Here is a 57,671-nt window from a genome sequence, read left to right on the forward strand (position 1 = left end):
ACTATATCGAATATTTCTATAATCCAGTGCGACATCATGGTAGTAATAACGGACTGTCTCCGATGAAGTTCGAGAAGCAGTATTTTGAGAAACTAGGAAGTGTCTAGAAAACTAGGGGCTTACCACATTTTACCAAGCCCTGTTGAGGAGTAGTGGTTAAGAAATATTGGCTACTATCTCATAATTTTTGTGCAGAATAGAACTGAATTCCTGCACTCAATTACCGAGCAGCAATAGTAAAAATATAGCAACCCACATTAACAGATTTTAAAAGCAAACAGTGTTCTTAAGCTATTTACAATTGTACTTTCCAATTTTAAAAATAATCTAATTAATTTCTTACCAAAAGGTTTTCAACTCAAACAAACGTAACACCCACTGTAACACCAAAAGAAAGCACCAAACAATAAGCACAACAAAAACAATCAAGTAAAACGCAAGGTAGAGCCCCGCCTCATCCACCAATTCTAAAAAAAAGCCAACAGAAAGTTCGAGCCTATATCAACCGTTTCCCCCATAATTCAGTGACCTAATTTAGTCTTAATCGAATATCAAGTTGCTCTATACTCATACCCTCTTTGCGATATGGCTCCATCGCCTTCGGTGAGATAATAAATTCACCTAAAATTGAATCATCTTCCGTTGTAATAGAAACAGAACTGCCATCAGACAATCTGATATTGATCCCCCAGTCGTAGGTGAGAACCTCATCTGACAAAGTTAAATTGCTAGTTTTATCTCCAACTGCAAATCTGCAGCTAAGACTCAAAACCTCTACGGTTTCGATAATGGCACTACTATTTTCAACCATTTTTATCTCTGAACACGGGCCGACAGAGTTATCATGTTCACAGTATTCAATTTCACCAGGTTTCTGCAACAATCTAAATTTAGGTAGATGAAAATCATGCCCATCAGGACTGGTATGCCACTCATTACTCATCTCGATAAATCCTGAACTCCCCCTAAAATAGAGAGAAGAGAGACTGCTCTCGTAACCTTGACTAAGATGCAAGTTTGCAGATTGAGTAATTAAGTAAATTTCTAAACCTACCAACATCTGCAATGTTTCAATGGACTTACCATCTAACTCATATTGGATCTCTGTCATCATATCTTCCCTGCTAGCTTTGAGCTTTTAGTTTTTAGCTGAAACTACAATTTAAAATAACGTAGCACTGTGACATAGATATGACTTAAAGAGTTCCCACAAACTATCAATGGTTAAAAATATTAACAATTGCATCAATTGTTTATACATAAATTAATTGTCATTAATGTGATTGACTCGCTTGCTTTGACTGCACTAACTTGGTAGTTGATTCTACGTTTGGGGCCTTTCGCCTAACTGCTGATTTCAACGATGATCAACTTACCTCAAACGAACCTAAGAAGTGACAACTTCCCTACACCCTTTGCAGTTTAAGGAATAACAAAAATGAGAAACTTAGAACTTTTTAATACAGCCTCTGTCGATCACCTACTCTGGTCAACCGACAATGACATCACTCAACTCAATTCACCTGCACTCTCTATATTTACTGACTTTGACCACTCCCAACCTATGGTTATCGACTCCCAAACCAGTGCAGTCAAAACCTCTGAGATAATGGAAAAGACCCATGCTTTTATGCGCCTAGTCGTCGATGGAAAAAATAGATTCTTAGGGGTGATCACTAAACATCAGTTATTGCATCGTAAAATGGTAAAAATGGCCAACAAGTTTAATAGTAATCTTGATGAGCTACTGGTCACAGATATGATGGTGCCAAGAGAGGAGTTGCAATCACTGGACTATGAACAACTAACGTCGGCCAAGGTCAGTGACGTTGTCAGATCATTACAGGAGAATGGCCTGCACCATATTCTAGTTATTGACCACCAGCAGCACCATATTAGAGGGTTAATTTCTGCAAACGATGTTGCGCGTAAACTTAAAGTCCCGATTAATATCGAGCAGCCACCTTCGTTTATGCATATTTTTAAAGCCGCTATTTAACGATTCTCAAGCACAAAAAAACCACCTCATGGTGGTTTTTTACACTCTAGTCTAGTCTTCAAGGAACATGAACATACTACTCAACTTGAGCCGCACACCTAGCGTGCCCAGCTAGCACAAGTAAACCTGCAAAGATCCCCAAGTTCTTAATGAAGTTTTGCATCTCATGGGCAGCTTCTACTCCCCCATAGTTCCAAAAATCATGCAAAGACCCATTAATGACTAACACCAACCCAGCTAGCATCAAGGAAACAATGAAAGTATATCGATTCAATATCAGTGCAATAGCCGCAGCGATTTGAAACATACCCGCTATGGCTAACAATTGTGGGATCATCACCATATTATGCTTAGCCATCAGGGTGATATGCATATCCCAGCTGACAAATTTCATGATCCCAGGTAACAAAAAGTAGAGTGCCAATAGCACTCTGCCACTCGTTAACAACGAGGTGTTTAAGGCTATCTTATCTTTCATATCATCGACTCTCATGACCTATTAGATACTTTTACCATTGAGGGTAAGCACAACATCAATATTACCTTTAATAGCATTTGAGTAAGGACATACTTGATGAGCTGCCTTAACGATCTCTACAGCTTTCGCTTCAGGCAGTTCAAGCGTGATAGATAATGCCGCGGTTAACTCAAATCCTCCCTCCTCTTTAGCACCAATTGCCACAGTAGCGGTAACCGGCGCCTCACTTAATGGCACTTTTACCTCGCGAGCCACATGTAATATGGCATTAGAGAAACAGGCACTATAACCTGCCGCAAATAGCTGCTCAGGATTGGTTGCTTCTACACTCCCTCCCATCTCTTTAGGGTAGCTTAATGCAAGCGACAATAAACCATCATCACTTGATACTTTTCCGTTTCTTCCTGCACTAGCCGTAGCACTTGTTTCATATAGTTTTTTCATCTTCAACTCCATATTTGAATTTCTAAATACGATAATTATATTGTGCACAACTTAATTACCGCTAGAGTACAGAAAACATTAATTGCGCGCAAGTTAGTTTACAAAATAGAGGAGTTAAAATGATGAGTCATCTATCTGGTTTGGCTATCGCTGGTACAAAACGTCACATTTAACAGCTTGTATCTTTAGAACTTTGTTAGATAAGCTCTATTAATCCCCGAGCAGAAATAAGGAGCTGGGTTTAATGAGAATTTGCCACTTAAGGTCTATTTCATTGTTCGGCTCTCTCCTGTGTTGCTCTCAAGTCTATGGCGGACAGTGGCACCTTCAGCTTGATAATGACATTATCTTTGGCAGTGATGGCAACTACACCAATGGCATGATTTTAGGCTGGGAAAGCGCTGCACAAGATATGCGTAGTAAACTTACCACTCCGCTCCAATGGCAAAGGCTATTTCTATTTAATCAAGTGGAGGGGGAGATAGCTTGGGGAGCTAAATTAAACCAAAGGATGTGGACACCAACGGAAATTGAGATTGCAACTCCTCAGCCAGATGACCGCCCCTATGCAGGACTGCTTACGATTGAAAGTCATACAGCCCATTATGGAGTGGATTTATCCCAGAAAAACTGGCTATCACTTGGTGTTATGGGACCCTTATCAGGAGCTCAGCAAGTTCAAGAGTTCGTCCACAAGATCACTGACTCCTCACCCCCCTTGGGCTGGCAATATCAAGTTAAAAACCAAGTAACGATACAGCTAGCCTATGAAATCGATGCCTTGATGTTGAGAAAAGATGCCTTTAACCACGCTTTTACAGGTAAGACACAATGGGAGCTGAGTGGATTTAGTCACTCTCAGGCTGGTAACTTTAGATCTGAAACTGAACTCGGGGTTCTGTTTCGTTGGGGTAATGATCTAGAACACTCTTTTGGCCGTCTAAGCCAACATAGTGGTCATCTGGGCAACCTCACCTCCGCTAAAGGTTTCAGTAATTTCATATTCTATACTAGAGCTTTTGTTGGCTATAGATTCAATGATTTAAGCTTAGAGGGCTCGCTCCCCTATGATCCCCACCTCATGTTGGAACACCTACAATATGGAGTTAAGAGCGGTATTATTTGGTCACATTCCAACGGATCCATATCTTGGAGCTTTAACTCCTACAGTCAGGAGTATCAAAATGATAAACAAAGCTGGCATGGGTATGGTTCACTGACCTTCAGCTGGAGCCTGTAGCGAACGAGTCTTTACTACATCAATGTGTGAAAACAGTGGTTAGCTTTGCTCACGGGATTCATTAAGTGTATTAAAGAACTTGTACAGACATTCAAGTATTGCCCCAAGCTCTTGATTAACGAGCTCCCCCTGCCCCTGACTAGCCTCCAGCTTAGTCGAAGTTTCATCGGCAAGAGCCATAAGTTGTTTCTCTTGATCTTCCTCTAACCCTAAACCAAACAACATCCCCTCCAGCTCAGTTAGCATCCCTCTCATCACACCTTGAGAGAGTTCATCGTGTGCAATAAGTCGCTCTGACGTCTGCTGGATCTGCTTCTCTGTCATGGAGATCACTTGGGTAAATATCTCCTGTCTCTGTCCTAGCATTTTTGCTCTGGCCGCCAAATTAGCTAATTGTACATTGGCAATATCCATCAATACCGCTAGGTGATCTCGTAGTCTGCCACAACGTTTCTCATCATCTAATGGCATATCTTTAATCAGTAATACAATGTGCGGGTCCCTAATTATTGTCCTGATACCTATACTTAATATTCGTTCATTATGGGTTGCAAAACGGGTGAGCAGCTCAGCTTCCATGCTACCTTTTTTGCAACCAACAAAAACAATGGCTCCTGTATCTACTCGTGAAACAGCATGCATACCAAAATTCAGCAAAATATTGTTCATCGCCAAACCAACATCTTCTGCTCGCTCAATTGACTGCACATCTTTGATAAATTGAACAACCTGACCAAGCTCACTACTTACTGTCATCGCCTCCATTGCAATCGACATCGCCTCAGATGCAGACTCTTTAGCATGACTTACTGCAAGCTGTTGACTTAAACATGTATTCACTTTCTCGTGTAACTCTTCAGGCTCTGCTGGCTTAGTAATATAGTCATCAGCTCCAGCCTCAAAACCCGTGAGTCGCTCCTCAACCGTGTCCAGGCCAGAGACAAATATAATAGGTAAGTGCGCTGTAACAGCCTCCTTTCTCAGAGTCACGCAGACTTCAAAGCCGGAAATACCAGGCATATCAACATCAAGAAGTACTAAATCAGGCATGCTCTCGTTAATTATGGCGAGACACTCTTCTCCACTCTCAGCCTCAGAAACCTCATACTCCCCCTCAAGTATCCCTCTTAACATCAATCGACTCACAGCGGTGTCATCAACAACGAGTATTCTTGTAGCCTGCTTCATAGCCGCTTATCCCTATATTTAATATCATTGAAATTTTGAAAAATTTATCGATAATGAGCATTGCTCGAAGGCTATCGGATTAACCAGTCTCAACTTTCTTTCACTTCTAACTCTTTTTCAGCCTGAACGACACAATTTCTACCTTTCTCTTTCGCTAAATAAACGGCTTGATCTGCGCGTGCAAGTAGGTGTTCGAACTCTTCTCCATCTGGTTGCAACTCGGCAATACCAAAGCTTGCAGTGACAGAGATCCCCTCAGGAAGAAGATGCTCTATGGAGCTCCTTAACTGCTCTGCTTTCTCATCAGCGTCAGAGATAGAGCAATGATCGAGTAAGATCACAAACTCCTCACCACCAAACCTTGCCACTATGTCCTCTTTTCGATTAGCACTAGATAGCACATTTGCAACGGCCTTGAGCACAGTATCTCCGCCCTGATGGCCAAACTGATCATTAACTAACTTAAAATAATCAATATCGATCATCATTACAGAGAGAGTTCCACCGTGGCGAGTAATTCTGGCGACCTTACTATTCGCAGCTTCAATAAGGTAGTGACGATTAAATAAACGGGTGAGTTGGTCGTGTAACGCCATACTTCGTAACGCATCACTTTGTTGTTTCAGTATTATCTGAGTCCCAACTCTAGCTGTTACTATCGCTGGACGGATTGGCTTAGTGATATAATCCACAGCACCTAACTGCAGGCCAAACTCCTCATCCTTATCGCTGTCTTTTCCGGTTACAAAAATAATTGGAATGTCTTTTGTTGATGGGTTGGATTTGAGTGTTCGGCAAACCTCGTAACCATCCATATCAGGCATAATCACATCGAGTAAAATAAGATCTGGAATAGGATCGCGTTCAGCCAACTCTATGCAACGCTTGCCATCCATTGCAACTTTTAAGTTATAGTGTTTTTGTAAGCATCCAGCCAATAGCTCTATATTAGTGCGGGTATCATCCACTAGCAGTATGGTTGCTTTATCATTCATAAACGAGAGATCTCCCCTCTGTTCAGATCAAGCTTGGCCAGTCTAGCTTTGAGTTCTTTAAGGGTGATGATCGCAGCGGGATAATCAAAATCGGTTAACAATAATAGAAGATGATCAAATTCAGACTGTAACACTTGTTCCAGACTCGCACTCTTTAACCCAGAGAACTCCTCAATATTTATATAGCTACCTTCTGCCAACAACTTATCAAGTCGGTTTAAGAGACCATTAACCTCATCATGGGATAAACACTCTTGTTTCATCGTCTCTGTTTCTGAGCTTTGCTGAAACTTATCGATCTCCTGTTTTAGTTCTTGGTATGCAAGAATAAGAGCAGGATGTTCTGCTTTTGCCTTACTTAACTCCCCCTGTTTTGCCGCAAGCTCAATAATCGCGGCTTTCTCTTTAAGAAGCTCTCCTCCTACATTTGCGGCAACACCTTTAACAGTGTGGGAAACTTGCCTTATTGCATCTAAATTATCGGCAGTTATTGCATGCTCAAGCGCCTCCATTCTAGAGGGCATATCTTCATTAAATAGATGAAGTATTGAGTTAAACAGAGCCTCTTTTCCCATGGCTCGTTTCATCAAACCATCCTTGTCCCATAATCTATTTTTTTCAACCATCTTATTATCAATTATAGAGGCCGATTGAGTATCAGGCGTAATATTTGACTCTTGCTTAACTGGCGTTCTCAAAAGACCTGCACCGCGAGAGGTTGAAGCCGCCTTAACTGTTGAACTCTCACTTCCTTTAGATGAAGATAACCATTGATTTAATTTATAAAATACCTTGTCCGGTTCTATCGGCTTTGCCAAATAATCATCCATGCCAGCATCGAGACACTTCTCTTTATCTCCTATCATGGCATTTGCCGTCATCGCTATAATGGGGATCTGTTTATAGGTATCACCGGCTTTACCTTCTCGTATCGCTCTCGATGCCTCATAGCCATCCATTTCAGGCATCTGACAATCCATCAAGATTAAAGAATAGGGGGTATCCCCAGCGCTACACAGCATGTTAATCGCTTGAACCCCGTTATCAGCAACATCTACCGATACCTTAAAGTCCTCTAAAACCCCCGTTGCAACGAGCTGATTTACATAATTATCTTCCACCAATAATATTCGTACCTGTGCAGAAAGCTCTTGAGGTCCAGAATCACCATGATTTAATGTTTGCAGGTAATGATGTGTGATCAATGGGTGAGCCTTAAGTAAGGCCTCACCATCTTCGGAAATGACAGATAGGGCATCGAAGAGATCTGAGGTTGTGGTTGGTTTAGGAAAGTAAGCACTAAATCCAAGGTCGGCAAAGAATTTGGCATCACCAATTTGCGACATAGAGGTCATCATGACGAGTTTAATCGAGCTAAATCTGTCATCAGACTTTAAGCGTCGACCCAATTCAGCCCCATCGATATCCGCCATCTGCATATCCAAAAATGCGACATCAAACTGAGCTTGTTTAAGGCTCTCATCTCTCTTGGCGCACAGCTCTAGCGCTTCAGTTGCACTGGCTGCACCTTCAACACTCGCCCCCCAAATCAATAACTGCTCAATGATAACTTCACGGTTGGTTTCATTATCGTCAACCACGAGTAAATTCAACTCTTCGATATTCGCACTAGGAACAACTAACTGAGAACTTTCGCTTTTTCCTAAACTTATTTCAAACTCTATGCTGGTACCAACGCCGAACTCACTCTTGATGCTGATGTCTCCTCCCATCAGATGACAGATTTTTTGAACAATGGCTAAACCTAATCCTGTGCCACCATACTTGCGGGTTGTCGATGCATCAACCTGACTAAAAGATTCAAAAAGAGATGAGATCTTATCTGCGGCAATTCCGATCCCGGTATCTGTGATCACGCACTTGAAACACCAGCCATCACCACAATCACGTAAACTGGCCTCAATTAACACTTCGCCTTTATCAGTGAACTTAATCGCGTTGCCCACAAGATTTGTCATTGCTTGACGGAGCCGGCTCGGATCCCCTGTCACCATTGAGTGCTCGATCCCTTTAAGATCGAGTACTAACTCAAGGTTTTTATTTTGCGCCTGAAAAGCCATACCTTCAGCAAACTCTCCCAGCATGCCGCGCAGATTAAAATCCAAATTTTCCAACTCTAATTTACCAGCATCAATTTTAGAGTAATCTAGAATATCGTTGATTAAGGTCAAAAGAGATTTGGCACTCGATTGTGCAATGCCGACCCTACGCTTTTGGTAATCAGTTAACTGGGTATTGTTGAGTAAACCTAACATCCCCAATACACCATTCATGGGCGTACGGATCTCATGGCTCATACTGGCTAGAAACTCACTCTTTGCTTTAACAGCAAGATCAGCCTCCTCTTTCGCTAGAATAAGCTCATTTTGGGTTTTCATTCGTTTACTTATGTCATGAAAGCTCCATACCCTACCCAATAATCCCTCATCAGATCTCATGGGTAAAGATACACGCTCATAGACTCTACTATCACTAAACTCTAAGATATCGAACCCTTCAAAATCAGGCTCACTGTATAGAGTTTCTATTTTATCGATAAAGCCATCATGAGCGATGAGTTTGCTCCTATTTCTAAGCTCAAGCTCCCTATGATCCAAACCTGTTTTCACCTCGATATCGCATAGTTCGGCATAGCTTTCATTAAACTGCAGGATCTTACCGTCCAAGCTTGTCACTAGAATGCCGTTATCAGTTGACTCAAGCATGGAGTGCATTAGAGAGAGTGCTTCTTTGGTTTTTATCTCCGCAAGTTTTCTGGTCGTGATATCAGTACGAATAGCCACATAACTCTCCGGCTTCCCATCACTATTGGTCATGGGCACTATGGTAGTATCAACCCAATAGAAACTCCCATTCTTAGCCCGATTACAGATCTCAGCACTCCATACCTCCCCTTTAGTGATCACACTGTACATCTGGATAAAAAACGATCTCGGGTGACGGCCAGAGTTAAGTAGTCGGTGATTCCTCCCAATTAACTCCTCCTCTTGATAACCGCTAATATCAGTAAACCTCTGATTAACATAGGTAATATCCCCAGCTAAATTGGTCACCGCAACAATAGCATGCTGATCTAACGCAAACTTTTGATCTTCTAGTTTATTTAGTGCCTCTTGAGCCTGATTCTTGGCATGGTATAGGGAGTCTTCATAGGAGTTTCTTGTCAGTAACATCTCATTGAATGCATCAATCAGCTGGGAGATCTCATTATTGTTATCTATTTTAATAGGCTCAACTCTGCCGCCATTTGTAACATCAAGGCTAGCTTTAGCCAGTCTCTTTACTGGTTCAGTAATCTTTTTTGACACAAAAACAGCAGATAAAACAACAGCTAAAGTTGTTAAAAAGAGCATTAGCAGGGTCATTCTTGCAAGCCAACTAATCTCTCCTAAAGCCTCATCCCGATCCACTTCACTGACCAAGATCCAGTCAATATTAGCTAGTTTCACCACCTGATGCAGACCTATAACCAGTTTATTATCAGGTCCCATGTACTCAAATGCAGACAGATTACTGTGAAGATTCTTGGCCTGTTCAGAGGTAGGTTCGAAGACATCTTTAGATCGATTCGCAAGCCAAGCATTAAACTGAGCGGTGACGATAGACTTAACGGTAACTTCGTCCCAGTTATCTTTGATAGGTGAAAGCAGTAAACCATTCTCATCGACCAGATAATGGGTCAATGAGCTTCCAGCTCTTACCGAGGAGTGTAACGATTTTAAGATCTGTTCTAGCTGTAACTGAATAGCAAAAACACCAATTGATTTACCCTCTTTATCAGACATCGACAAGGTGATAAAGCTAGAGATAGGAATATCTGAGATCTGATAACGTTCGATACTGGAAAAGCTCACCTCTCCAGTGTTTAACGAGTCCTGAATACTGGCTGAAAAATAGCTATATCTAATCGCTGGGCTAAAAACATTTTCCCCTAAATCAGCCTGCTTGCCAACGGAGTAAAGGATATTTCCATCGGTATCGACAAGATAGATATCATTAATATAGTCATACTGCTCAACTAGAGTAGTCAGATGATTTTGATGAATATCTGCTCGCTTATGCCAATCAGCACTTTTTACATAGTGAGCCAGTGACAGCTCACTTAAGGTTAAACCCGCTCTCAGAGAGAGCAACATATTCGACATCGGTTTGGACTCAGCTTCTACCTGTAAGTCTTGCAGGCGCAAGTTAAACCAACTTTGAATAGCCTGAGTTGTAAAACTCGATGATTGGGTTAACTCATCTTCAGCTGCACTTATTAAGCTCTGCTTAGCTTGTTCATAACTAAACAATGAAACGCCGATAAGTGGGATCAATGACAGTACAAGAAACCATAAAGTAAGACTTAAACTCAATGAACGGTATTTTCTATTACCCTGATTAGTTTGCTTGGTCGAGATCTCATCCATATAGAATCGGCACCTAAGGTAGTTAGCAACTAAAACCATCTCCTCAACACGACCAGCATAGCTTACCAAGCAGAGGTTTTATTCACTATGAGCTTAGTTGAGCCGTTGGAATTTTCCACATTTGCTCGGTTTAAGGCCTTTTTAAAAAATGACAAAAAACAGAAACTAAGTGAGATGCTAACCGATAAGAACTGCACTCTTTATCGCAGAAGAAAGCTCTTAGATTGACAATCAGTGCCGAATAAAAATCAACGATATTTGCCTTTCATAAACAGATCTGATTAAACTCACGTGCGCAACACTTACAAAACAAAATAAAAACAATACTTATACACAATAAAATTCAGACCTTGAGGATATGTTATATGAGTACAAAAAAAGCACTGAGTGCAATTGCTGTCGCAACAGCTTTATTGAGTGGTTCCGCTTTAGCTGATGGCATAAACGCAACACTTGAGATGAGCCAACAAGACTATAAAAACAGTGATAATGTGGTGGTAAAAGTCACATTAACAAATGAGGAGCATGTTCCTGTAAAGCTATTAAAGTGGTATACGGCTGCAGATGGTGTTGAAGAGTCCCTGTTTAAAGTTACCGCTAACGGTGAGAAACGCCAATATTTAGGCGCACACTACAAACGTCAGGCACCAACAAAAGATGACTATATCAAGTTAAAATCAGGCGAAAGTATCTCCTATGACGTTGAGCTATCATCCCTCTATGATATGAGCTCAACGGCAGAATATGAGATCAGCTATGATGTCAGCTCTTTACAACTGTTCTCACCGAACCCAGGACAAGCAAAAAAGCTAGCACGTCTCGGAATAGAGGGAATACATTCGCAACCCACAAGCTTCTACCTTGAGGGGCGAGAGTTAAAGCAAGGCACGAATAAGGGCAAACCAGGTGGTGGAGATGGTGGTGGCGAGATCGATGGAGTCACCTTCACCGGTCGTTGCAGTAACTCACAAAAAACGGACATTCTTGCAGGGTTAGATGCGGCTAAAGAGATGTCAGCCGATGCTAATCAGCACCTCAATGGTAATAACAGTAACTCACTTCGTTACAGCACTTGGTTTGGCGACTACAACTCATCCCGCTGGAACACCGTCAGCAATAATTTCAGTAAAATAGACAGCGCGCTTAATAATGAATCATTAACTATAGACTGTAGCTGTAAGAAAAAATATTTCGCTTATGTCTATCCAACTCAGCCCTACAAAATCTATATGTGTGGCGCTTTCTGGTCTGCACCAACCACAGGAACAGATTCTAAAGGTGGTACAATCATCCACGAGATGAGTCATTTCAACGTTGTCGCTGGTACCGATGATATTGTTTATGGTCAAAGTGGTGCTAAATCATTAGCGGTAAGCAATCCAGCACAAGCAATTCAAAATGCAGATAGCCATGAATACTTTGCGGAAAATACACCAAACTTAAATTAAGTTACACTAATAGCTTACTTGTCTTTGGGCAGAGTTTTCTGCCCTTTTTTAACCGCAGAGCCTAATATGAAAAAAGTGATCATTTTAATGCTAGCGGCCTCAATCATCTACCTGTCACCATTATCGGCCAAAGCAGGAGCTATAATGTTCCCTCAATGCAAGCTCACTCAGCATGGTAATGAAGCAAGACTCCTCTTTACCCTCCACAATCCAAGTGAACAGTCTTGGAGGTTTCTCCAATGGAAAACACCATTCGACGCTTGGTTCAGTGAATTTGTGCATATCACACATCAAGGAGTCCAAATTCCCTATGAAGGTGCATTGATGAAAAGGGGTGAACCAGATAAAGAGGACTACCTAACTCTCAATGCTGGAGATAATATTCAAGTTGAGCTAGAGCTGACTCAAGCTTTTAAATTAAATAACGGAGAATACACAGTAGAAATATCCCCCATTTTGCTCACTCCACTAGCAGAAAGTAAGCTAAAAAACAGTACTCTTGAACTCACATGTCCAAAAATACAGATCAACTTATAAACAGGCCGTTATTAGCCCCCTCGTTAATCACAGTAAGAAATACCTGCTCATCAGTACTACCTGAGTTTATGCCACTGCATTGCAGATAAAGGCTCCACCTAATATCAATGTTGCAGCACCAATAAGCCCAATTGAGTTTAAGGAAGCCCCCTGAAGGGCTGAAAATAAAAAACGCCCAGAACAGGCGTTTTAGCTAAAGGCTTCCTACTAATTAGAAGCGGTAACCTACGGTGAACATCACTGTACTGAAGTCTTTGTCAGATAAGGCATATGAGACAGAGCGTGTTTCTGCGCCTTGAGAATCAAGCGCTGTCCCGGCTCCTTTCATATTTCTATTACCGCCATGATAAGTATAGTGAAGGTTAAAGTTCAAACCATTATCCATGTAGTAGCCCACACCAATCATCGGCTTAATGACATTATTGCTATTTGCTCTGAAATCAAATTCACTATATTCACCTTCAGAGCCTGGGAATGAAGTATCAAAAGTGTAAACACCGTTTGATTTAAGCTTAGAAAGCTCCGCACCAGCTTTTAATGCTAACTGACCAGCCCCCATATTAAACTGGTAACCAAGGTATAATGTATGGGCTTTATAATCATGCTTTGAGTTTCCCTTAACGCTGAGGGCATCATAACCTCCAGGGAAAACCATATCGAAGCGCTCATCAACTCCATTAGTTTTTTCAGCTCCTGAATAGGTATATCCAACTAAAAAGTTGTCATAACCAGCTTCAAGGCCAACAACAGCATTACTACTCATCGTCTTGTTATGCGAAACACCGACCATAGGGTTAATGGTAAACTCACTTGCATTGGCTGAAGCTACAAACATTGAACCTAATACACACGCTAATACTAATTTTTTCATCGTAAATTCTCTCTGGTTACTCTCTGATAGTGAAAGCTGCAGTAAAGCAACTTTAATTTTCAATAACGAAACTGGTGCTTACCACCTTTCCCGTTAAGATATGGCCATGGTAAATAGAGGCGATTTACTACACATCATTAAGAGAGTTAGTGAGTATTAGAAGTACAGCCTTGCAAACAACCAAGTGGTAAATTTGGAGCATAAAAAAGCCGAACATAAGTTCGGCTTGATAAACATCGATAAAATAATGGGGCCATCCATGGCGTCAGAGAGTCCATAAACTTTTACAAAACTTTCCTCTAATTAAGCTAGCTTAAAATAGCAGATGTAACTCGATAGAAAATAAAGGTGACTATACGAGGAGGTTCTATCTCGTCACACTTCACTAACACAACTATGGCAAGACAAGCTTTACTAAAAAACACACATCCTCATAGTGACTTCTAGTGATTCCCCCCTAAATACGAGAGAAACTGGTTTCACATCCTCTTTGAAACGAGTAATATTATTACAACTTCTCACAGGGCTATAAGACTGAAATGACAACAAAATTATCTCCAAAAGCCAAAGCTGAATTGGGAAGTCTAATGGTCAATACCTCTGATCTAGTTGACCTGCTCTCTCTACTCCCAAAGGAGCAACTTAGTGAGTACCCTTTATTGCAAAAGGAGCTCATCAGCAAGCACCCTAAAGTCAGAGACTACAATAAAGCGATTAAAGAGCAGCGCTTCTCTAAAGAGGAGTACCGAGATAGGATCTTTGCTAAGTTGGATATGTTTGCCTACGACTTAGCGATATCAATCAATACAGATTACTTAATTGAAAGAGTTAATTTAATCGTTGGCGGTGATATAGCACTGATTGATGAGTTAACCATGGAGGAGATAGGTGCCGATATCCTTCAGAGAATTTTAAGTGATCTCAGCCAACATGTACGTAAACATGTCCAACCTAAAGGCGATCACCCCTTCTTAGCCGAACGAGGCAGAATCGATCACATATTCTGGCGTCATGCTGAAAAAGCTTATGATGCCTATGTAAAGGGTTACAACACACAAGCTGCACTTGATGCTTGGTGCCAGTTAAACTTGCATACTCGTTGTCCTCAAAGTTTTATCCGTTGGATGAAGACTTACGGTGATCCCCGTGAGCTCCATGAATGGATCAGCTACACCAACACTTGATAAAATTCAGTTGCAGATTAACCGTTCTTAATCTGCAACTTGACTTGCAGTATGCAAACAAACTTGCCCAACTAAACATAAACAATCTTAACCAACTGTATTAAAGCTATTTTTTTATTGGCATAAACCCTGCAATTCATTAAGCACTTAGGTTAATGGATTAAGGAAGCCCAATGAGAAATATAAAAAACTTAATATTGATCACGAGTGGTATCTTACTTTACCAAGGCAACAGTTGGGCTACTGAGTTTGAGGTTTGTCCCACTCAAGCCTTTATCATACAAACTCCTTCATCAGTCCCCAAAGCATACTCAGTAGAGCTATCAACAGGTAGCTATGTTGAATCCTCGGCAGATATGGGAACCACTAAATCCTATAACGGTGTGGGGTTTAACTACCATGACAACTATATCTATGGCTGGGATTATCAAAGCGGCACACTTGGAAAAACAGGCAACGACTACCAAATTAATCCACTAACCGTCACAAAAGATGCTGATGCTGCTGCGGCAGGAAACTTCTTTGTTGGTGATATCGCCATTGATGAAAACGTCTGGTATGGGTACAAGAAAAACAAAGGCTTATTTACCATTCCTCTAGATGATCCCAACAACTACAACATGACCTTAGTCAGTGGCAGTAAAACCAATGCCAGCTACAACATTACCGACTTTGCATTCCACCCAACCGATGGCTATATCTATGCCATCAGTAATGGTGCCAATGGCAATTTACTGCAGATAGACCCACTCACCGCAGCCTCAACAAACCTAGGTACAGTTCTGGTCTCCTCCGGTTCAAACTTCACCTTTGGGGCACAGTTCTTCGACCCTGATGGCATCCTCTATATCAGTAACAACAGCGACGGTAAGATTTATCGTATCAATGTGGGTGATGCTGAGCCTAGTGGCGAGCTGTTCGCTTATGGTCCCTCTTCATCGAGTAATGATGGGGCTCGCTGCGCCTTGGCCGAGGTTCCTATCGGAGATAATGTCGATTTTGGCGATGCACCAGACAGCTATAAAACCTTGATGTCCTCAAACGGTGCAAGGCACTCAATTATCGATAACTTTTACCTTGGTTCCGGTGTCGATAATGAATCCAGCGGTTACCCAACTCCGCTCTCCGATGACAGCAGTGACGGCAATGACGACGAAGATGGTGTAAGTTTTCCGACCGGTTTTGAGCTAGGCGAATCTGCCATCATTTTAGTCACCGCCACAGGTTCTGGCGGTTATCTCAATGCTTGGTTCGACTGGAATGATAATGGCGTTTTCGATGATGACGAGCAAGCTATCAGCGGCCAAGCACTCTCCCCAGGCAGTAACACAGTAAGTCTAGATGTTCCCACTTGGGGAAAAGCGGGACAAACATGGGCTAGGTTCCGCTATAGCAGCTTAGCCGATATTGGTCCAACAGGCGGCGTGGGGGATGGCGAGGTTGAAGATCATCAAGTCACGGTTACCGAAGCTCAAGTCACCATAAACTACTACCCTTCATCCTTTGGCTACACCTCTGTTGCTTATGAGGACCTCTATCCAGATCAGGAAGATTACGACATGAACGATGTTATCTTTAATCTCAGACTGATTGAGTATATCAAGAGTGGTCAAGTGATCAGGGTGGAGTTTGAGGCTAAGTTAGCCGCAATGGGAGCGGCCTACCATAACGGGTTCGCCATTCAGCTGCACGATATCGCCATGGGCAATGTGAAAGAGGACGCCATCCAGTGGAGTATCGATGAGGTCGATCAAAGCACATCGCCACTTGAATCGGGTCAGACTAATGCCGTGCTCATCTTCACCCAAGATCTCTGGGATCATATTAGCTTAGCGACAGGCTGTAACTATCTGAGAACTGAAACCGGCTGTGGCACCAACTACCGCACTACATGGAAAATGCGGGTGCCCTTTGAAAACCCAGTGGCAGTTGAAGATATGCCAGAATTTCCCTACGACCCCTTTATCTTTGCAACCCCTGGTACCGATCATGGCTTAGCTGCCAAGAATGTGGTTGGTGAGCTACCTGGACGCAAACTCGAAATTCACCTGAAAAATAAAGCGCCGACAGATAAGTTTTCCACCGCCTACTTTGGTGCAAGAGAAGACAGATCAGATCCAGCTTCCAGGCAATACTTCCTGAATGAAAATGGGATGAGCTGGGCATTGGAGATCCCTGAAACTTGGCAACACCCAGCAGAGAGACAAAGACTAGATATTACCTACCCAGAGTTTCTCGATTTTGCAGCAGATAGTACAGGTGATACCAATAAAAACTGGTACCAAAATGCCAATTCACAATTGATCTTCCAAGATTAATACCAATCAGTATAAAGATTTGATCGCTCAGCGAGAGTTTAGCGGTCTTGAGGCAAGGCAACGAGTGAAGAGCATAGTTATTCTACGGTCAAGCTCGTTAACGCAGCATCAGCACCGCTAAAACTCGCCTGTAAGGAGTGTTTTTGGCTGCCTACTTCTGCGTTGAATGAACTCACAAGGGAACAACCATTCTATCATTCATTCGCCTTGAATTAGTTTGCCAAAAAACACTCTGAGTAGATCAACTACTTATACTGATTGGTATAACCCTGAAGGTAAGGAGCTAGAGATGACAACATTCAATGATCTTATCAAAGCATTAATATCTTGCATTGAGACTGGCAAAACATGCTTACTCGTCCTGCTATTTGCAAGCATAACGGCATGTGGAGGTGGCGGAGGAGGAGATGAAGGTTCTGAGCCTGCTGCGGCAACGGGGGCTGTGACACCAACTACAACCACTCCCCCAACTACAACGCCAACGCCGGACCCAGATCCTGAGCCAGCCCCTGAGCCTACATCTTTAGACGACTTAGTTGTCGCGGCCGATAATGCCATGCAAGCAGTATTTCAACTGATGATCTCCATCGACATTAACTCGAATAAGCGTGCCTATTTTTCACTTTGCGATGACTATAGCGTCAGCAACATGAGCTATGAGGTGAACTTTGAATCTTGCCGTTACCGTGGCCCGCTTATCGATGGTCAGCTCAACGCAGACATCAAGGTGGCAAACCACAATGGTCAAATGCTTGCCGTACTTTGGTTTTACGATGGCAGTGAGCCCAGTTACCAACTCTGGCAATATGACGCAGAACTCGAGCAGCAACAACTTACGTTAAATTAACCCAAGTAAACAAAAGCGCGGATTTAATCCGCGCTTTTTACTGATTTGTTACTAGCATATAGTCTGTTTTAGGCCAACTCAGGTTCACTATTCGCTTCGGCAAGAATCGGCGGTGGTGCTTTCTTGTTAAACAGTGAAAAAGCCACTGTGATAAACAAAATTGCAGTACAAGCTAACCCTACTTGCACGCCAGCGACACTAAATATTCCTAAACTAAGCAGGTTGACAATCTGATGGTGAAAGAGAACAAAATCGCTAAACAGTACCAGTAAAAGTACAGCCCCCGTGCTCACCAAAGAGATAAACAGCAGCCTACTTTTATCTAAGATAAACCACGCTAGTCCCATGTAGAGTCCCAATGTAATAACAAAGCTTGCTATCATCACATTCTCACGACCAAGCAGATCTATGGGTAATAGGCGCTCAAATAAAAACGCCACAGCAGTGGCTAACATCACCCCCATAGTCGTTCCTAAGGTAATGCTGTTTACCACTGCAGTCTGCTTGACTGAAAAGTGCCGCTGCTCCATACGTTTCTCAACCCAAAGCAGGTTACCACTCACGATCAGCACACATACTCCCATACCTAATAGAAAGTAGATAAGCTTTAAATCAATACCGGCATAATCCCCAAAATGCAGTGTCGCAAGAACCGTTTGACCTGTTGTTACCATGTTGGGAGAGGTCGGAGTTTTGGAAAAAATCACCTCACCATTATCCAGTGCGAACACCTGTTCAACGGGGCCAACAAACTCACCAGAAACATTGCCATAGATCTGAATAAGAGCACTCTTATCACCATAGTTGTAGAGGCGAATGGCCGCGGCATCTTGACCAAAGTCCTGAACATGCTGTGCCAGTAATTTATCTATCTCATCTTGACTACCAAGCGGTTCTCCCAGCCATTCAGGCTTAGGTTGTGTGTAGCCCGCATCAGTCAATAATGCCTCCTGATCTCCCTTATACAACACCAGGGCAAAGGCGACTTGATAGATAATCACTAAGTTAAAAATGAGGCCTGTGATCGCATACATCAAGGTAAAAGGCAGAGTCATAACACCTATCAGGTTGTGCATCGTCAGTAACTGATCGCGCTTTCCCTCTCCAGTTCGGTAGAGAAAAAACTGCCTGAAAAGCTTACGTGCATGAATAAAGATACCTGAGACCAAAGCGAAGCAGAAGAACAGAGTTACAAAACCGATAATATAGCTGCCATAGGGAATGTTGAGATTGTAGTGCAGGTGATAGAGAAACTCTGCCAAGTAAAAATCATCAATTTTCGCCACCGTCTTCCCAGATACTGGGTCTATCAGTAATGCCACATAATCAATATCAGAGGTGGTGCCTTCCGGCAAAATAATATCCACATAGGCGCTATAAAAAGGAAATGCTAAGGTGGGGGAAACCAAGGTTAAATGCTCTTTTGCATTGAAAGGATAATCTTTTATGGCGAGCTGCATGATCTCACTGGCGGGAAGTGGCTCACCTTGTGCTGGAGCATGGTGTGGCAATATAGACCAAAGGGCTATCTCATTACGAAACAAGCTTATCGAGCCAGTAAAAAATACGATAAACAGCAAACCAGAGATAATTAATCCCAACCAACTGTGCGCTTCGGTAATTCGTTTTAAAAATTGTTTATTCATAATTATGTTCTAAAGTGAGAAATCTATGGTCTACAAGCTCTTATCTGAGAAAAAACAGAGTATTAAAACTAATGGAGATAAGCAGTAAACCGCCGCAACGACGCCAAGCATGCCAAGCTGAATCACTGGCATAACACCAAATCATGGCTCCAACCCAGAGCGGAAACGAGATCAATAACCCCACAAACAATCGAGTGTCGACTGCAAGCGGTAATAGGTAGTTGAGATTTAGCATCAGCGAGATAGAGATAAGACAACCACCAAATAGTGCGGCAAAGGTTTTAGACCACATGCTGACCCCCCAACTGAGCCACAGCTAACCAAAAGGCCAAATTAACGCAACTAAAGGGAGCAAGTTTTAACTTCACATGACCGAGTAACAACACCTGACTAAGCCAGATAGCCAGGGTGAACACCAATACCATTAAGCTGGCGGCCACTAAATTATATTCAGCCATCAGTAACCAGATGCTCAACATAAAAGAGGTAGCAAAGCCCAAAGTCGACGCCTCTTTGCTCAAAGGCTTTTTTAATAATCGCTGATGCTTACTGCACAGTAGCAAAGCTAAGCACCCCATCCAGAGCACAACCACAGCAGTTCCAATTACAATATTCATTTCTATATACAAATAATTATCATTTACACAACTAGTAAGCCTAACATTTTCTCCCTCAATATCGACTGAATTTACAATCGAATCAAAACGCTTAGCCTTCTTTTAATCGAAAGCAGCATAATAAGGAGCAACTAAGTAAAAAAACTGAACTATGAGCGTACAGGTGTAAGCCAATGAATAAATGGTAAATATCTTCTATCTTTAAACACAAATTCAAACAATTGTTTAAATTACTTGTTTGGAGCAATTGATCTATTGGTTAAATTGTGGCGTAATCTGGTTATATTTTTGATCGGATGAGCGAAGACAATGAGCATAAGAACAAGATTAAAAAAAGTATTGCCTACCATTTCTACCACTGAACAAGAAGCACTGGACGCCGGCGATGTATGGCTGGAAGGTTCGATTTACCAAGGCGTTCCTGACTTTACTGCCTTAAAAAATATTCCTGTAGCAGAGCTCTCTGTTGATGAACAGGCGTTTCTTGATGGTCCAGTGGCAACACTGTTGGAGATGGTCGATGACTTTGCCATTCAAGGTGCTAAGCACATCCCTGATGATGTACTGACATTTCTCAAAACAAATAAATTCTTCTCACTCATCATTCCCAAAGCTTATGGCGGACTTGAGTTCAGCCCCTATGCCAACTCAACGATTGTGGCAACAATAGCCGCTAAAAGTTCGGCTGTAGCCGTCACAGTCATGGTGCCAAACTCACTAGGCCCAGGTGAACTCTTGATGCACTACGGCACCGATGAGCAGCGAGACTTCTGGTTGCCTCGCCTAGCCAATGGTTTAGATATCCCCTGTTTTGCTTTAACTAGCCCAGAGGCGGGCTCAGATGCTGGTGGGATCCCCGATATCGGTACCGTCACTTTTGGTGAATATGAAGGAAATCAAGTACTAGGTCTGTCAGTCACTTGGGACAAGCGCTATATCACCTTGGCACCTATCGCCTCAGTACTCGGACTGGCATTTAAAGTTCAAGATCCTAAAGGCTTACTTGGCGGAGATGAAGATCTTGGGATCACCTGCGCCCTTATTCCTAAAGCTCATCCAGGTGTTCAGTTGGGTAATCGTCACGATCCTATGGGCGTTAACTTCTATAACGGTACAACCCGAGGAGAAGATGTCTTTATCCCTATGGAGTTCATCATAGGTGGACAAAAGAATATTGGCCGTGGTTGGGCCATGTTAGTAGCTTGTCTTGGCGCAGGACGCGGGATCTCACTGCCAGCTTTAGGCGCTTCGGTTAGCCAATGCTCATTCAAATCTTCAGCTGAATACGCCGCGGTTCGTGAGCAGTTTGGTCTGTCCATCGGCAAATTTGAAGGTATTCAGGAAAAACTCGCCGACATTGCAGGTAAAACCTATCTGCAAGAGTCAATGCGAGTACTCACAACCGAAGGCCTAGGCATTGGTCTTAAGCCTTCTGTTGTTACCGCTATCGCAAAATACCATATGACAGAGCTTGGCCGTGACATTCTAAACTCAGCAATGGACATTCAAGCCGGTAAAGCGATCCAACGTGGACCACAAAACACACTCGCATCAGGTTATGTAGCACAACCTATCGCAATTACGGTAGAGGGCGCCAACATACTTACCCGTAACCTGATGATCTTTGGCCAAGGCGTGATGCGCTGCCATCCATATCTGCAAAGCATGGTTGAAGCGATCCACAGCGATGACACTAATGCAGATAAAGTGTTTAACAGCATCTTTGCTAAAACTGTCGGCTATAGCGTTAATAACTCACTACGTGCATTCAGGTTAGGTCTGCTGCCTTTTACCGCTCAAGCTACCTCGACTCTGTCAGAGGTGATCCCATATGAGAAATCGGTCAATAAACTTGCCTCAAAACTTGCAGTATATGCTGACTTCTCACTCTTAGTCTTGGGTGGTAAGCTCAAACAAGCCGAGATGCTTTCAGCCCGTCTAGGTGACGTAATGAGCTACCTGTATGCAGCCATGGCATCAATCCGTTATTACGAACAAAAGCTGCCAAAGGAGCAGAGAGAGCAAGCCGCTCCCTACTTCCACTACGCAACCCGTTGGTCGCTCTGCAAAGCGGAAGAGGCACTACTGGCTTTCCTTGAAAACTTCCCCTCATCAGCCACTCGTAAGCTGATGCGTCTACTGACAGTCACCTACTCGGCTAAGATGCCAAAAGTGAATGATGACCTAGTCAGAGAGCTTGCTGAGCAAGCTCAGCTAAATACCGAGTTTAAGCGTAACTTAACTCATCTGATTAAACCTATCCCCGGGGATGGTAACGACATCAACGAGCAAGCTTATCTTGCGAAAATAGACTGCTTACCGCTACTTGCCAAAGTGAAAAAAGGGCTACGTAGCCGCCAGTTCAAGGCGGGAAGTCGATTCTCCATCACCTTAGATGCGGCGTTAGAAGCTAAGGTCATTGAGCTATCAGAGCATAAACTTCTGCTGGACTACAACCTTAAACGTGAGCGTGCTATTCGTGTTGATGAGTTTGATTTTGATATGAATTTAATCACTGAAAAAGCAGAACTTAAAATAGCTAACTAATTTTAATATCAAATACTTATTGATAAAACGCAGCCTATTGGCTGCGTTTTTCATGCTCAACACAGATAAGCAAAATATCTTGTGCAGACAGCGCCTCTTGGGTCAAACCACAAAAATAGCTACCATCGTCCCGCTTCTGGTTATGACTACAGGTTTGACACTGACCAAAACTTTTAAAACCATTGGCATCTTGAACTTGCCTTAACATAGCCCTCAACATATCAGCGGTTTTTCCAAGCTCATCCTCTGAGCTATTATGACAGGCAAGTTTGAGCATGTTTGCTGGCATCAAGCGCTCAACAAGGTGCTCCCCCTGCTCGCTAACAGCTAGGTGCGTCACTCGCTTATCATTCTTATCCGCTTGTTTTAATACAAGCCCCTTAGACTCCAATATTTTTATCGACTGAGAGACCGTTCCCTTAGTCAGCCCCAAAAATTCAGTCACCGCTTTTGGTGTATCTGAGTAACGGTTACAACTTGCCAAATAGCATAAGGCATCAAACTGCACTGGTTGTAGGCCGAACTCTGCTAGCTGGTGGCGCGCTTCACTTCGCAGCAAACTGCTAAGCCGCTCAATGAGCTGCTGGATAATTAATGTATTCATGCTCTCATGGTATCGAATCGAAACATTGTTGACAAGGTTATTTATCTGTGTAAATCTAAATGTAGTTTCGAATCGACACCACAATAAAAGCAAGACAGACTAAACATTAAACAGACTAGCTCTAAGGAACACAGATGAAACTCATACCCGTCATTTCAATACTCGTGCTTTCAAGCCTATCCATAGGCAGTGCTTCGGCACACCAAGCACACTCAGGAGGCATAAAAGCCAAACAGCAAGCTGGTGTTATTGCCCCTTTTGACATCATTCATACGAAAATATCTACCGAAGGAAACACCGCTATCTTCCATATCGCAGTCTCTGAAAAAGCAGGCACCAGTAAGCCAACAAAAACGGGGAAACTCGCCGGAAGCAGAGCTTTTGCTTATGTCTGGCCAACTAATATCGACAGCTTCGAGGTCGGTTTTGAACATCAAGCAGGGATCTTAGCTTTAGCTGTTGCCACGCATCCTGATTTTGATGATACCCCGTTATTTGATGAGAATAGAGATGGCAATACTGGAAACGACGGTAATATCTGGCACAGCCATTGGGTAGTTTTACAGCCTAATGAGCAGTGTGGAAAAGGCGCACTTGGTGTGGTTGATATTCCTGAAGGCAGCAAACCCAGACTACCAAAAACTTGGCCAGGCTTCCCCATCTTGCTCGATAGCCCTGGTTGGCAGCCTACTATTAACGGTGAAACCGTTGAAGTACGCGTTCCCTTCGATGATATAGGTGTAGTCAGCAGCGCAAAGTTTGATGGAGTGACTGCCGGATTACGTATTAATGTTGATGTGCATGCCCCGCTATTTTGCGTTGTAGATGTATTTGATATCGCCTCTGGGGATCTAAGCCTTCCAGGAAAGGTTAATCAATAATCGATAAATCAACTTCTTCATCGACAGGGACGTCAAACCAGACTAATCCATTGGTCTCTTACCATAAGCGAGGTTTATATGACCCACTATCAACGAGCCCCTGAACTCCATGTTTCTGAGTGGCTCAACACACCAGAGCCCATCACATTGGCTCAGTTAAGGGGAGAGGTTGTGGTATTACACGCCTTTCAGATGTTATGTCCAACTTGTGTAAGTCACGGTTTGCCTCAAGCGCAAGCACTACATAAACTGTTTGCCGATGAGAAAGTTAACATTTTAGGACTGCATACGGTTTTTGAGCATCATCAGGTCATGGATAAAGCTGCCCTAGAGGTATTTATCAGTGAATACCGACTCAGTTTTCCTATCGGTATCGACACACCATCGACTCAAGGTGTGATCCCAAAGACGATGCAGGAATATATGCTAAGAGGGACCCCATCTATTATCGTCATCGATAAGCAGGGACAGGTCAGACTAAGCCATTTTGGCCATATTCCAGACTTAGCCCTTGGCAAGATAGTAGGTCAACTTGTTGCAGAGCCATTTGAAATAGCTAAGCAGCCCTCACCTTCAATAGACACTGACGCTATCAAGCCTCAGGAGGAGAAATTTGAGAAAGGTTGTGACCAAACAGGCTGCTCTATTTAATGTTAATTGGGTAAAGAGGGATTGGAGCCAGCAAGGTATGGCTCCTCATCCCAAATAATAGAAAACAACAGTTAACATAAAGGCAACAAGAAAGAGTGGAACACGTGCTAAGAATAACGTAACCGAGATTAACTGTAGCTTTATTTAAGACAAAAATGTAAACACAAGGTTAACAGTAATTAATAAAACCAAACAATACAGAGTTAGTTTTAAATCCACTTTCATAAAGTTTTAATTGTAAATGTAATTTACAATTATTTTGTTTCTAAAAAATTATTTGAAACAGATTAAAAACAAAAAGCAATAAACACAACATACTGAATAAATTATAAATAAATATAATTCCATCTAAAGCCCAATCAAATAGAGCCTTCAACAAATATACCGTTTACCAGTCCGTTTAATAATTGTTTCATTTTGTATCTTCACGTGTTAAATATTTTTACGCGTTAAAGGCAATGGTTATTTTCGCTGTTGCTTTACGTAACAAACATAAAAAATACAAATAAAAATAAACATGACAAGTTGAAACTTTAAGGAAGATACAATGAAAACAAAATTAGCAGTAGCCATATCCATGGCTTTACTGACTGCCAGTATTGAGGCTCAAACACTGGAAACGGCAAACGGAGAAACTGTTGAACTGAATATTCCAAGTTCAATGGTTAAACAGCAGCTCAGAAACAAACTAGATGGTATCCAAGGGGTAAAATTTGTACCTGAACCTGGGCTGGGTGAGCAGGAATATGTGTATATTATTCGATTAAAAGATCCTGCAGTCGCCAACTACCAAGGAGATATCGCAGGGCTTAAAGCCACCAGCCCACAATTTCTCAAACATAGCTCAGGCAGTAACAAGCTACGAAGTGGCAAGCTCAATATAGCTAAATCAGAAGTCAAAGCTTACCAAAGTTACCTGCAATCAAAACAGAGCCACTTTTTAATGAAAGCTCAAGCCGTCACAGGCAACAGTATTGAGGCTATTACCCAGTTTAGCTATGCTTTTAACGGCATGTCAGTTCGCATGACACAAGCTCAAGCAATTAAATTAGCTGAACTTCAAGATGTTGCGTTTATTGAACGTGAACGCATGGAGCAACTAGAGACAGATGTGAGTCAGGCGCTTATCGGCTCACCTCAGGTATGGGATGGTTCAGCAACAGGCACCAAAGCCATGGGTGAAGGAGTTATTGTTGGGATCATTGACTCTGGGATTAACTCTGATCACGACTCATTCGCCGACATTGGCCAAGACGGTTACGATCATACCAACCCTTGGGGACAAGGTGTCTATGTCGGTGATTGCAAAACTGATTTCACCGATATGTGTAACGATAAACTAATCGGTATACGCAGCTATTCAGATATCACCGATGACTATGATGATGTAAGCGTGTTTGGCGATAATCCACCTGCTAAAAATGGCGAGGATTATGGTGGTCACGGCTCTCATGTCGCCAGCACAGCCGCGGGTAATATTCTACTAAACGTTCCTCTTGTTGAAGGCGAGGTGGGGAAGCTTGAAAGTGACGGGATAGAGACTGGAGTCGAGTTTGCGCAGATCTCAGGCGTCGCTCCCCACGCAAATATTGTCTCATATCAAATCTGTAGCCCAGGAGACAGTGGAGATACCTACTCAGGTTGTTCAAGCACTGCGATATTAAAAGCAATAGACGATACAGTTAAAGATGGAGTAGATATTATTAACTTCTCCATCAGTGGTGGAGGAAATCCTTGGCAAAGCTCGGCTGAGCAAGCTTTTCTTAGCGCAAGAAACGCTGGTATTTTTGTTGCTGTTGCAGCAGGAAATACACGCGCAGGCGGCCCAGAGCAAGTCCCCTATTCAACAAACAAAAATGCCCCTTGGTACACCTCTGTTGCAAACTCAACTCATAATCGAGATATTGCCAGATCAATTGAGTTCAATAATAACAGCTATGACTTTACCCCTGGCTCTGGCCCAGTTCAAACAGAGGTGATCTCTGCTGAGCCTCTTTATGCAGGTAGCCTTGATGCAACTAACATTGAAGGTTGTAATGCTTTTGCCGCAAAAGCGTTCGAGAACAAAGTCGCGCTCATTAAACGTGGAAGCTGTAATTTTAGCGACAAAGTAAATAACGCTATCGCCGCAGATGCTAAGGCCATCATCGTTTTCAATAAAGATGGTGAAGCGAATGCCAGGCTGACCATGTCAAGCTTAGAGAAAACCACAATACCAGCCGTTTTTATAGGAAATCTTGATGGATTAGAGATGGTCGCAGCATTGACTGAAAACCCTAAGCTTAAAGTCACTATCGACCCTAAACCTAAGATTTTAGAGAGAGAAGCCGACGTGCTATCTCCTGGCTCTCTTATCGGGCCAAACGCTACCAATGATGTCATCGTCCCCTTTGTTGCAGCGCCAGGCTCAGATATATATGCAGCCTACTCAGATCAACAGTTTGGCCATGATAAAACAGGCACAAATCCAGCAGACTTTACAGTCATGTCAGGAACTTCAATGGCAAGCCCTCATGTAGCTGGTGCCGGTGCACTACTAAAATCAGCTCATAAAGATTGGACACCAGATAATATTCGCTCCGCATTAATGTTAACCGCAACCACCGCCCAAGGAATGAAAAAAGCCGATGGTAAAACCATAGCTGATGCATTTGATGTGGGTTCAGGACGTATTCGTGTCGATCTCGCGGCAAAAACGGGTCTTATTATGGATGAGTTAGCCCTAAATTATGAGATTGCCAACCCAGCAACTAATGGCGATCCCCGTAAGTTAAATATTCCCAGCATGGCGGACTCTAAATGTGTTAATACCTGTAGCTGGACGCGTGTAGTCACCGCAACAGGCGATGGTAACTGGAGCGCACAAAGCACCAGTATCACAGAAAACTTGAACCTGACGGTATCTCCAGCAACATTCAGCCTGAAAGCCGGTGAAAGCCAAAGCATTACCGTGACTGCAGATGTAACGAATGCCACACAGGAGTGGGGCTTTGGGCAACTCACACTCACCTCAGAGTCTTACCCTGACGCAAATATGCCGATAGTGGCTAAAATTGCTAAACGCAATTTGCCAACTCTGCTTACCATAGATGCAACCCGTGATGCTGATGAGCGTAACTACACTCAGCTTAAAGCGATCGATCTTCCAGACCTCACCGCTAGCGTTACTCACTTAAAGTTAAGCGATAGCTTTGAATCTAAAGTTAAACAGGACTCAAATGTCAGCAGCGCACTGGATGATCTTAAAGATGGGGTGCAGGTATTCAAATTCTCGGTAAATGATAACGCGCTCTATTTCAGGAGCTCAATCAGCTACACCACCTCACCTGATCTCGACATGTTTGTCCTTTTAGACAAGAAAGATGGCAGCGATGTGAGCATAATAGCAAGCTCCGCTTTTGCAGGTTCCAACGAGAGCGTACTACTCACAGCACCTCAAGCCGGTGATTATTATGTTGTTGTTCAGAACTACCAAGCCTCTGCAGTTGGCGCTGAGGATGCTTTCGGACTCAAACAACTCACTCTGTATGATGAAGCATCGGACAATCTATCGCTAAAATTAACTGGAGACATGAAAGATTTCGCCTTAAACATAGCCTGGGATGAACAGATGCTGGCAGGTGATGAAGGCTTAGCTGTCGTCAAGCTCAAGAGCTCTGATGATAAGGTGGCAGACGTGACACTACCAATCGTTTTTGAGCGTAAAGGCGATGATGTGATTATGCCTTTAGAGGAAACGCTCTCAGGTAATTTAACCGCGGGAGAGCCAACAAAAGTGCTTAATAAAATTGAAGCCAACAAAACTCAAGAAACCCGTATTTACATGCTAGAAGCTAAGATCCCAGATAGCCATGAGGTGGCTAACATCTCTCATGACGGTAAGTTGGTCGACAATGTGATCAATTGGCGTGTCGAGATGACATCAGGCATGGCAAGCCAAGATGTAACATTTGACTTAATTCCACGTAAAGCCAGTACAAAAAACAGCTTAACCCTGTCCAATACTGTGGATAATCCCACCGCGAAAAAACTAGAACAAACCTACAGTTTTGATGTGGCAGAGTTGAAACCAACTGCTAAAGTTGATGCGCCAAACTCTATCCTTGAAGGTACAACGTTGGTGTTGGATGCTAGTGTGTCTTCAGATCCTAATGGTGATGATTTAACCTATAAGTGGACTCAATTAGGTGGAACAAGTGTGACGTTTAATAACACTGCAGACAAAATCAGCTTTCTCGCCCCAACTGTTGATGTCAATGCACAGACACTCTCCTTTCAAGTGGAGGTTAATGACGGCAATGGCAACTCAGACTCAACGCTCGTCTCAGTATCGGTCACCGATAAGGTAGAGAGGAAAAGTGGCGGCTCACTAGGCTGGCTAACACTTCTCCTACTCCCCTTAGCATGGAGACGCCGTAAACAAGGTTAATCTCAATCTGTACTAACAAAAAAGGGTCTATCTCTGTAGGCCCTTTCATTACACTTAACTTCTTATCCTAATTGCTATTAATCACACTTCTGCGCGCTGCAACACTCCGCTTGGAGAAAATCAATAACCTCCTGCAAAACCTCATACTGCGGCACACAAAACAACACCCGACCTTCACGATGCTGCTTAACAAGTCCTGCCGAAATCAAGCTTGAGATATGATGAGAAAGAGTCGAGCCAGGAATACTGAGCTCCTCCTGTACCTCCCCTACAGGGATCCCCTGATAACCCGCTTTTACCAAACGTTTAAAAATAGCCAAGCGAGTCGGGTGCCCCAACTCTTTCATCGCTTTAGCTGCAAACTCAAGATCCATTCTAGCTCCGGTCATTAACTCAAACATCTCTATATTTCGAGAATAACAGAAATATATTGACAGGAGCAAGTCTTCTCAATTATATTCGCCACAACAATTCGACTGTTCCAGAAATATAGTTAACTAACTTTATCTCTTTTCTCCTAAAGCTCATCGCCAGCAGTGAAAGAGAAAAGACACCAGATCTTGAAGAGGTACAATATATGCTGTCACAAAGCACCATCAACATGCTCCAAGAAACATTGAACATGTTTGTTTTTCTTGCGGTAGAGCTAACCTTGCTGTTCCTAGCCATCAGCTACCTAGTCGGCGTACTGCAGGAGTATATTCCACCAAGTAAGATCCAGAGTATTTTAAGTTCAAAAAATGGCAAAGGTTATCTTGTCGCGGGCTTTTTAGGTGCTATCACCCCCTTCTGCTCCTGCTCAACCATCCCATTTTTAAAGGGATTACTCAGGGCAAAGGCGGGATTTGGCACCATGATGGTATTCCTGTTCGCCAGCCCACTGCTCAATCCGATTATTATCGGATTATTTGCCGTTACCTTCGGACTTAAAGTGACACTCTTCTACTTTGTTATGGCCATGGGCGTCTCCGTTATCGCAGGCTATACACTCGAGAGATTGGGATTTGAAAAGTACATTAAAGCCGAAGCCTATGAGGAACCTAAGCCTAGCTGTTGTGGCACTAGCTGTGGGGCTAAACCTGCAAGCGTTAGCAAATGGAGAAGAATATGGAACGCCACTTGGAAAGACTTTAAGAAGGTACTTCCCTATCTAATAGGCGGTATTGCGGTGGGCTCTATGATTTACGGCTTTATGCCAACTGAGTTTGTCGCCAAAGTCGCCAGTGACAGTAACCCCTTTGCCGTACCCATTGCCGCAATCATAGGTATTCCGCTCTACATTCGCGCCGAGGCGGTCATACCACTCAGTGCAGCACTTGCAGCTAAGGGGATGGGGTTAGGCGCTGTCATGGCATTGATTATTGGCAGTGCTGGCGCCAGTCTAACAGAGGTGATACTGCTTAAATCTTTGTTCAAAAATCAGATGATAATTGCGTTTCTCACTGTGATCATCACCATGGCAATCGGCGCAGGTTACCTGTATGGCTTTATCTTTAGTTAAGGTCATTCACTAAGAGCATTAACTCCCCTTTTGGATCTCCTTCTGTAGATCCTCAAGGGCATCTAATATCGTCATAAACTTATTTCCAAATGGCGTCACTCGATACTCAACCCGCGGCGGGATCTCTGGATAGGATAGCTTTTCTAAAATCCCAAACTCCACATTGCGCTTCAGACATTGATTCAACACTTTTGTCGTTAAACCATCAACACTGCGCACCATCTCACCAGGTCGATTAACCTCCTGATCCAACAGCTGATAGACAGTCAGTGACCATTTACACCCAACTATAGTCTCAACCATACGTGCACTTTCACTTGGGCCAACAACCCTTTGTTGTAAATCAGAAATTTCTTTCTCTTTTAAAGTCATAAAGATGTACCAAAAAGTACCTAGTAAACCGAATTGTGCTTACTTTTTTTGTCCGTCCATGATCCGTAAGGTTATCACATCAAGTGGCAAATGATGCCGACAAGCAAATTTTTCATATATTAAATAAGAGGGACTCAAGATGACATTTACACATACAGGTATCGCAATGATAATTGGTGGCTCAAGTGGAATGGGCTTTGAGTCAGCTAAGCAACTACTACAAGCCAATATTGAAGTGGTGATCATAGGCAATAATATATCCAAACTTGATAAAGCAGTATCAGAGCTCAGTAGATTGGGTAAAGTCTCGTCCATTCAAGCCAACCTTTACCAAGAGAGCCAAGTACAGCGAATTGTAGATTTTATTGAGCAGCCATCGACTAAAATTAGCTATCTGGTTAATGCAGCAGGATACTTCAATCCTAAGCCCTTTATTGACCATAGCCTCAGCGACTATGAGATCTATATGGAGTTAAATAAAGCCAGCTTTATCCTCTCTCAAGCGGTGGCTAAAAACATGATGAGCAATGGTGGAGGAAATATCGTTAATATCGGCTCTATGTGGGCAAAGCAGGCGATTAAAGCCACTCCCTCTTCAGCCTATTCGATGGCCAAAGCTGGACTTCATGCGCTAACTCAGCATATGGCGATGGAACTTGCAGACTTTAATATCAGGGTTAATGCCGTCTCACCTGCAGTGGTCAAGACTCCCATCTATGAAACCTTTATTGATCCGGCTCAAATGGACGATGCATTAGCAGGTTTTAACGAATTTCATCCCATTGGAAGAATAGGCACGCCAAGCGATATAGCTAACAGCATCAGTTTCCTACTCAGCGATGAAAGCAGTTGGGTTACTGGCGCAATATGGGATACCGACGGCGGCGTCATGGCTGGACGTAATTAAAACAAGTACCAGAATCCAAGACTCAAATTTAATTACAGGTGGCATATGCAGCAGCTCAAATCAAATATCAATATCGACTTCTCCAAGAAAGTGGTGATCGATACCAACCAGCTGGAGTGGTTACCGAGCCCGCTTAAAGGAGTAACACGTAAACAGCTGGCTAGAGAAGACCTTGAAAGCGGCCATGCCACCAGCATCGTAAAGTACCAAGCAGGTTCCCATTTCAAACGCCACTCTCACCCTCAAGGTGAAGAGATACTGGTATTAGAGGGAGTCTTTTCTGATGAAACCGGAAACTTTGGCCCTGGCACCTACATACGTAACCCGCCAGGAAGCAGTCACCGTCCCTTTAGTACTGACGGCTGCACCCTATTTGTTAAACTGAACCAGTTTGATAAAAATGACCTACAACAAGTACGGGTCGACACCCACTCAACACCTTGGCAACGGGGAATAGGTGGTCTAGAAGTGATGTCACTCCATGATTTTGAGGGACAACATACGGCACTGGTAAAATGGCCTGCAGATGAAGTCTTCCAACCTCACCGTCATTTCGGCGGCGAAGAGATACTAGTACTCTCAGGTTTGTTTGAGGATGAACATGGACAATACCCAGCAAACACTTGGATACGTAGCCCCCACATGAGCCAACATCACCCTTTTGTTAAAGAGGAGACCATCATCTTAGTCAAAATAGGACACTTGCCAGTTTAATAGACTGAGCTAATGCTAATACGAGATGGTCAGTAATCTCTAAATTAGTTAATCGTTAGTGAACAGAAATATATCCAATATGGCAGTAGTTATTGCCAGAGTTTTGCTCCTGATTAGTATAAAGTCGTACGGAGTTTCCAGCCATTTTAGCAGCAAGAAGAGTACTCACTAATACTTGATAATTACTATCACTATCATTTAAGTATGCCCAAGTATGATTATTACCACATAACTTGGGCCCCCCTTTTAGTGTGATTCTAAAACCATAATTTTGACCATGTGTAACATCTATGGTGTTAATCGTGCCAGCAACTGTTCCATCCCATGCAGAACAAAGGTTTGGTATAGATAAGACTAAAATAAAAATGAGAATATATCGCATGATCTAGTTACCCTTTTAAACGCTATTTAGTCACAAGAAAGCGGTTAATGTGAGGCGCGCAAGCACGTGTCGTACTTGAGACATTCATTGTCATAGTCTTGTCAGACATAAAAGCCGCCAGCAATGTACTTACCATCACTTCATAGTTAGGATGCGATTTGTCAATAGAGAAACGGGTTCCCCCATCACACGTACTTACATCACTATTCCTATACTCAGTAAAGAAAATCAGCCCATCGGTATACGGGTATACCTTCGTTATTTTAGTATTACTGGACCAAAATTGAGCTTGAGCAAAATTAGACACAAAACATAGCGTAATGGCAGCAAAAAATTTTATTGTTATTACTTTCATTTAACCTCCTTATCAGTGAGCGACTCAACAGGTGAATCTAAATGCTTCTCTACCACTTTGCCAATGACAACATCTACAGCCTGCTGCATCAATGAAACAGATAGACCGCCATTAGTTTTAATTTCAGCTAATGGATAGCTAGGAACTTCATCGCTTTTGTTGCCATTTTCTGTAACGTTAAAGTCATTAGGGTAATGATATTCAAATTGCTCACCTTTACCTGTTTTAACAATCACGACAAGCTCTGCCACAGTGGCATCATCGCCCCCGCCAGTCGTTTTAAAGCCATAACGCTTTACCTCTATACTTGGCAGCTCATTGCTCACACCAGCACCAGCACCAGCATAGTTTAAATCAATAACGACAGGGTTCAATTTAGATTGGGAGTGCTTATCTACACTCTTTACAACATATAACGACATATCAAAACCACTCGCCACTGCCGACTCTCGAATATCCTTTGCTATCCCCTCATCGATGGCGACACCAAGGGCGATACCAACTGGCCCCATAGTCGACATCAAGGCTATTCCAGCACCAGCCCCCTTACCCTGGAACTGGATTCGATTAGGTTCTGAAAAACTATACGATACATCTTGCTGTTCAAATGATTTACTCGCACAACCAAACAGCAAAAACAAACATAAACAATGTATAAAAATTTTCATTTCTAACCGCCTAAAGATATACGTACGATTCTTCGATAAGCATGAGCATTTGCGCCCCAAGCTTCACAATTACCAACGTCGTTATAGGCCAATGTTACACTCCTGCCAGCTGCTTGTGCTGCAAGTAATGTAGAATATAAACGTGCTCTTTGCTCAGGAGTATTGGTACTACTAATGGCAAATGTGCTTGGGCTAGAGCACTCATTAATTTTCGCACCTGCGCTATCTAAATTGACCAAAATAGTATCCTTACCTGCGTACACGCTAATACTTTTAACTTTACCAGTCGTATTTAGCCAAACTGCACTTGATGAAAAACTCGTAAGCATTAAGCAGAGCATTATTAGTAACTTCATTAAATTATCTCTATGGGTTCATTATATAATTGATGCGACAACGATTTTGAATATCAGTTGAGTGACTATAAACTTGAATACAAACGCTTTCCTTCGCCATTTTAGCCGCTAACGCGATACTAAAAACATAATCCTTATTATTAGCCCCGTGTGGGATATAAAAGCCACCCGGACACTGACTTGGATTTGCTTTGTATTCAACCCAAATGCCATAGGTATCACTACCACCAGCCCACACCCTTAACCGCTGTACCTCCCCACAGTGATTTTCTACAGCTTGAGAGATACTCGAAACAAGCAATAACCCGATCAACGTTATAATACGGATAAACATAATGATCTCCTTGTTAATTATTTACTCAGCCAGCCAGATTCGATCGGCCTTCATATAACCGCTAAGAGTGCCTCGCATCTGTATTTGGACATTTCGTTGGCTGGCTTGGGCGGCAAGTGCAGTAGAGTAAAACAATTTGGCAAACTCAGGGTTTTCAGTAATGAATACTGCTGCTGCCACTCCAGAGTTTAGTGACATATTAGCTTCACTTCCTAAAGCGGGGTCCATCGCTTCATCAAAATACAGCAAGATCAAATTACTTGAGTTAACGTAAATTCGGCTCACCTTGCCATCATATTGGCAATAACCGTTATAACTACTATAACAAGCTGGCGCCGATGCTTGTGCACTAAAACTCATCAACAAGGATACGACTAAAAGCATTAATGTTTTCACTCTACACTCCTTTGTTTATCAGTATATTTAAGTCAAAAATATTGGGGATTGAAAATATATATTTAATCTTCGACTAACCACCATATTTAACCTCTCCATTATTTTCTAATTCCCACCTGTTAAATATCACTTATACATCCAGACGCTTACAATTTTAGGGTGATTATTATTCTGCCCACCACAACCGCTCAGCCAAAATCTAACAGTTTTTTCAGCCATAAACGCAGCTAATAAGGTGGAGTGTAAAGTAATATAATTAGCATCGGTGGGTCTAATGGCAAAATAGCTAGCACTGGGGCAGTTATCTGGATTATTAGTAATGGTTGGAACATGCACCATAGTCCAACCATTATTGACATATATATTCTCTATTACACCTGAACCTGTACCACCACTAGCATCAGCATGAAGAGAGATAAAACATAGAACAAGAATAAGTACACAAAATTTAAATTTCATCATAACAACCTTAATCAATATGCTCTATTGCATATAGCTTGCACCAGAAATTACTACTACCATTCCACCTTTGATCATTTAAACCATTAACGCGCACTTCTGCTTTTGAGTGGTATGCTGCCAAGATCATACTTAAATTAGCTTCAAAGCCTGCATCACTTTTCGCGATCCAATAACCATAGCAACCACTAGTAGGATTATTCACAGTAAAAATCACATCTCCGCCACCATACTGATTATATGATATCAGTCGATTGATTGTTGTTTTCGAAGTTGACTCTGTTGCAGCATAACTATTGGAGCTCACCAGAAATATAAATAAAGATGCAAAAATTAGTACAAACCTAGTTTTATTCATCATAAAATCCTTTTCTTAAACCACAACAAACAGATTACTAATTTACTTCCAATAAACCAGTGATAACACAAGTGGTGTGAGTATTGTCTATAACATATCTCAAGCTCTTACCTCTTGCTTTGGCTGAAAGCGCATAGGCATACTGCGCCTTATCAAATTCGGTGCCACTCATATTAATTTGAGCACGGCTATAGCTGCAGTGCTCAGGAAACTGCGGAGAGGAGATATAAGCCACACCGTTATTTAGATATAGTGACCAATCAGTCAAGGTCGTACTTGGCCAATATCGACTGGCATCAGCGCTATTGGCAAAAATTAAACAGCTAAAAGCCACTAATAAACTAAAACTGCGCATCGAAACTTCCTTTTATCTAACTTAAACTAGTTATCAGCTATTGCTAACGTAGTAACATAACCATTCGCATCTTGAGCACCGGCATTATAAGTCACAGTCACCGTGCTTTTGGCATGTTTAGCTGCCAGTAAAAGCGCATAAAATTGATCGAAAGCGATGTCAGAAGCCCGTACAGTGAAGTAACTAATTCCCGCAGGCATAGTATCTAACTTATATAACATGCCCCCTCTCCAACCATTGCCCCAATCACCACCATACAGGTTGATCCGTCCCACTTTGCCTGCTTGATTCTCTGCAAATACCTGCTGGCTAAATAGACTCAGCATGAGCAGGCTTAAGACCATCACCTTAGAGCTAAGCATTGATAGTTTCATATTCATTCCTTTGTTTAAATTGTGGCCGAGCGGTAAAAGCTAATGGACTCAGGCATCTTTTATCTATTTACACACGACCTAACAAAAAATCTTAATCCACCAGTTTCGGCCCAAAATACCAACCAGTAAGCCATCCCCATGGGGTGTGGCTATCTGTTGAACAATCTTTGCCATCATTGAACCACAAGGTCACATCTTTCTGACTCATCTGCGCTGCAATAAGGGTCGAAAAAATGACTTTACAGGTTTCAGTATCTACACCATTTTGGTCTACAGAGACAGAGCACAAAACAGGCCAAGATAATGGCCCTATACGCTCAGCCAAAAGTTGGCCATTTTTTGGACCCAAGCTAACGCCTGATACCTTTCCTTGGCAGATATAAGCCGCGCTCACGACACAGGAAATGCTCCAGATACTCAATATGAGTAATATTCTAATAATCATAATCTCTCCCTAGACGACTAATACTCCAAATACAGATATAACAATTGCCCGAGACTTATTCATGACTAGAGTAAACTTATAATCTCTGAGCTTTTATAGTCTGATTTAAATTTACTCTGACCCCATTTACCCAGAGCCCTTTAGCAATTCTCTACTATACTTAGCACCCAAGCCTTACCTTTATCCAAGGAACGGATATGCCAAGAAAACCACGCTTTTATGCCCCTGACATTACCTGCCACATTGTTCAACGAGGCAACAATCGTTCCGCATGCTTCTTTGCAGAAGACGATTTCAAAATCTACATTAACGCACTCACTGGCGCGCTAATTCAATATAATGTAAAACTACATGCTTTCGTGCTAATGACTAATCATGTTCACCTGCTTATGACTCCTTCAACAACTGAAGGCATCTCACAAGTAATGCAAAGTGTCGGCCGCACTTATGTCAGTACGATAAACCGACTTTACCAGCGTACTGGTACCCTTTGGGAGGGGCGTCATAAAGCCTGCCTTATCGATAGCGAAGCCTACTTCATAGCTTGTCTACGCTACATCGAACTCAATCCAGTAAGAGCAAACATGATTAAACATCCCAGCGAATACCCATGGTCAAGCTATCAATTTCATGGTGCAGGAAAACAGATTGCTTGCCTAACACCACATCCACTCTATCAATAACTTGGCTCTACACCAGAGCTTCGACAACATCGATATCGAGAGCTATTCAATACAGAGCTGCCACCAGAACAAATCCATACCATTAGAAACTGTTTAAATCACAATTTTCCTCTAGGAAGCGATAAATTCAGAGCCGACATTGAAGCTCACCTTAACGTCAGATTCGGCCATCTAGCACCTGGACACCCTAACAAACCTAAGTAAACCTAAAGAGCTAAAAACTAAAGGGCTCTGACCCCTTTATTCTTTATTCTTAGACCCCTTTATTCTCTATCTTCCAAAATTAACAACCATTTTTTCAACAAAGAATCATCACCAAAAAATTGAATACTTATGTTGCAATCAGTTAGAACAAAGCTATTCACGACTAGTTCTTCATTAATCCTAACTGTAAACTTTTTTTCATATAAAACAGTTTCATCATCTAAGTTGTATCTTTTACTATAAATTTCATTTAATTCCCCATTACAAGCCGTCCCATAATTTGATACTTCAAATGCTATATCTCCATTTGGCATATCCCCTCTAACTGCTGAAATATTTTTTTTAGGGAAAATAGGCCTTATTTCTATTCCCTCGGTCAAAGGTAACGATCTATTAAAAATATATAGCGTATTGTTTCCAGCTTGAACTGCACAACCAACTACGCTCAGCAATATAATCAAAATATATTTACTACAAACCAAAATACGCCTCCCCATAACTTCTAATAATATATTGACTCTTAACATTCGTAGGTAGATTAGCTACACCAAATTGTAAATACTCAGTAAATGCACTTCTTACAACTGAACCTGCACCTAAAGCATTCCCTAAACCAATTTTGATTGTTGATTCTGCATAGCCTTTCCCTATTGACAAGGCACTTTGCAACGCGGCATCCTTTACAAATTCAGACTTAAGCACCCCCATTCTAGCTTGAAATTGAAGCATATGCTCTTCAGAATATTCAGGAAAAAGTTTCACTAAATCACCTGCATCCATCCCTCGCAACAGGTCATTAGCTGCTAGCAAATCAGTATCTCTAACTCCCCTTGCTTTAAATTCTTTCAACTTCTTATTCACTCTTTCTCTAGGAGTATTATTTTCTTTTGTAAGTGCACCATTCAACGCAAAAGCAAATGCAGCGGTCATAGCTCCATTAGCAAACTTGCCTCCTGATACTACAGAAGCAGTCCCACCAATTGCAGCAGAAACAATCGCACCGCCAATTATATTATTCGGAACGATATTGGCAGCAAAAGCAGCCTTAGACAGGCCTGCGGCTAAGAACCCAGATCCAAAATCCCCTCCCTGTATCTCAGCTAACACCCCTCCAGCAACACCATGGGCAAAAATATGACCGGGCCCATTTTGTGTAAAGAAACCAGTAGCATCTGCATTAAAGGCTTGACCTATTCCATAAAAAACAGCTGCTGATAATGCCGCCCGGCCACCAGCATGAATCGATGCCCTCAAATCACCGGTTGCATAATAAGTTAATGTTGATGTTGCTAAAGCAGTAAAACCTATACTACAAGGGCCACAAAAAATAGTTGTAACAACACCAACAGCAGTAACAGACAGTTGAGTTAACGTCTTACTATTTGAAATAAATCGATGAGTATGATGAGAAAGTATCGCACCTTTAATTCCACCTAAGCCAAATCCAGCTAACTTAGCTAAAGTGTCAAAAAAATACCCACTCGGATCGGTATAAGTCAGCGGGTTATTCAGCACATAACTATAACGGTTATAGTTCTGAAGATTACTTGGTGCTTGTATAAAAGGATCTGCCTGCATGAAGCGCGCTAAGGTTGGATCATAGATGCGTCCGCCCATCTGGATAATATCCAGACCAGGTAGCATTTCATGTCCTGTATAGCCGCGCTCTATCGGCATAATCGCTTGCACTATACTCGAACCCGACAGCTTCATCGGTTTACCAAAGGCGGTATAGAAGTACTGCTCTAGTACATCACCGGTCTTATTGGTCACCGTCAAGATTGAGCCCTGGTGGTCGGTATGCTGGTACTGCACCTCTTCACTATTACCTAAGGTGGTATTTTGATTACGTACCACCATAATATTACCCAGCATATACTTATGGCGGGTGTTCTCTAATGTACTACCTGTATAACGGCGTTCTTTTTGGTAAATTTTGCCCACATAATCGGTCTTAAAGGTCTTCCAGTCATTCCCCTCCAGACGATAGTCAGTTCGGCTAAACACAGCGCGATTATGGTTGTATCGATAATCAGTGTATTGGCTACCCGCTTGAATACGGCTGGCTTTGTCGAAGGCATTATAGGTAAAGGTACGGCGGCCATCTGACTCGATATTGCCATTAGCATCGTAATTAAACTTGCTATAGGTTTTACCATCAACGGTTGCACTATTGAGCCTATTAGCACTCACAGTTTGTAGATAATCGTAACTGGCTAAATTAACCGAGTAACTACCACTGGCATAACCTTTACGGCTCTTGATATTGCCAAAGCCATCATAACTGTACTTCTCATCATAACTGTAACCCGTCAAACTGCCTGAGCCGACGCTTAGGTCTCGCGTTTCAATGCGATTTAGCGTGTCGTAGGTAAAGGTTTCACTAAAGGAGAGAGTTTGCCCCCCTGCACTGTTGTAGTAACTGTGCGCCCTAAACTCAACGTTACCTTTAGCATCGAAGCTGCCATAACTTAGCTTATGGATATCGCGACTGCCTTTTGCAAGATCAATATAACTAATTCGCCCTGTGCGGCTGTTAAAACCACGCTCTTCACTGGTGCCATTCGCAAAGGTTTGATTGGTAATATTGCCCAATGCATCCATGGCGGTAATTTTACGTAAGTCACGATTGCTACTGTCTCTTTGCAGATAGAGGTAATTATTAGCGTTGTAGTAGAAGTTAACGTAAAAGGTGCCATTATTAGACGGGTAATGTTGACGGCTTAACTGACCTTTAGCGTTATATTCGCTTCGGGTGCTGTAACTGCTGCCATCTACAATAAAGTCTGTTTGAGCTGGACGACCATAATCATCATAGTGATAAGTTTCACTCGACTCTACGAGCGCAGAAGTTGCGCAGCTTGTTTGCCCTGCCCATTGCTTCACCCATGCAGGCTTCCCCACATTATGAAGGCTTGTACTACTGCCATAGCCCCAACATGACAGACTGGTATTATCTTTTCGCCACAGCATACGCCCCATGGCATCATACTGAGTTGTAGTTGTTTGATTTTTTGCATCAGTCTGTGTGAGCAGTTCGCCAAAGTCATTATAGGTATAACTCCAGCTACCTTTATCTGGATCATTAGTGGTGGTTTTACGACCGTAAGCATCAAACCCAGTGGTGATCGATTGGTTTTTCCAAGCACCACTTTTATCTCTTGCCTTAGTTGTTACTTTGCGAGTATTACCAAAAGCATCATAGTAGTAGTTAATCACTTGACTCTGGGGATCTGTTCGCGCAATAAGCTGACCATCTGCACTGTAGGTATCCTTATACTGTAAGCCTTTCTCATCAATTGAGGTGGTAACCAGACCATTAATCTTGCTATATACGGTTACAGTACCTGATTCAGCAAGTTTGTCCTGTTTATATACTCGCCCTAATGCATCGTAATACTGTCTTGATTTGACACTCGATGCAGCGCCATAATTAGGTACACTTTGATGAGTAACACGCCCTAGTTTGTCATAGGTCGATCCGGTAACAATCCAGCTGCCATCAAAACCTTTAACCTGCTGCTCACGCTGACGACCAAACTTATCGAAGTAACTCACCGATTGAGGTTTATTGCTGCTGGACGTGGTTTCAGTAATGAAGTTTTTATCACAGGTCGTACATAGACTACGATTGGTTTCGGTATAGTTGCCATCAGCTAACACTTGGCGTACTACCTGCCCTTGAATATCGAAATAGCTGGTCGAAGCTAATTTATTCGGGCCTGTGGTGGTTTTACTAAAGATACGTCCCGGTGTAGCTGTCGTACCCGACTTACCGTTATAAAGGTAGGTTTCAGACTCACCATTTTGGTTCATCTGGCTTGCAAGGTATTGACCACGACTATCATAGAACCAATATTGGCCACGTTTATGATAGCTTGATGAGTTGTGCTTACCGTAACTTTGCTCTGCGACCTTATTACCGTATTTATCGTAGAAAAAAGCGGTGGTGAGACCATTAACCTGGGACTCCCGCAACATACCATTAGGGTAGTAGCTGAACTTTGTACTACGCGTCTGAGATTCAGACTGGCCACTAGCGGTATTTTGGTTACGGGTTTTGGTCACAGTAGTGGTGTAAAGACGACCGAAACGTTTAGCGTCTGGTTGTGAACCAGATTGCGCCGCCTTCTGACTATGACTTCGCGCTAAGGCAACCGCGTTACTATTAATAACAGCATAGGCAGAGTTTGAGTAAACGTTATCTGTTTGCGTTTTATGGATCACGCTGCCTGCGGCATTTTTTACTTCCACAAGACTTCGAGTCAGGTTATTTGCATTGTCGTGAGTATTAGTCGTTAACGTTTCACTGACTGTTTTATGGTTAGTTGCAGTCGTGCCATCTGAAGAGAGGTCTAGAGCGTAACTAGTCTCTTTTGATGTATTGAGGTACACATGAACACCACCACTAGCGCTTACCGTCTCAGTGTACGTATTTAGGGCTTTGCTCAATAAGTCATCTTTATATTTTCGAATGGTGCTCTTTGGCATACCCGTTAACGGGTATAGCTGATGATACTGAGTTGTAGTAACCACATTCGATTGTGGATCTGTGGTTTGTACAGTTTCAAAGCCTAAGAATCCACGACCTTTTTTGTGTGCCAATGGCCCACCATAGGCATATTGCACCAACACAGATTCAGTATCTGTCGACTGAGTCGCCGCCTCTGTAACCACGTACATGCCTGCGATCGGCGTAATGTAATCCTCATCATTCGGCTTTTGACTCGACTCGAGGTTTATCAGAGGGATCCCGCTATTTAACGGTGCATAAGCGATATTTGTTTCAACACCGAAGCCATTGGTAATTTTAGTCAGTACGTGCTCTTTGGTATAGGGCCGAGTTGCTTTTTGTATTTTCCAAGAGCCTGTACTGGACGATGCATAGAGTAGATCTAACTTGGCGTCGCCATCGACATCGGCCAGACGCATGGCAGTTTCGATTGGATTTGAATTGGTGCCAACCAAAATTGAACCACGCTCGATAAAGTTAGCGCTTTCAGCAGTTGAACTTGGGCCAGAGAGAATAATGTTATATTTTTTGGTGGAGGTCGCCGCTAAGATATCAGCTCTACCATCGGCATCAAGATCGACAAACTGATGACGGTTATAGATGTTTGCAGTTTTCGCTTCGATACCAACAAGTGCTTTTACAGCAGTAAATGTGCCATCACCTTTCGATAGACGGTAGTACCACCTTTCACCTGAGATATAGGCAATATCAGTTAAACCATCACCATTGAAATCTGCCGCCCTAAGTGCTTTTAATGTTGTTCCAAGGCGGCTGCTATCAGTTGCGGTGTAAGTTACTTGGCCACTACTACTCACTGATGCAACAAAAGCAAAGGTTTTATAAGAGTATGTAAACCTTGTTCCACAGTCATATCCATTGGTTCCAACTTCTTGCTGTGAAGTTATTGACTCAGTTTTTTGAGAATAGGGGATCTCACCACAACCTGGATCTGGCAGCACTTCGGTGGTTTTTTTCACTTTCATTACGATATCGGTTAAGCCATCGCCATTAACATCAATCATGGCTGAGTTCTTTATATTCGCCGACATGTTAGCGATATTGTTACCGTAAGCCTGATAGGCAGTTGCACCACTGAAACTTGCAGGAAGTGCCAATGAAATGGATTTAGCAGCAGAGAATGTACCGCCTAAGTTATGGTAATATTTCAGAGTTGAACCGGATTTAAAGACGATATCTTGCAAGCCATCACCGTCGACATCGGCAACAATGGTGTTCTTGTAAGCTGAAGAGGAGATACCCAGTGATTTATAGGTAAAATCATAGTTAACATTAAATGTTTCACAAAAATACTCTACTTCCCCGTTGCCATCTTGCCATAATGGTTCACAATTCTCTTCCTCACCAGTACTGGGATCTGAACTGATCACGTGCCAGTTACCTGACGTAAATGGTATTAGCAAGTCCTGTTTACCATCTCCGTTATAATCGATGACTCTGGCATAGCCTTTTTCACCAATACTTGCGTTACTGATCACTTGGGTTTTATTAGTAATTGAACTCGTTTTAATGGTACGGACAATTGGTTCAGCATTAAGGTAGTTCTGACTAAATCTTGTAGGTAGAGATACCGTCGATTCGTTAGTCACGACCTCCCAATCTGTAGTGTAATAGTTCCATTTACTGTTTTTAAGAAACAGCATATCAGCGTAACCATCACCATTAAAATCTAACACTTGGGTATAGAATCTATCGCTATTACTTGATGCAGCTGAATAAGATGAGGACTCAAACGGCACTAAATCAGGCGTACTGTGTGAGGCTTTGCACCAACTGCCAGCCTCATTATCACTAGCATCGCAATAAGTAACAGAATTGCACACTATCTCATTTGCTGTATCGGTCTGACCAATGTGACACATCTCATAAGACAGGGTTGTGGTTTTACGCGTAGGTTGCTCAAATTCAAATGTGGTGGCTGGTAGACAATTAGTATTCTCTTCATCAAAACACTCTTGAATTCCGGTAACGTAGTTACGCTCTTCAGGAATTTCAGTTAATAGCCAAGTAAAATCATAAGAGCGGAATAGCTCAGAATCTTGTTTAACCTTGATCTGTTGAAGTCGTTTATTGTTAGTCAGTATGCCACCATTGGCATACCCCTCTATCGAACGTGATACATCAGAATAACTGAACTCAATGCTGTTATATGGCGCCTTACCTAAAGTCACATTTCCGCCATAAACTATTTTATCGAGTATATGACTTCCCTCTGTCGTGTTCTTTATGTAGTCATAGCGAATATAGTTACCTTTATTATCAACAATCGCTTTTAACACCCAAATTTTTGCAGCAGTATTTGCAGCAAATCCACCTCGCTCAACGTAGGCATCTGTTGCCGCAGTAATTGATGGCGCTTTACCATAATAGTGGGTTTCATTGGCTTGAGTCGTAACTGTAAAATATGCAGGACCGTTGGTACCATCAAAAGCTTTAATTACACTGAAATTATCAATTTCGGTGTGGTATTCATTACTGCTATTTGTATTTAAAATAAGCCTTTGGCCATTAAAGCAAAGTGCATCGCTTGAGTTGTATTTAATACCATCAATTTTGCCATCGACAGCAATACTCTTAGGGCAGCGAGAAATGGCAGACAAGCCAGAGATATTCCAGCCCATACCTAAAATACCTTCGCCACCTTGACTGCTGTAAGATAAAGCCACTTGAGGAGCGACACCAGCGGTTCCAGGCGGTAAAGTTAACGGAATATTGTAGGTCGCAGCACCAGACTCGGTAACCTTAAACTGCCCCGCAGTTAACCCTATAATATTCCCTGGGTTTGTGAATGAATCAGAGGCAGATGTATCGACTAGTCGACCAGAACGAGAACCAAGATAAGTACCCGATGTGCTGACTATATCCTTAATACCATCACCATTTACATCGGTAATGGTTAGCTGTGTTCCCTGTGAAAGGTCGATACCATTTCTTGCATCACTATATGCATCAACATTCGCAGTTCCCTGAAGGTTACTAATAACAAAACTGTCTCTATAACTACTGGAATCACGAATTAAAATATCTAGAATACCATCGCCATCTATGTCATGAAATTCAAGTGCTAAGTGAGATGCAGGCGTGAGGGAAAGATTATCAAACTCTCCTTGAGTCATTGGCTGTAATACCCAAGAGTTTGAAGATTCTACAAGTTTAAATACACCATTTTTGGGCGTTATATGTAGAGGAATATTAATATCACCAGCAATTAACACAAATTTAGGCGGTAAACGAAGAATGATATTACCACTGCTATCTGTATATACTTCATAGCCTTGATAATCGGAATTGAGATCGGCTTTTGTATATCCAACACATGATAAAAATAGCAGAAAAATCGCAATCCATTGTTTAAGCATAATCCATTACCCAGAGTTTATTTTGATCCCTAATTTCAAAATAGTTACACCAAAAGAACAAAATGTAAACAATTATTACAATTTAATTTTATATAAAGTGGCATTATTGCAAAAGTGTGCTACCGATAATTAATACCACCCAAGAAAACCAGTAACCAATTGATTATCAATCAAAATAACATGGGTTCGCTTATTGACTTAAAGTGTAGAAAATGAGGTAAAGAACTGTATATCGATATATAAGAGATACTTACAAATACCATTCGCAGTAAGAGAGGTAATAATTAATACAGACGAGGATTATTGTCACAGGCCAAAGCAGCTATTAAGCCTGCCTAAACAATATTATTTAATTAACTTTAAAAAGTTATCTTACTTTTGTTAGGTGCCTATAACAAACGAACGTGACCAACTGTGGTGAAAGAGGTTCCTGCCCATACTCCTGTGCAAGCCGCAGTAACATAAACATCAACTGGCTTACCTGACATATAAGCCGCAAGAAACATACTCATCCAATTTTTATCTACCGACGGATTAATCCTTACATCACCACTAGAATTAATTTGGCAGCTATTAGGATTACTAAAAGTTGATAGCTTAATCAAAGCGGTCGATTCATTTAGAGTATAGATCCCCGTCACTTCAGCTCTACCAGACCAACCCGCTGCGGCATTGACTAGAAAGGGAAATAGCGTACAAGTAACAGCTATAGTAATCATCACAACACGTAACATTTTAACATCCTTTTATCGTTAGCTTTAAAGCAATGAAGTTACTCAATTACTCATATATACCTCTTTCAAATCACCAAGGCATAGTGCCCATTTTAATGCCCAACATATCTTCTGCATTACTCCAATGAACACAAGACTCATTCACTAAAATATCAACTTTACTGTCTTGTTTGACATAGGCAGTAAAGGCAATACTAACCATCTCTTTATATTGTGGTGCTGTACTGCTAATTGCCAGACGTTGAGTCGTAGCACATGCAGCCATACCAGCCTTACTACCACTAAAATCTACAAACAATATGCTATTTGAGCCGCTACCATAAATACCAGTACCGGTGATCGTCACGTTACGATAATAATGAGCAGCGCTAACTTCTGATACAAAAGATAGCAGCTGTAATAACAATGCTGCTTTTAGTAAGATCTTCATACCTCTCCCCTTGATATATATAAATTAATACGATTACTCACTCAACAGATGTAAAAATTGAGCAGTGCAAGTCGTGTCGTTATCTAAAAAGTAGAGATTTATTTTCTTACCTGACATTAACGGTGCCATCAGGGTTGAAAAAGCAACCTTATTATTCTCCTCAGTTTTACTCCATTTCAACCAACTGCCCGCTGGGCATGAAGCGGTTCCAGCACTCATACTGAAACTAATAGTATTTGGCATATAGGTAGGCTCTAAAACTTTTACATAACCTGTAATTCTCTCAAGAGACTCGACACTAAAAGTCAGAAGTAACAAACTGAAAAATGAAATATATATAATTCGATTCATAGTAAATTATCTCTCAAGCATCACATACGATGGGTTATGTGTTGAGTAATAGGTAGGTAAATTATTACATTGAAATTGACCATCTCTGTCTGAATACATCAACTTCACCTGTTTATCGTTTGTCATGGCTGTTGATATAATGGAGAACCAAAGCGAGCAGGTTACAGTATCGATACCGGTACTCCCATCAGTTGAACAAATTCGAGTATAATCGTTGCGCCAACTGCCTTTTATTACCACACTATTATCAGCAGCTATATAGACGTTTGACACTGTCCCTGTACACCAAATATTTCCAGCAACAGCACATTGTAAAAGCGACATAATGCTACAAAATACGATAGTTAATGTTCTCATATTCCCTCATATAATTTGTTATCCCCTAAAGATGCCGCACTAAATTAACCTTCCATTCTGATAAAGTGCAGCCCATGACTTTGAGAGCCCAAATTTGTCCAGTTGCCTTTAAAACAAGATGTATTATGTTCAGCGTATATACACAGCTTGGCCGTTGGTATTTTGATTAATTACATTTCCAGGCCAATGAAAACCAACTCCCACACAAGATGATGAATATAGTCTTAGCTCTTTTTGCCCCATGAGCGCAGCTAAGGCCATTGAAAAAACGGAATCAAACCGAATATCCGTGTGGCTTACATAGATAAAGTTTGCCTTACCACAATTGTTTGGATCACCAAATTGGCCATGGATCAAAACTCCTCCACCAACTAGTTCCACATTAGTCGGAACAGCCCAATTTGAATAGGCTCCAGCATTCGCAAATGCGGAGGAAAACAGTAAAGTGACCCATAATAAATATTTCAAAATCCTAGCCTCATAATAATTTTTTGAGAAGTTCAGCCAACACCTTGAGTAAGTAATGTTAGCAGCAATAATATTTATCACTTATACACCGTAAAGTACCTGATAGTCTCAGATACAGACTGATCAATACATGCCCCTTCGGTTCTAAACGATACTGTTTTTTGTGCAGCAAAAGCCAACATCAACATACTGAAGTACTCTTTCGCCATCGGACGATTCATCTTATAGCTTAGGTAATCACCATTCGACCCATGACAACTTGGCGGATTCTGCACGCCGCCTTCTGGGTAGATATAAATAATATTACCTTGCTCATACATGAGTATTTGGGTAATTTTGGCAGTAGTATTTGCATGGGAATTGGCACAAAAAAATAGTGTCATCAACAGTAATATCATCCGTAACATTTAGAACTCCATATAGTAGTTTTTATATTAGCCCAACCTAAACTGCACCACTTTAATATCTTCACCATCGCCCCAACGTGTACAGCTACCAGTGCCCATTATGGTCACAGGCTTTTGTGCCATATAAGCTGCTAGCAACATACTAAACTGGCTCTTACCGTAAGTAGAGTTTTCATCTTTGATCATCCAATAGGTAAAACGCTCACGAGTACACGCTGGCATGACGCCTCGATCTCCAGATAAGGTAAACCAATGCAGACCATCGTCACGCACATTGATATTGGTTACTAAACCTGTTTGACTGCCGGCAAAATGGGCATTGCAATAGATGCCATTATTATGAGTAATATCCCTTTTATATTTTTCACTTTTGACTCCAAGCGCATTAATTAGTCAATAAAAACTGTTCACCTATACTCAGTAATTCTTATATCTATTGAGTAAGCATGCCAATAAAATTAGCTCCTCTACAGCTATCATCTTCATAATTATGAGCACGAATTTTTTTACCTGAAGCTGCTGCAGCTAAAGCTATAGAGAAAGCTTGGTTATAAGATTCTTTTGACTGAGATTTTGATGCTGGGAACAATATTGATTTACCAGCACAAGGACCCGTGCCCCCTGACAAACTTAAATAAAACACATCTTGATTACTGGAACTACTAGCTATTTCAATAATTGTCGCGCCTCTAACCAGTTCACCAGATGTGACTTGTTGGCTAGTGAAAAAAAGTAAAAGTACAACGATATATTTCAAGTTCATTTTTATTTCTCAACTAAGTTAAAACTTTATAAGAGTCAAATTACCAACATCAATCCACACCTCTTAAAACTAAGAGATTTTCTTATTACTGCTTGTTACTGCTTATCCAGTGTCACATAAGCGATTTTGCACTCATTTGAGCTTTCGACCGTTCTCACAAATACTTTCTTATTTGAGAGCTGCGCAGCTAACAGCGTAGAGAAAATCATATCTCCGCCAGCATCCGTAGATCTGAAGGTGCTATACACTTCAGAGACAGCATCGCAAGTCATCAACCTCTCATCGCCTGATGTACCCACATATACAACTCCAGAGGCATTAACATACAGTTTTTCAACATATACATTTGAGCATCCTCTCTCGAAACATACTGCGCTAACGGAAGAGCTGACAAATAGAAAAACCAGGCCAACAAATAATTTTTTTAACATATCCATACTTCTATATCCAAAGTCGATTTAGCTTATTTAATATAAAACCAGCCCCAATCTTGAGCATTTTCTAGAAGGGAAGGACTTGACCCTTCACATCCTTTAGGTTTGATTCTAATCTCACAGTAACACTATTTAAAATAGACTTAAGCTCTTTTAGTTGTTACTTAAATATCACCAATATATACAGGAGCAGGAGTGCTACCGTAAGTAGGTAGAGCGGCACAGGTCCCTTCACCACCATAATAAAAAATCGCTTTGCCATTATTCTTTTTTATATTTTGCAACATAGCAGTCCACATGGCACAAGTGGTCACACTAACCCCTTTCCATTCATTATTTAAATCACAAATGACGGTAAAATCATTTCTACCAGAATGCCGAATATTTACCGTACCATTACCGTAAATTAATATCCGATTGATATCAGCAGAGCAATGAAATGCGGCATTCACTGATGTAGAAAACATAACTGACAACATCATAAAGCAAGCCAATATAACTAATTTCATTTTTATTCCTTTATATGCTGAACAGCGTAAATCTTCCATTTGAAATATTATTAGTTTTGCAACACTATAGTGAATGAGATCTGGGGCCTACTCTACAATTAATCACTCTTAATTCAATCCAGATGTTATCTGTATATTGTTGATACGGCAAGTGGTGTCATCACCATTGGTGTAAACGGTTACTGTTTTACCGGAGAGTGACATCGCGAGTGCCGTGGCATAAATACGGTTTTTCTCTTCGGCAGTACCAGCAAAATATAACCAACCGTAAGTTCCACCACTGCATCTATCTGGCGATATATTTCCAGTGAGTCTTATCGCAGGGTTTGTCGCTGATGCCATAAGCGATGTGATTTTACCGCTAGCCCAAGTAGTTCCTGCTATTGCTTGAGTGACAAAGCTGAAGTTAAGCGTTAATAAGATCACTAATATCAAAAGTGGAGCTTTCATCTTGATTCCTTGATTCCTTGATTCCTTGATTCCTTACAGAATACAAACAGCTAACTGACTTCCATCTATAGTTACTACAAAGAGTTACTGCAGATAAACACGATACGCTGTATTGCAGTTTCCATGTTCCATCAAATCTATTCGAACTCTGTTTTGACTAAGCTTGGCAGCCATCAAGATACTCAGTGCCATTTCTGTTCTAGTGTTTTGAGGCGCGAATCTTACGTAACTACACCCACACTGATTATCATGGGAGGAGAGACTGGCATATATCACTCCCTCCTTAGAATCTAGCCCAGTGAATGTCACAATATTATTGTTCTGCACGCAGCTAGTAGCATAAACCCCAGTACTAAAAAGGGTAGCAATCAGCAAGGTGATCCATTTCAACTTCACCTTACTGGCAGTCAGTAGTTTGTTTAACATATCCATGTTCCTAAAAATTCCAGTGCTTATCAAAATGTCAGATTTGGCCACCTAGCACCTAGGCACCAATCAAACCAGAGTAAACCTAAGTAAATCTAAAGACCTAAAAGCTAAAGGGCTCTGACCCCTTTATCTATCTCAATGCGTATTAACTAAAGAGTTCTATCATTTCTTTACAGGAGTCTTTTGTGATTTCCCCTTCTAAAGATGGGTTTGCTAATTGATATACAATATTATCAATTAGTTCCTCAAGTTCTAGGTCTTCACGGCATTCAATTAGATTTGCCCAACTTTCAAGCTGCGCAGCACTATAGTCACCAGCCAAATATCGCTGTATTACATTTCTAATATCTATAGGTTCTACAACGAAAGGCTCTTCACAATAATCCCAGTCTAACTTTGATAACTCCTCCTTGAGAGTTGGTATAGTCAGATTAAATTTTACCAAATTGTCCAAAAGTTCAAATCTATTCATCTTAATTTTCACCTACTTGGTATGTACCACCATTGAGCTTATCTTTGACATGCACAATATTACCTTTTGGATCATATGTTGTTTTTGTTGCCTGAATCGTTGTGCCACTTGAGTCGATTTGCTTTTCATAGACAGCCTTTGAACCAGGGACTATACCTGGAGACGTTGCCTGAACAGCAACTCCACCGTCAGGTAGTGTATGTTGCTCAATATTATCTTTTGCATTTGCAGGAACTTTCTTAGTAAAACGTTTTATGTTTTCTTGTATTTTATCAGCAGCTTTTAACGGCTTATTAACAGCCATCGCAACACTCAGAGCAGCGCCCGAAGTATCGCCATTTGCAAGGCTAGTTGCAGCATTAATTAGATCGTTTGCACCAGACGCCTCCATACCAACTTCATTGGCGGCCTGATCAAAAGTAGCAACTCCTTGAGACCCTCCAATATTTCTTGCCATTTGTCTAGCTGAGACAAATTCAGGAACTTCTCCTGTTGGATCAATATACTTATAAGGATTATTATTCGCATACGCGTAGCGGTTAAAGCTATGAATATCCCTGAATGCTAAAGGATCATTCGAATAAAACCTTCCAATCAGCGGATCATAGTATCTGGCCTGCATATAGGTAAGACCTAAGTCTTCATCTTGTAGATGCCCAGTGAAACCTATGCCCTCTTTCTCACCACCAAGGCGCTTACCAAATGGCTCATAGACGCTACGACTCGCGATTTGACCCGATTCATCCGTTTCCATTACGGGTGTGCCCAACATGTCGGTATGCTGATATGTCACCTTAGAGCTGCGCGATACCGTGCCCGCTAGATACCCCACACCACATTGATGATTGGCATTACAAGCTTGCACCTCTATGGTATTGCTCCCCAACGACAAGCCAGCCAAGTCGTAGCTGGTTCCGAATACCTTAATGATGCGTTTTTTACCATCTTCATCGGTGATGATGATTTGGTAATAACTTGCATTTGTTACCGCCGACCAATTGAGGTTATAGCTGCCATCAGTTGTCGTGCTGGCCACACTCCCAGTGCTACTTGAAGGCATAATGGGAATGAAGGTGGTGATATCCCCCACCGAAATGGGGATAAATACCGTTTGCCCTTGGCTTGCCTCTGCTTGAAAAGACAGTGAAGCAACTGACAGGACAAACGCAACAAATGAATTAATGGCAAACCGAGTGAATGTTAATATTTTCATTAGTATTCATCTCCATTGCCTACATACGCAAATTTAGTCGTAGTGCCACCACTGCTACTACAGGTTAGCTCCGCTCCATAGCCCGCACCTTCATTTTCGAAGTAAATCCCCGTATTGTTGGTGCCTGAAAGTGTTGAGTGTAAAGAGCCATTTCTAAAGACCTTGCCAATACAGCTGTCAGCATTGCTTGTTGTCCATGACAATGTGTACGCATCAGCAGGGGGAAGACTCGGTATGGCACTTGCCGATTCACACACAAACCCTTTAGGGCAATCCCCACCACTACTTCCTCCGCCAGAAAAATAGAGATTTACACTCGGTTTTGGCGCAGGTGGCGGCGGAGGTGTATATGTACCTCTATGCTCGACCTCTGCAATTAACTGCTTACCTAAGTAGAGAGTATCGGTTTTATCACCATTGTCTTTTTGTCGATAAAGTAGCTGACCTGCTTGACTATAAATACTGTATTCATCAGCCTTTTTTGATACACGGCGATTGTGGCCATCGTAACGGTAAGGGATACCTTTGGCTGTGGTGACTTGATTCGCACGGTTAAAACCTAAGCCATAGCGGCCATTATGAGTCACGTTACCGCGAGTATCGTATGCATAGTTGTAGGCATAAGCTCCACTAAGTTTGTTGAGGCGATTGAGCGTATTGTAGTGGTAAGTAATGGATGAACCACTGATACTGCGGGTTTTGATATTACCTACCCCATCATAAGTGTAATTGCCAGTGCCCCACTTACCATCAGCAGACTTTAAACGGTCTAGGCCGTCATAACTCATGTTGTCGATGTCATTACTGCGGTCAACCCAGTCGATAACACTGTGAATGTTATCGTTTAAGTCATAACTTGGGTCTAAGTTCAGTTGATAAGCGCTTCCCTTAGCATCAGTGATGGCATCGATACGCCCTGTGGTATCTAAAGCCACATTACGCACCATCCCATTACCATAGGTCAGTTGTTTTAACTGGCCGTTGGGATGGTATTGAACATCACTGGCGTAATTCACTCTGCTACTGCCTTCACTCGCCTTGGTTGGCTGCCCTAAAGCATTCGGGGCAAAATTAATAGGCCTTCCTGAAGGGTACGTTAAGGAGTCTACGTTTCCTAAGCTGTTATATCCCCAATCCAGCGTAAAACTTTTGCCGTCGATGGATAGGGTTTCTTTATCTATCAGGTTAAGTGAGTTGTACAGGTAGCTCCAACTAATGGCGCTGCTATCACTGCCCGAGGTTAGGCTTGCAAGATTACCATTCGCATCATAGCTGTAGGTATTATCAGGTGTGGTGTCTGGGAAGTTTTCAGTTCTTAATTGTCCTAGATTGTCATAACCAATAATCACTTTATGTGATGCAGGCACCGATGATGACGCGCAGCTAGCATGACCTCCATCAGTCCCCTCAGCACGCCAAATAGGCTGGCGCTGTGTGTTGTAACCATAAGCAGTTACCCCTGTTTCAGGGCGATAGGTTTTACACAGTTGTTGATAACCATCGTACAGTCGTTTTTCAGTGATCCCCCCTTGAGTGATCGAACTGATCTGACCAAGTTGGTTATAAACAATTGCAGTATCATCACTATCCGGCGATTCTATTAGCGTAGGTTTATCATATGAAGGGCTGCCATATGCTAGATACGTCATCGTAGTCTCATTACCTTCAGGATCTATGATGTTAGTTTTGTTACCAGTCAGGTACTCATACACTGTAGTCGCATTATCACTGGTACGGGTTATGCTTTTTATGCGGCCTAATAGATCATATTCTGTTTCCATGCCAATATGACTACTTGCAAGACGGCTAGGAAAAGATCGAAAGGTGACCCTGTTTTCATGATCGTACTCTGTACGTTGGTAGTTAATCGCTCTTGAATCAGATTTATCCTCTGTACTAGTAAAAAAAGGTCTAGAAAGCGCATCTAAATATATGCGTTGTTTATAGTTTCCCCGTGTTATCGTTTTGCGTAAACTCCCAATTGGAATACCACTCCCAGAAATACCATCCCCAGCACTTTCGACCTTACTATAACTAATATGTGTATCAGCCCATTGGGGGTCATTATTATCTATCTTAGTTAACCATTTAGCAGGCGTATAAGAATAATTTATTTTATTTCCATTAAAATCAGTAACACTTTTAGTTGTTCCGTCATCATTTATTTCTAACTTAGCGATAATTGTATTGGTTGAACTGTCATTTGCTGTATCACAGGCGTTTGTGACTGAGCAAGGTAAAGTTATCTTTCTTGCTTTTCCACGATAATAATCTTCAAACTTTGTATAATGCGGAGTTCCGCTATAATTATTTTTCAGCAGAGTGCCATCAGATGAGTACTCATATGTATTTAATGTCACACCATATTTTTTCGACGCTTTTACGAGTCCATTAGCACTTAGAAAATTAAAAGACGAAGGTGCCAAATACCCACTATCAGATTGAAAACTAATAGAAACAGAGCGTACTTTATCAATCAGCCATAAATCTGTAAATGTTTGATAGTCAAACTTAGTAAACCTAGTATCAATAAATGTTTCCTCAACCTTCTTGGGTAAACCATAAAGGGTAAAATCTGACATCTTTCTTGTGTAGATATCATTAGGAGCAGCTTCATAATATAACTCTGTTATATTTTCCTTTTGATTAAGTCTAGTTGTCAGAGGTTTATCGTTTCCATACGCTATAAATAACTCTCCGACATCAGTAATAGCTTCGTAAGTAAATTCAACTCTTTTAATCAGCTTTTCAGACTCCAACATATAGTCAACAGCCATGGTTTTTCCGTCATAATAACTGGTAAAATCTCTATTAATGTAACGTCTCTCTATCAATCCATTAGGAGAGATAATGTCGACATATTTGTAATCAAAAGAGTTTATATTTGATGGCAATTCACCTGTTAGGCCAGTTGCTTGCTCATCTGACCAAGCTCCAGCATTTTGTGAATACTTATAGCTCCAAGTTGCATTATCAACACCTGGTCCAGATATGACCTTTTTAACTATTGAGTCTGAGAGATAACACTTAGGTTGTAAATAATCATCAATATTTGGCTCAGTAGAACCATTAAGTGTTCGAAGGCGATTTACGTTTGAGCGGCCCTGCATACTAGCGTTAGTATAATAGGTTGCAAATAGGTTTGATGGAGACTTAATCGTCCCTATATTATCTGAAAAATTCCCCTCTACTTTATTGCACACATTTTCTGCAGAAATCCAATAACCACCATCCTCCTCATATATTTCATCTAAACTATACTCCCAATAACGGTCATCGGGTAAAATAACCTTTTTTAACCTATATGGGCTAAGTAGCTCGTATTCATATGTCCACTTTTTTCCGTTGGCTTCTATGGAAATAATAATATCATTATCTGAATATGTTTCTCCTTCATAATTAATATCTATCCGTCTTCCATCCGATGAGGTTATCGATACTAATCTATCTATATCAAGGCCTTCCACATAATTGTAATGAACCCAATTCCCATGCTGGTCTTCTATTTTTGTAACTCTCATTTGAAGGTCAACGATGTCCATTGTACCAAAGGTAGGCTTTGACATTTCATTAAACCAAGCGATAACAAGACTTGAAAAAGTATACTTAATACCTGTAGGTGAAAGAGCGATAAAAACCTCTTGCCCATTATCTTCGTCGCATTCGACCTTCCAATTTGAAAGGGTTTTTCCTTGCCCACTCGTATCTTTTCTCAATATTTTCTCATGTACTTGATCAGGAATGTGTAAGGTCATTCCTGAAAAATAATCTTGAGCACTGAAGGACCTTCCTCCTGAATCGGGAACAATATCTCCAGGCGCGTAATAATCACTAACAGACTCAGGAATAGCATCCCCACTACATGGAGTATCACCAGCCCACGATGAGCCAATAATTGCAGGGCCAATCACAATTTTTTTTGAAATTCCAACTTCCATTTTTTTTCTAAATTCATATGTTGAAGATGTACTTATATATGGAATATCTAATTTCCAATCCCCAAATTCGGTCTCATTGTAAAATTCATCACCAATATAGGTGCGAGATATTCTAACTGGTAATGCATGTATTCCAGGAATTGAGACGTCAACATTGGAGAAGGTCAGCCTTCCAGTGTTGTAACTAATACTCTCACCAAATGCGCTAGCCATACTCATCGACTTTGCAGAATTAATATTACTTAACTCAGAGACCAAATCTAATGGACTGGGTTCATTTTGACTTGCATTAGAGTACACGCAAATAAGCATGCAAGAGAATAATAACTTTGATTTTTTAAACACTTTAAACACCCTTGTTTAGCATGAGTTAAAAACATATTAAAATCAATATCTATGAATAAATTTCGGCTACGTCACACAGAAATTAAAGTGACTTAAAAACAGTATTAAACCTTATCTTTATATGTAGAGGAATATTAATATCACCGGCAATTAACACAAGCTTAGGCGATAAATAAAGAATGATATTACAACTGCTGTCGGTATAAACTTCATAGCCTTGATAATCGAAATTGAGATCGGCTTTTGTATATCCAACACATGATA

56 protein-coding genes are annotated in these 57,671 nt (G+C 41.7%); 15 read left to right on the forward strand and 41 right to left on the reverse strand.

Features of this window, described 5'->3' with window-relative positions; all coding sequences use genetic code 11:
• Nucleotides 1–529 precede the first annotated feature (529 nt).
• Nucleotides 530–1,114: a hypothetical protein gene (locus tag K0625_RS11190; RefSeq protein WP_220109776.1), complete on the reverse strand. Its 585-nt coding sequence runs from the start codon at nt 1,112–1,114 to the stop codon at nt 530–532.
• A gap of 324 nt (nt 1,115–1,438) precedes the next feature.
• On the opposite strand from K0625_RS11190, the gene K0625_RS11195 reads away from it, so the two are divergent.
• A complete protein-coding gene (locus tag K0625_RS11195) occupies nt 1,439–1,999 on the forward strand; it encodes a CBS domain-containing protein (RefSeq protein WP_012324152.1) in 561 nt (186 codons plus the stop codon).
• A 76-nt stretch (nt 2,000–2,075) separates the two neighbouring features.
• On the opposite strand, the gene K0625_RS11200 is transcribed toward K0625_RS11195, so the two are convergent.
• The gene (locus tag K0625_RS11200) at nt 2,076–2,477 is read right to left on the reverse strand and encodes a DoxX family protein (RefSeq protein ID WP_232847049.1); all 402 of its coding nucleotides are present in this window, start codon (nt 2,475–2,477) and stop codon (nt 2,076–2,078) included.
• A gap of 21 nt (nt 2,478–2,498) precedes the next feature.
• A complete protein-coding gene (ohr, locus tag K0625_RS11205; protein ID WP_220109778.1) occupies nt 2,499–2,921 on the reverse strand; it encodes an organic hydroperoxide reductase Ohr in 423 nt (140 codons plus the stop codon).
• 244 nt (nt 2,922–3,165) lie between these two features.
• Here ohr and K0625_RS11210 point away from each other — a divergent pair, with 244 nt between their 5' ends.
• A complete protein-coding gene (locus K0625_RS11210; protein WP_220109779.1) occupies nt 3,166–4,161 on the forward strand; it encodes a lipid A deacylase LpxR family protein in 996 nt (331 codons plus the stop codon).
• 39 nt (nt 4,162–4,200) lie between these two features.
• Here K0625_RS11210 and K0625_RS11215 read toward each other — a convergent pair whose 3' ends face one another.
• From K0625_RS11215 to K0625_RS11225, 3 genes are all read right to left on the reverse strand, one after another.
• Nucleotides 4,201–5,349, reverse strand: a complete 1,149-nt coding sequence (locus K0625_RS11215) for a response regulator (RefSeq protein ID WP_220109780.1) — start codon at nt 5,347–5,349, stop codon at nt 4,201–4,203.
• An 89-nt stretch (nt 5,350–5,438) separates the two neighbouring features.
• Nucleotides 5,439–6,344, reverse strand: coding sequence for a diguanylate cyclase (locus tag K0625_RS11220; RefSeq protein ID WP_220109781.1), 906 nt, complete (start codon nt 6,342–6,344; stop codon nt 5,439–5,441).
• Nucleotides 6,341–10,813: a response regulator gene (locus K0625_RS11225; protein ID WP_232847050.1), complete on the reverse strand. Its 4,473-nt coding sequence runs from the start codon at nt 10,811–10,813 to the stop codon at nt 6,341–6,343. Before K0625_RS11225 ends, K0625_RS11220 begins: the two co-directional genes overlap by 4 nt.
• Nucleotides 10,814–11,139: 326 nt before the next feature.
• Here K0625_RS11225 and K0625_RS11230 point away from each other — a divergent pair, with 326 nt between their 5' ends.
• A complete protein-coding gene (locus K0625_RS11230) occupies nt 11,140–12,222 on the forward strand; it encodes a M35 family metalloendopeptidase (RefSeq protein ID WP_220109782.1) in 1,083 nt (360 codons plus the stop codon).
• A 66-nt stretch (nt 12,223–12,288) separates the two neighbouring features.
• On the forward strand, nt 12,289–12,759 hold the full coding sequence (locus K0625_RS11235) for a hypothetical protein (RefSeq protein WP_220109783.1): 471 nt from the start codon (nt 12,289–12,291) through the stop codon (nt 12,757–12,759).
• Nucleotides 12,760–12,970: 211 nt separating this feature from the next.
• Here K0625_RS11235 and K0625_RS11240 read toward each other — a convergent pair whose 3' ends face one another.
• The gene (locus K0625_RS11240; protein ID WP_220109784.1) at nt 12,971–13,630 is read right to left on the reverse strand and encodes a hypothetical protein; all 660 of its coding nucleotides are present in this window, start codon (nt 13,628–13,630) and stop codon (nt 12,971–12,973) included.
• A gap of 539 nt (nt 13,631–14,169) precedes the next feature.
• Between K0625_RS11240 and K0625_RS11245 the strand changes: the two genes are divergently transcribed.
• The 3 genes from K0625_RS11245 (at nt 14,170) to K0625_RS11255 (ending at nt 17,979) form a co-directional block, all read left to right on the forward strand.
• Nucleotides 14,170–14,814 (forward strand): hypothetical protein, encoded by a 645-nt coding sequence (locus tag K0625_RS11245; RefSeq protein WP_220109785.1) that lies wholly within the window; start codon nt 14,170–14,172, stop codon nt 14,812–14,814.
• A 173-nt stretch (nt 14,815–14,987) separates the two neighbouring features.
• Nucleotides 14,988–17,132, forward strand: a complete 2,145-nt coding sequence (locus K0625_RS11250) for an LruC domain-containing protein (RefSeq protein ID WP_220109786.1) — start codon at nt 14,988–14,990, stop codon at nt 17,130–17,132.
• A gap of 289 nt (nt 17,133–17,421) precedes the next feature.
• Nucleotides 17,422–17,979, forward strand: a complete 558-nt coding sequence (locus K0625_RS11255) for a hypothetical protein (RefSeq protein WP_220109787.1) — start codon at nt 17,422–17,424, stop codon at nt 17,977–17,979.
• Nucleotides 17,980–18,047: 68 nt separating this feature from the next.
• Here the strand turns inward: K0625_RS11255 and K0625_RS11260 are convergent, their stop codons facing one another.
• Genes K0625_RS11260 through K0625_RS11270 form a run of 3 tightly spaced genes read right to left on the reverse strand, consistent with a single transcriptional unit; the run spans nt 18,048 to nt 20,242 of the window.
• Nucleotides 18,048–19,625, reverse strand: a complete 1,578-nt coding sequence (locus K0625_RS11260) for a PepSY-associated TM helix domain-containing protein (protein ID WP_220109788.1) — start codon at nt 19,623–19,625, stop codon at nt 18,048–18,050.
• A 40-nt stretch (nt 19,626–19,665) separates the two neighbouring features.
• Nucleotides 19,666–19,917, reverse strand: coding sequence for a hypothetical protein (locus K0625_RS11265; protein ID WP_220109789.1), 252 nt, complete (start codon nt 19,915–19,917; stop codon nt 19,666–19,668).
• Nucleotides 19,907–20,242, reverse strand: a complete 336-nt coding sequence (locus tag K0625_RS11270) for a hypothetical protein (RefSeq protein WP_220109790.1) — start codon at nt 20,240–20,242, stop codon at nt 19,907–19,909. Before K0625_RS11270 ends, K0625_RS11265 begins: the two co-directional genes overlap by 11 nt.
• A 309-nt stretch (nt 20,243–20,551) precedes the next feature.
• On the opposite strand from K0625_RS11270, the gene K0625_RS11275 reads away from it, so the two are divergent.
• The gene (locus K0625_RS11275; RefSeq protein WP_220109791.1) at nt 20,552–22,789 is read left to right on the forward strand and encodes an acyl-CoA dehydrogenase; all 2,238 of its coding nucleotides are present in this window, start codon (nt 20,552–20,554) and stop codon (nt 22,787–22,789) included.
• Nucleotides 22,790–22,823: 34 nt separating this feature from the next.
• Here K0625_RS11275 and K0625_RS11280 read toward each other — a convergent pair whose 3' ends face one another.
• Nucleotides 22,824–23,393 carry a MarR family winged helix-turn-helix transcriptional regulator gene (locus K0625_RS11280; RefSeq protein ID WP_220109792.1) on the reverse strand — a complete coding sequence of 190 codons (570 nt, stop codon included), beginning with the start codon at nt 23,391–23,393 and terminating at the stop codon, nt 22,824–22,826.
• A 134-nt stretch (nt 23,394–23,527) separates the two neighbouring features.
• Between K0625_RS11280 and K0625_RS11285 the strand changes: the two genes are divergently transcribed.
• From K0625_RS11285 to K0625_RS24700, 3 genes are all read left to right on the forward strand, one after another.
• Entirely contained in the window at nt 23,528–24,274 is a 747-nt protein-coding gene (locus K0625_RS11285; protein ID WP_220109793.1) for a hypothetical protein, read from the forward strand.
• Between the two features lie 78 nt (nt 24,275–24,352).
• On the forward strand, nt 24,353–24,925 hold the full coding sequence (locus tag K0625_RS11290) for a peroxiredoxin family protein (protein ID WP_220109794.1): 573 nt from the start codon (nt 24,353–24,355) through the stop codon (nt 24,923–24,925).
• A gap of 547 nt (nt 24,926–25,472) precedes the next feature.
• A complete protein-coding gene (locus K0625_RS24700) occupies nt 25,473–29,354 on the forward strand; it encodes a S8 family serine peptidase (protein WP_220109795.1) in 3,882 nt (1,293 codons plus the stop codon).
• A 77-nt stretch (nt 29,355–29,431) separates the two neighbouring features.
• Here the strand turns inward: K0625_RS24700 and K0625_RS11300 are convergent, their stop codons facing one another.
• A complete protein-coding gene (locus K0625_RS11300; protein ID WP_220109978.1) occupies nt 29,432–29,728 on the reverse strand; it encodes an ArsR/SmtB family transcription factor in 297 nt (98 codons plus the stop codon).
• A 203-nt stretch (nt 29,729–29,931) separates the two neighbouring features.
• On the opposite strand from K0625_RS11300, the gene K0625_RS11305 reads away from it, so the two are divergent.
• Nucleotides 29,932–30,855: a permease gene (locus K0625_RS11305; protein ID WP_438944499.1), complete on the forward strand. Its 924-nt coding sequence runs from the start codon at nt 29,932–29,934 to the stop codon at nt 30,853–30,855.
• An 18-nt stretch (nt 30,856–30,873) separates the two neighbouring features.
• On the opposite strand, the gene K0625_RS11310 is transcribed toward K0625_RS11305, so the two are convergent.
• Complete coding sequence (locus K0625_RS11310; protein ID WP_220109796.1) at nt 30,874–31,227, reverse strand: winged helix-turn-helix transcriptional regulator; 354 nt, start codon at nt 31,225–31,227, stop codon at nt 30,874–30,876.
• Between the two features lie 139 nt (nt 31,228–31,366).
• On the opposite strand from K0625_RS11310, the gene K0625_RS11315 reads away from it, so the two are divergent.
• Both K0625_RS11315 and K0625_RS11320 read left to right on the forward strand, forming a co-directional pair.
• Entirely contained in the window at nt 31,367–32,134 is a 768-nt protein-coding gene (locus tag K0625_RS11315; RefSeq protein WP_220109797.1) for an SDR family NAD(P)-dependent oxidoreductase, read from the forward strand.
• A 45-nt stretch (nt 32,135–32,179) separates the two neighbouring features.
• Nucleotides 32,180–32,848, forward strand: a complete 669-nt coding sequence (locus K0625_RS11320) for a cupin domain-containing protein (RefSeq protein ID WP_220109798.1) — start codon at nt 32,180–32,182, stop codon at nt 32,846–32,848.
• Between the two features lie 55 nt (nt 32,849–32,903).
• On the opposite strand, the gene K0625_RS11325 is transcribed toward K0625_RS11320, so the two are convergent.
• From K0625_RS11325 to K0625_RS11375, 11 genes are all read right to left on the reverse strand, one after another.
• Nucleotides 32,904–33,230 carry a hypothetical protein gene (locus tag K0625_RS11325; RefSeq protein WP_220109799.1) on the reverse strand — a complete coding sequence of 109 codons (327 nt, stop codon included), beginning with the start codon at nt 33,228–33,230 and terminating at the stop codon, nt 32,904–32,906.
• A 22-nt stretch (nt 33,231–33,252) separates the two neighbouring features.
• Nucleotides 33,253–33,585 carry a hypothetical protein gene (locus tag K0625_RS11330; protein WP_220109800.1) on the reverse strand — a complete coding sequence of 111 codons (333 nt, stop codon included), beginning with the start codon at nt 33,583–33,585 and terminating at the stop codon, nt 33,253–33,255.
• Entirely contained in the window at nt 33,582–34,253 is a 672-nt protein-coding gene (locus K0625_RS11335) for a hypothetical protein (RefSeq protein WP_220109801.1), read from the reverse strand. The genes K0625_RS11330 and K0625_RS11335 overlap by 4 nt, the downstream gene beginning before the upstream one ends.
• A 2-nt stretch (nt 34,254–34,255) precedes the next feature.
• The gene (locus K0625_RS11340; RefSeq protein ID WP_220109802.1) at nt 34,256–34,609 is read right to left on the reverse strand and encodes a hypothetical protein; all 354 of its coding nucleotides are present in this window, start codon (nt 34,607–34,609) and stop codon (nt 34,256–34,258) included.
• A 10-nt stretch (nt 34,610–34,619) separates the two neighbouring features.
• Entirely contained in the window at nt 34,620–34,943 is a 324-nt protein-coding gene (locus K0625_RS11345; RefSeq protein ID WP_220109803.1) for a hypothetical protein, read from the reverse strand.
• A 21-nt stretch (nt 34,944–34,964) separates the two neighbouring features.
• Nucleotides 34,965–35,339 carry a hypothetical protein gene (locus K0625_RS11350; RefSeq protein WP_220109804.1) on the reverse strand — a complete coding sequence of 125 codons (375 nt, stop codon included), beginning with the start codon at nt 35,337–35,339 and terminating at the stop codon, nt 34,965–34,967.
• Between the two features lie 126 nt (nt 35,340–35,465).
• Complete coding sequence (locus tag K0625_RS11355; RefSeq protein ID WP_220109805.1) at nt 35,466–35,801, reverse strand: hypothetical protein; 336 nt, start codon at nt 35,799–35,801, stop codon at nt 35,466–35,468.
• A 7-nt stretch (nt 35,802–35,808) separates the two neighbouring features.
• Nucleotides 35,809–36,159, reverse strand: a complete 351-nt coding sequence (locus K0625_RS11360) for a hypothetical protein (RefSeq protein WP_232847052.1) — start codon at nt 36,157–36,159, stop codon at nt 35,809–35,811.
• 34 nt (nt 36,160–36,193) lie between these two features.
• Nucleotides 36,194–36,511 (reverse strand): hypothetical protein, encoded by a 318-nt coding sequence (locus K0625_RS11365; RefSeq protein ID WP_220109806.1) that lies wholly within the window; start codon nt 36,509–36,511, stop codon nt 36,194–36,196.
• 26 nt (nt 36,512–36,537) lie between these two features.
• The gene (locus K0625_RS11370; protein WP_064791910.1) at nt 36,538–36,885 is read right to left on the reverse strand and encodes a hypothetical protein; all 348 of its coding nucleotides are present in this window, start codon (nt 36,883–36,885) and stop codon (nt 36,538–36,540) included.
• Between the two features lie 91 nt (nt 36,886–36,976).
• Nucleotides 36,977–37,330, reverse strand: coding sequence for a hypothetical protein (locus K0625_RS11375; RefSeq protein ID WP_220109807.1), 354 nt, complete (start codon nt 37,328–37,330; stop codon nt 36,977–36,979).
• Between the two features lie 197 nt (nt 37,331–37,527).
• Between K0625_RS11375 and K0625_RS11380 the strand changes: the two genes are divergently transcribed.
• Nucleotides 37,528–38,013: a transposase gene (locus tag K0625_RS11380; RefSeq protein WP_232847053.1), complete on the forward strand. Its 486-nt coding sequence runs from the start codon at nt 37,528–37,530 to the stop codon at nt 38,011–38,013.
• 263 nt (nt 38,014–38,276) lie between these two features.
• On the opposite strand, the gene K0625_RS11385 is transcribed toward K0625_RS11380, so the two are convergent.
• From K0625_RS11385 to K0625_RS11465, 17 genes are all read right to left on the reverse strand, one after another.
• Nucleotides 38,277–38,699 (reverse strand): hypothetical protein, encoded by a 423-nt coding sequence (locus K0625_RS11385; protein ID WP_220109808.1) that lies wholly within the window; start codon nt 38,697–38,699, stop codon nt 38,277–38,279.
• Nucleotides 38,689–46,107 carry a toxin TcdB middle/N-terminal domain-containing protein gene (locus K0625_RS11390; RefSeq protein WP_220109809.1) on the reverse strand — a complete coding sequence of 2,473 codons (7,419 nt, stop codon included), beginning with the start codon at nt 46,105–46,107 and terminating at the stop codon, nt 38,689–38,691. Before K0625_RS11390 ends, K0625_RS11385 begins: the two co-directional genes overlap by 11 nt.
• A gap of 389 nt (nt 46,108–46,496) precedes the next feature.
• Nucleotides 46,497–46,826, reverse strand: coding sequence for a hypothetical protein (locus K0625_RS11395; protein ID WP_232847054.1), 330 nt, complete (start codon nt 46,824–46,826; stop codon nt 46,497–46,499).
• A gap of 85 nt (nt 46,827–46,911) precedes the next feature.
• The gene (locus tag K0625_RS11400; RefSeq protein ID WP_220109811.1) at nt 46,912–47,271 is read right to left on the reverse strand and encodes a hypothetical protein; all 360 of its coding nucleotides are present in this window, start codon (nt 47,269–47,271) and stop codon (nt 46,912–46,914) included.
• A 33-nt stretch (nt 47,272–47,304) separates the two neighbouring features.
• Nucleotides 47,305–47,622: a hypothetical protein gene (locus K0625_RS11405; protein WP_220109812.1), complete on the reverse strand. Its 318-nt coding sequence runs from the start codon at nt 47,620–47,622 to the stop codon at nt 47,305–47,307.
• Nucleotides 47,623–47,628: 6 nt separating this feature from the next.
• Nucleotides 47,629–47,979, reverse strand: a complete 351-nt coding sequence (locus tag K0625_RS11410; protein ID WP_220109813.1) for a hypothetical protein — start codon at nt 47,977–47,979, stop codon at nt 47,629–47,631.
• Nucleotides 47,980–48,108: 129 nt separating this feature from the next.
• On the reverse strand, nt 48,109–48,528 hold the full coding sequence (locus tag K0625_RS11415; RefSeq protein WP_220109814.1) for a hypothetical protein: 420 nt from the start codon (nt 48,526–48,528) through the stop codon (nt 48,109–48,111).
• Nucleotides 48,525–48,854 (reverse strand): hypothetical protein, encoded by a 330-nt coding sequence (locus K0625_RS11420; RefSeq protein WP_220109815.1) that lies wholly within the window; start codon nt 48,852–48,854, stop codon nt 48,525–48,527. Before K0625_RS11420 ends, K0625_RS11415 begins: the two co-directional genes overlap by 4 nt.
• A gap of 27 nt (nt 48,855–48,881) precedes the next feature.
• Nucleotides 48,882–49,076 (reverse strand): hypothetical protein, encoded by a 195-nt coding sequence (locus K0625_RS11425; protein WP_220109816.1) that lies wholly within the window; start codon nt 49,074–49,076, stop codon nt 48,882–48,884.
• Nucleotides 49,077–49,287: 211 nt separating this feature from the next.
• Nucleotides 49,288–49,617 carry a DUF5992 family protein gene (locus K0625_RS11430; protein ID WP_220109817.1) on the reverse strand — a complete coding sequence of 110 codons (330 nt, stop codon included), beginning with the start codon at nt 49,615–49,617 and terminating at the stop codon, nt 49,288–49,290.
• 95 nt (nt 49,618–49,712) lie between these two features.
• A complete protein-coding gene (locus K0625_RS11435) occupies nt 49,713–49,916 on the reverse strand; it encodes a hypothetical protein (protein WP_220109818.1) in 204 nt (67 codons plus the stop codon).
• Nucleotides 49,917–50,215: 299 nt separating this feature from the next.
• Nucleotides 50,216–50,560 carry a hypothetical protein gene (locus K0625_RS11440; protein WP_220109819.1) on the reverse strand — a complete coding sequence of 115 codons (345 nt, stop codon included), beginning with the start codon at nt 50,558–50,560 and terminating at the stop codon, nt 50,216–50,218.
• Between the two features lie 108 nt (nt 50,561–50,668).
• Nucleotides 50,669–51,010 (reverse strand): hypothetical protein, encoded by a 342-nt coding sequence (locus tag K0625_RS11445; RefSeq protein WP_220109820.1) that lies wholly within the window; start codon nt 51,008–51,010, stop codon nt 50,669–50,671.
• Nucleotides 51,011–51,094: 84 nt separating this feature from the next.
• Complete coding sequence (locus K0625_RS11450; protein ID WP_220109821.1) at nt 51,095–51,436, reverse strand: hypothetical protein; 342 nt, start codon at nt 51,434–51,436, stop codon at nt 51,095–51,097.
• Nucleotides 51,437–51,584: 148 nt separating this feature from the next.
• On the reverse strand, nt 51,585–51,911 hold the full coding sequence (locus K0625_RS11455) for a hypothetical protein (protein ID WP_220109822.1): 327 nt from the start codon (nt 51,909–51,911) through the stop codon (nt 51,585–51,587).
• Between the two features lies 1 nt (nt 51,912).
• Nucleotides 51,913–53,124, reverse strand: coding sequence for an RHS repeat-associated core domain-containing protein (locus tag K0625_RS24590; RefSeq protein WP_232847055.1), 1,212 nt, complete (start codon nt 53,122–53,124; stop codon nt 51,913–51,915).
• Nucleotides 53,124–57,407, reverse strand: a complete 4,284-nt coding sequence (locus K0625_RS11465; protein ID WP_220109823.1) for a hypothetical protein — start codon at nt 57,405–57,407, stop codon at nt 53,124–53,126. Before K0625_RS11465 ends, K0625_RS24590 begins: the two co-directional genes overlap by 1 nt.
• Nucleotides 57,408–57,671: the final 264 nt, after the last annotated feature.

The sequence above is a fragment of the Shewanella nanhaiensis genome (assembly GCF_019457885.1).
Classification (GTDB): Bacteria; Pseudomonadota; Gammaproteobacteria; order Enterobacterales; family Shewanellaceae; genus Shewanella; species Shewanella nanhaiensis.

Excerpts from the sequence above, each read along its gene's own strand:
- K0625_RS11190 (WP_220109776.1), bottom strand. The coding sequence starts at position 1,114 with ATGATGACAGAGATCCAATATGAGTTAGATGGTAAGTCCATTGAAACA.
- K0625_RS11195 (WP_012324152.1), top strand. The coding sequence starts at position 1,439 with ATGAGAAACTTAGAACTTTTTAATACAGCCTCTGTCGATCACCTACTC.
- K0625_RS11200 (WP_232847049.1), bottom strand. The coding sequence starts at position 2,477 with ATGAAAGATAAGATAGCCTTAAACACCTCGTTGTTAACGAGTGGCAGA.
- ohr (WP_220109778.1), bottom strand. The coding sequence starts at position 2,921 with ATGAAAAAACTATATGAAACAAGTGCTACGGCTAGTGCAGGAAGAAAC.
- K0625_RS11210 (WP_220109779.1), top strand. The coding sequence starts at position 3,166 with ATGAGAATTTGCCACTTAAGGTCTATTTCATTGTTCGGCTCTCTCCTG.
- K0625_RS11215 (WP_220109780.1), bottom strand. The coding sequence starts at position 5,349 with ATGAAGCAGGCTACAAGAATACTCGTTGTTGATGACACCGCTGTGAGT.
- K0625_RS11220 (WP_220109781.1), bottom strand. The coding sequence starts at position 6,344 with ATGAATGATAAAGCAACCATACTGCTAGTGGATGATACCCGCACTAAT.
- K0625_RS11225 (WP_232847050.1), bottom strand. The coding sequence starts at position 10,813 with ATGGTTTTAGTTGCTAACTACCTTAGGTGCCGATTCTATATGGATGAG.
- K0625_RS11230 (WP_220109782.1), top strand. The coding sequence starts at position 11,140 with ATGAGTACAAAAAAAGCACTGAGTGCAATTGCTGTCGCAACAGCTTTA.
- K0625_RS11235 (WP_220109783.1), top strand. The coding sequence starts at position 12,289 with ATGAAAAAAGTGATCATTTTAATGCTAGCGGCCTCAATCATCTACCTG.
- K0625_RS11240 (WP_220109784.1), bottom strand. The coding sequence starts at position 13,630 with ATGAAAAAATTAGTATTAGCGTGTGTATTAGGTTCAATGTTTGTAGCT.
- K0625_RS11245 (WP_220109785.1), top strand. The coding sequence starts at position 14,170 with ATGACAACAAAATTATCTCCAAAAGCCAAAGCTGAATTGGGAAGTCTA.
- K0625_RS11250 (WP_220109786.1), top strand. The coding sequence starts at position 14,988 with ATGAGAAATATAAAAAACTTAATATTGATCACGAGTGGTATCTTACTT.
- K0625_RS11255 (WP_220109787.1), top strand. The coding sequence starts at position 17,422 with ATGACAACATTCAATGATCTTATCAAAGCATTAATATCTTGCATTGAG.
- K0625_RS11260 (WP_220109788.1), bottom strand. The coding sequence starts at position 19,625 with ATGAATAAACAATTTTTAAAACGAATTACCGAAGCGCACAGTTGGTTG.
- K0625_RS11265 (WP_220109789.1), bottom strand. The coding sequence starts at position 19,917 with ATGTGGTCTAAAACCTTTGCCGCACTATTTGGTGGTTGTCTTATCTCT.
- K0625_RS11270 (WP_220109790.1), bottom strand. The coding sequence starts at position 20,242 with ATGAATATTGTAATTGGAACTGCTGTGGTTGTGCTCTGGATGGGGTGC.
- K0625_RS11275 (WP_220109791.1), top strand. The coding sequence starts at position 20,552 with ATGAGCATAAGAACAAGATTAAAAAAAGTATTGCCTACCATTTCTACC.
- K0625_RS11280 (WP_220109792.1), bottom strand. The coding sequence starts at position 23,393 with ATGAATACATTAATTATCCAGCAGCTCATTGAGCGGCTTAGCAGTTTG.
- K0625_RS11285 (WP_220109793.1), top strand. The coding sequence starts at position 23,528 with ATGAAACTCATACCCGTCATTTCAATACTCGTGCTTTCAAGCCTATCC.
- K0625_RS11290 (WP_220109794.1), top strand. The coding sequence starts at position 24,353 with ATGACCCACTATCAACGAGCCCCTGAACTCCATGTTTCTGAGTGGCTC.
- K0625_RS24700 (WP_220109795.1), top strand. The coding sequence starts at position 25,473 with ATGAAAACAAAATTAGCAGTAGCCATATCCATGGCTTTACTGACTGCC.
- K0625_RS11300 (WP_220109978.1), bottom strand. The coding sequence starts at position 29,728 with ATGGATCTTGAGTTTGCAGCTAAAGCGATGAAAGAGTTGGGGCACCCG.
- K0625_RS11305 (WP_438944499.1), top strand. The coding sequence starts at position 29,932 with ATGCTGTCACAAAGCACCATCAACATGCTCCAAGAAACATTGAACATG.
- K0625_RS11310 (WP_220109796.1), bottom strand. The coding sequence starts at position 31,227 with ATGACTTTAAAAGAGAAAGAAATTTCTGATTTACAACAAAGGGTTGTT.
- K0625_RS11315 (WP_220109797.1), top strand. The coding sequence starts at position 31,367 with ATGACATTTACACATACAGGTATCGCAATGATAATTGGTGGCTCAAGT.
- K0625_RS11320 (WP_220109798.1), top strand. The coding sequence starts at position 32,180 with ATGCAGCAGCTCAAATCAAATATCAATATCGACTTCTCCAAGAAAGTG.
- K0625_RS11325 (WP_220109799.1), bottom strand. The coding sequence starts at position 33,230 with ATGCGATATATTCTCATTTTTATTTTAGTCTTATCTATACCAAACCTT.
- K0625_RS11330 (WP_220109800.1), bottom strand. The coding sequence starts at position 33,585 with ATGAAAGTAATAACAATAAAATTTTTTGCTGCCATTACGCTATGTTTT.
- K0625_RS11335 (WP_220109801.1), bottom strand. The coding sequence starts at position 34,253 with ATGAAAATTTTTATACATTGTTTATGTTTGTTTTTGCTGTTTGGTTGT.
- K0625_RS11340 (WP_220109802.1), bottom strand. The coding sequence starts at position 34,609 with ATGAAGTTACTAATAATGCTCTGCTTAATGCTTACGAGTTTTTCATCA.
- K0625_RS11345 (WP_220109803.1), bottom strand. The coding sequence starts at position 34,943 with ATGTTTATCCGTATTATAACGTTGATCGGGTTATTGCTTGTTTCGAGT.
- K0625_RS11355 (WP_220109805.1), bottom strand. The coding sequence starts at position 35,801 with ATGATGAAATTTAAATTTTGTGTACTTATTCTTGTTCTATGTTTTATC.
- K0625_RS11360 (WP_232847052.1), bottom strand. The coding sequence starts at position 36,159 with ATGATGAATAAAACTAGGTTTGTACTAATTTTTGCATCTTTATTTATA.
- K0625_RS11365 (WP_220109806.1), bottom strand. The coding sequence starts at position 36,511 with ATGCGCAGTTTTAGTTTATTAGTGGCTTTTAGCTGTTTAATTTTTGCC.
- K0625_RS11370 (WP_064791910.1), bottom strand. The coding sequence starts at position 36,885 with ATGAAACTATCAATGCTTAGCTCTAAGGTGATGGTCTTAAGCCTGCTC.
- K0625_RS11375 (WP_220109807.1), bottom strand. The coding sequence starts at position 37,330 with ATGATTATTAGAATATTACTCATATTGAGTATCTGGAGCATTTCCTGT.
- K0625_RS11380 (WP_232847053.1), top strand. The coding sequence starts at position 37,528 with ATGCCAAGAAAACCACGCTTTTATGCCCCTGACATTACCTGCCACATT.
- K0625_RS11390 (WP_220109809.1), bottom strand. The coding sequence starts at position 46,107 with ATGCTTAAACAATGGATTGCGATTTTTCTGCTATTTTTATCATGTGTT.
- K0625_RS11395 (WP_232847054.1), bottom strand. The coding sequence starts at position 46,826 with ATGATTACTATAGCTGTTACTTGTACGCTATTTCCCTTTCTAGTCAAT.
- K0625_RS11400 (WP_220109811.1), bottom strand. The coding sequence starts at position 47,271 with ATGAAGATCTTACTAAAAGCAGCATTGTTATTACAGCTGCTATCTTTT.
- K0625_RS11405 (WP_220109812.1), bottom strand. The coding sequence starts at position 47,622 with ATGAATCGAATTATATATATTTCATTTTTCAGTTTGTTACTTCTGACT.
- K0625_RS11410 (WP_220109813.1), bottom strand. The coding sequence starts at position 47,979 with ATGAGAACATTAACTATCGTATTTTGTAGCATTATGTCGCTTTTACAA.
- K0625_RS11420 (WP_220109815.1), bottom strand. The coding sequence starts at position 48,854 with ATGTTACGGATGATATTACTGTTGATGACACTATTTTTTTGTGCCAAT.
- K0625_RS11425 (WP_220109816.1), bottom strand. The coding sequence starts at position 49,076 with ATGCCAGCGTGTACTCGTGAGCGTTTTACCTATTGGATGATCAAAGAT.
- K0625_RS11430 (WP_220109817.1), bottom strand. The coding sequence starts at position 49,617 with ATGAACTTGAAATATATCGTTGTACTTTTACTTTTTTTCACTAGCCAA.
- K0625_RS11440 (WP_220109819.1), bottom strand. The coding sequence starts at position 50,560 with ATGAAATTAGTTATATTGGCTTGCTTTATGATGTTGTCAGTTATGTTT.
- K0625_RS11445 (WP_220109820.1), bottom strand. The coding sequence starts at position 51,010 with ATGAAAGCTCCACTTTTGATATTAGTGATCTTATTAACGCTTAACTTC.
- K0625_RS11450 (WP_220109821.1), bottom strand. The coding sequence starts at position 51,436 with ATGTTAAACAAACTACTGACTGCCAGTAAGGTGAAGTTGAAATGGATC.
- K0625_RS11455 (WP_220109822.1), bottom strand. The coding sequence starts at position 51,911 with ATGAATAGATTTGAACTTTTGGACAATTTGGTAAAATTTAATCTGACT.
- K0625_RS24590 (WP_232847055.1), bottom strand. The coding sequence starts at position 53,124 with ATGAAAATATTAACATTCACTCGGTTTGCCATTAATTCATTTGTTGCG.